This is a genomic window from uncultured Cytophaga sp., from assembly GCF_937863595.1.
Taxonomy (GTDB): Bacteria; Bacteroidota; Bacteroidia; order Cytophagales; family Cytophagaceae; genus Cytophaga.
The window spans coordinates 1-40,430 of the sequence record NZ_CALMGQ010000167.1; the positions used below are offsets into that span (position 1 = coordinate 1).

The window sequence follows — 40,430 nt, forward strand, 5'->3', positions numbered from 1 at the left end:
AGAAAAAAGGGCACAAAATAAACTTGTGTTGGATAGAATATTTTCAGATAAACAAGATTTTTGGAAAAGGAAAAAGAAAGATTTGTTGCTATTCTCTTTAATCTTTATTTTGCTAATTGTATTTAAAATTTTAATAGTAAGGTATTTTTAATTAACGATCCAATAAATTAACTATTTGCAAAGTAGTCAGTCCAATTTCTAATGGTTCTACAAATTATTTAAAAGAACATCATACTAAACCCTACAATAGTTTTAAAATTATTGTAAGGTTTATATTTTGGAATAAGTATACAATATTTATCAGGTAATGAACAGGCTATGGAACAAAGTATGCCTTTATTTACCTTTAAAGTACTTGTAGCACCAATACATTGTATTTAGCATGATGATTTGATTTTGAATTTTCGGATTTCAATATAGCTCATTTATTTAAATGTGAAATGACTCATATTGAAATGTCATTTTAAATATCTATATTATATATAGAATTTTTTCAAAACCTTAAACAAAAAAATATTATGGGAAATTTACTTTATTTAATTGCAGTAATACTTATTGTTGCATGGTTGGTTGGCTTTCTTGGTTTTCACCAAGGTGGCATCATTCATATTTTACTAATTATAGCTGTTATAGCAGTTTTATTACGAGTAATACGAGGTTAAAACCAATAGGAGATAAGTAAAAAGCTCCCGTCTCGATTTATCGGACGGGAGTTTTTTGTTATTGGGGAATGTATTATATTTTCTATAAAATTTTTATTAATCTTTCTCTAATTAGTAATTCATTATTTTTAAATATTTCAATAATATAAGTGCCAGAAACTAAATCAGCAATGGATAAAATATTGGTATTATTTTTATTAAGAATTTGCGTATTTATTAAAACTCCTTGAATCGAATATATATTTACCTTACAGTTTCCAGTTTGAGTTAAATTAGATTGAATATGTAAATTATCTGAACATGGGTTAGGAAACAACTCAATGTTTTTTGTTTGAATGTAATCAATACCTGTAGATGTTCCAGATATTATTAAATCTTGCAAAATAGAAGTTGCTGCGTTATAATTTTCATTGCCAATTTGCATCGCTGTAATGCTTGTTGTTCCAACTCCTACAATGGTTACAATATTATTGTTTGTTGTAGCAACGGCAGTATTAGAACTTGTGTAACTTATGGGTAGTCCTGAAGATGAGATTGCAGTTAAATTAAAATCAGCATCACCAGTATTTTTAGGAGATAAAATTTCAAAAGAAATTATTTGATCTAATTTAGAAACAGTTAATTCATACGAAACATCGGAAGCAGCATTATAATTTTCATTGCCAATTTGTGATGCAGTAATCGTTGTTGTTCCAGCACCTGTAATTGTAACTATATTATTTGTAACTATTGCAACGTCTAAATTTGAACTAACATAACTGACGTTAAGTTCAGAGGAAGCTGTTGCCGTTAAGTTGAAATTAGTATCATTGATTTTCTTACTATCTATTGGTTCAAAACTTATTGTTTGATTTATTTTATCAATAATGATTCCAGTTACAGTATAAGACTTATTATAAGCACCAGCGGATGAAATGTCTATTGTACCATTGTAATTGCCTGCTATTGCAGTAGCAGATAGACGTATATAAATGGGAGTAGAAGTTACAATACCTGCACTTTGAATCACGCTAAGAGAATTTGCAAACCCAGTAGATTGATCGAATGAAATTTCATATCCGATAGGTGCTGTAACAAGTAGATTTTCTGTAAGATCGTTTCCACTTACATAGAATAATTGAACATCAGAAGCTGAACTCGAAGCTGTTTTGAATGGACTTAGACCTACTGGAGAAATTTTACTTATAGTATTTCTAAATTGATTTGTAACATATAAATTATTTAGTTTATCTAGACACATTGCAGTTGGTCCATACAATATTGCATTTGCTCCTAAATAATCAGGATAAGCAGCTCCTCCGTTTCCAGCAATTGTACTTACTAACCCATCCGTTGAAATTAAACGGATACGATCGTTGCTCACATCGGCAACAAATATATTACCAGAGGCATCCGAAAGTACATCGCGTGGACTTGCAAATTTTGCTAAAGCAGATGGACCGTCAATGTAACCAATTGTAGAACCGGCATACGTGCTAACAACAACTGTAGTAGGAGTTATTGTTCTAACACGTGTATTGGCATCTACAACAAATACGTTTCCAGAAGGGTCAACAGTTAATCCTGATATTCCTAGAAATTTAACAGCACTGTTTGTAGAGGTCCCGTTTCCAAATCCTTGATTTCCTGAGCCAGCCCAAGTGGAAACATTACCTAAAGGAGTAATTTTTCGGATTCTGTTAGCCGCTCCAACGTAAAGGTTTCCGAGTGCATCAATTGTGATTTCAGTAGGGTAGCTTACTGTAGCACTTGATAGTGGACCATTAGCAGAGTCATTGGTACCAGTACCCATAAAAGTGGTTACTTCACCATCAGGTGTAATTTTTCTGATACGATGGTTGTTTTGATCTGCTACATAAATATTACCCGCTGTATCAATTGTCATACCTGAAGGCCAGTCAAATTTGGCTGCAGAGCCAGTCCCATTTGCAAAGCCTGATGTGCTTCCTGCTAAAGTAGTTACTTCTCCTGCAGGAGTAATTTTTCTAATCAAGCCACTATATTGGTCACTTACATAAACATTGTTTGATTTATCACATACGATTCCATAGGGGGTACTGAACGTTGCTGCAGTGCCAGTTCCATCGAGGGTTCCTCTGGTTCCGTTCCCCGCAAGCGTTGTTACCTTTGCCCAATCAAATGAAATTTTAGTTGTTTTATCAATAACAAGTGTACGAATTACATCTGTTGCTGGTAAATAATTGGTATTGCCAGCTTGTTGTGCTGAAAGTGTTGCAATGCCTTGCCCAAGAATTGTTGCAGTAGTTCCAGAAACAGAAACAAGAGAAGTATTGTTGCTGATGAAAGTAACAACTAAGCCAGAGGAAGAAATAGCAGTCAATGTAAATGCTGGATCACCAATGGCATGTTCTGATAATGCAGCAAATGAAATTGTTTGTGGTGCTTTTGCAACGGTAAGAATCTTTGTTACAGTTGCTGCATTATATATACTATTACCTGCCTGAGTAGCAGTGATGGATGCGGTTCCTGCAGCAATAATTGTTACTGTGTTGCCTGAAAGTGTTGCTGCCGTATTAGTTGAAATGCTGTACGTAATAGGTAATCCTGAATTTACGGATGCAGTAAGTGTAAAGGCAGCATTACCAAAAACTTTATCAATATTATCAAAGGTAATAAGCTGATCTAATTTTGAAACAATAATAGTTTTTACAACAGATGTTGCGGGGGTATAAATATTGTTACCTATTTGTTGGGCTGTTATTGTAGCTGTACCAGCACCAATAATGGTGATGGTATTATTATCTGTTACAGTAACTACGTTTGTATTACTGCTAACAAATGTAACAGGTAAACCTGAACTAGATGTTGCTGTAACATTAAAATTTGGGTCATTTAAACGAACAGTTGGTGTAAATGGATCAAATGTTATAGTTTGACTTTCTTTCGTAACTGTAAGTATTTGGATGGCGTCTACAGCTGCTTTATATGAAGCGTCTCCTGCTTGTGATGCAATTATGCTTGTTGTCCCCGGTCCAACAATTGTTACAATATTATTTGTAATGGTTGCAACTTCACTATTTGTGCTTTGGTATGAAACAGCCAGATTGGAACTTGCAATTCCAGATAACGTAAATGTACTTTCCAACATTGTTTTGGTAGGTAACGTGTTAAATGTTATTGATTGAGAAGTAAGAGAAGGATTTTCGTATGTGCATGTTATGGATGCTTTAAATCCTGGATAATTTGAAAATGGGTCTGTCACATACTGAACTTCAATTGCTCCATCTAAAGCTTTAGAAGTGTAAGTTGAAGTTATTGTATTTAAGGGTGAATCTTTTTTGAATGTTCTTACAGGTGTTGTTCCATATGCTGCGTCATAAATATATAAAGCATCAAAATCCCATATATCTAAGTTATTCAAAGTAATGGTTACTTTATTATTAGTTCCTGAAGGATATATTTTCAATTTCCCATTTACTCCATAAGATGCTTTTCCATTTGGGCCACCATCATCATATAATAGGGCATTACAGGTTTGTATGGTTTGGTGTCCAGAAGTATTCATTAGAAAAATAGGATTCGGATCAACAGGTGAATTGGTATATACAAAGGGAACAGACTTTATATTGTTGGTTTCATTAGTTTCTGTTAAAATATTATCTGGGTCAATTTGTAAGAAAATAAAATAATTTCCATTGGGTAGATTTAATGGAAATAAATCCACTAATTGAGTTTGAATCATCTCAATCTTTGAAGTAGATATAGTAGGTATGGTATATTTTTTACTATAAACAGATTGTGAAATATCGGAGGCATTTGTTCCTATAATTACAGCATATTCTAAATTTGATAAATCTGTTGATCCTGAATTTATGATTGTTGCATCAAGAGTTATTATTGGTTGTGAACTAGTATATTCACTTTTAGTATTAGTAATACTAATTGCTGCGGCATCTGTTCCTGGCTTTGTATAATAAAACGGCGAAGAACTAATATTATCCGTTTCGTCACTTTCTACGATAACATTTGTTACGTCTAATATTGTAATATAATATAACCTGCCGGTAGGCATTGTCAGGTTGGAAGGGAATGTAACATTATAAACAACGCCTCCATTCTCAATAGTTGTTGGGGGTAAATTAACTATTGTTTTAGTTGCGAGTAAGATATCTACCCCGGGTTGATAAATTTGATCTTCTGAAATATACGTAGAGATTGCAAAGGTGATGTTTGAAGTTGTACCATTGAAATTAGTTCTATAATAATCATAGTACATATCAAAGGTCATTCCAGGAGTTACTTGATTAGGACCGGTAAATGATCCAGTATGTAGGTTATGAATATTAACAGAAAAAGATTGGAAATTGAAAAAGAGTATTAATGAAATAAATACTAGAATGCGTTTTAATAAGCTGTGCATTTGAAGAGGTTTTAAATTTAGAAATAAATATAAAAAATTGAATTTAAATATAAAAATAAGAAAATTTAAGGGATTTTTAATTTTAAAGTATTATATATCAAAACATACTTAATGCATCCCAAAACCAAGAATACTTAATTAAACGTATATGTATAAAAAAAACTCCCGTCTCGATTTATCGGGATGGGAGCTTTTTGTTTTATACAACAGCTGTAATTTCTTTGCGAATGTGCTGAGCAGCTGCAACCATATTTATCAAGGCTGCTTCTGTTTCTGGCCATCTGCGTGTTTTCAATCCACAGTCGGGGTTTACCCAAATATTTCGAACAGGCAGTACGTTCATGGCTTTGTTTAACAAGTCAATCATCTCATCTGTTGAAGGTATGCGCGGACTGTGAATGTCGTACACACCTGGTCCGATTTCATTCGGATAATTAAAGTCCACAAAGGCCTCGAGTAATTCCATTTGTGAACGAGAGGTTTCGATGGTGATTACATCTGCATCCATGTCTGCAATATTTTTAATGATATCATTAAATTCAGAATAGCACATGTGTGTGTGAATTTGCGTTTCATCTTTTACACCAGATGCAGATACACGGAAACATTCAACAGCCCAATTCAAATACGCTTCCCAGTTTTCTCTACGTAAGGGTAGACCTTCACGAATAGCAGGCTCGTCAATCTGAATAATTTTAATACCAGCGGTTTCTAAATCTACTACTTCATCGCGAATAGCTAAAGCCAATTGCATACAGGTATCTTTACGTGGTTGATCATCACGCACAAAAGACCACTGCAATATTGTTACAGGTCCTGTAAGCATTCCCTTCATGTATTTTTTTGTAAGCGATTGCGCAAGTGCTGTCCATGTAACGGTCATTGGATGTGCGCGCTCGATGTCACCATAGATGATGGGTGGTTTTACACAACGAGAACCATAACTCTGTACCCAACCATTTTCTGAAAATACATACCCTTCAAGCTGCTCTCCAAAATATTCAACCATGTCATTGCGTTCAAACTCTCCATGAACCAATACGTCGATGCCAATTTTTTCTTGCCATTCAATCGCCTTCGTCATTTCTGTTTTTACAAAGTCTTCGTATTGCGTTATGCTGATATCACCCTTTTTATATTTCGCACGATTTGCACGTACTTCATCTGTTTGTGGGAAAGAGCCAATCGTTGTCGTTGGCATCAAAGGGAGTTTTAATGCTTTTTCTTGAATCTGTTGGCGAGTAGCGAACGTATTTAAACGTTTTGAATCTTTTGGCTGAACTGCTTTAACACGTTCTTTTACATGTTGCTTGTGAATTAATTTAGACGTAATTCTATTTTCAATTGCTGCAGTATTTACGCGTAGCAATTCCAACTCTTCCGATTGTAAAGCTGCAGTATTTAATTTTTTTAATGCGCCCACTTCATGTAATTTTTGTTTGGCGAACGCCATCCAATTTTTAATTTCAGGAGTAAGTACTTGTGTATTGCTCTCGTTTTCTAAATCACACGGCACGTGCAATAAGGAGCAAGACGGTGCTATCAAAATCCGGTCCTTACCAATTGCAGAAATTGCTTTGGTAATAAATGTATTTGATTTTGCATAATCGTTTCTCCAAACGTTCCGACCATCTACTAGTCCTAATGATAGTAGTGTTTTAGATGCAATAAATGCAGGCGTAAGAATGTCAGTTAACTGAGATGGGCAACGTACTAGATCTAGATGCAATGCATGTACAGGAAGTTTAGAAGCCAAATCAATATTCGTACCTGTGCATTCAAAATAAGTTGCAACAATAAATTTTAACGAAGGGAACAAATTACTTAATGCTGTATATGTTGTTTCGTAGGCCTTACGTTCTTGAGCGCTAAGATCCATCACCAAAAAAGGTTCATCTAATTGAATCCATTCAGCGCCGCTTGATTCGAGTGATTTAACGAGTTCAAAATAAACAGGTAATAATTGATCCAACAATTCAATACGATTGAAGCCTGATTCTTTTTCTTTGCCTGCTAATAAATAACTTACAGGTCCTAACAATACTGGTTTCGCGGCTTTTCCTAAAAGTGCTTTTGCTTCAGTATACTCACGTACCGCTTTATCAGAAATGGCAGAAAACTTTTGATTTTTCTTGAATTCGGGAACGATGTAATGATAATTGGTATCAAACCATTTTGTCATTTCCATTGCAGTGATATCGTATCCATCTTTTTGGTAACCACGTGCCATTGCAAAATAGATATCTAATTCGGTAAGATCTTTCTTTTGTAATAAAGGAGAAAAACGATCGGGTATGAGCCCGAACATAAAAGACATGTCCAATACTTGATCGTAAAATGAAAAATCGTTACAAGGAATCAAATCCAAACCTGCTTCTTTTTGTGTAAGCCAATTATTGGTGCGAATAGCCTTTGCAGTATCTTGTAACTTCTGTTGTGTGATGGTACCCGCCCAATACTGCTCGGATGCTTTTTTAAGTTCTCGGTTGTTCCCAATACGTGGGTAGCCTAAATTGTGTGCAATCATAAGGTGTGCTGTTGTTAGATTATATTTCTTTGCAAATGTATATTAGTAGAATTATATTCCATAATATTTAAAAATATTAAGTAATAATTACTAAATTGGCTCATATTTAAGAAAATTCAGCTAAAAATACTGCTATTAAATCCTTCTTTTAGAAAAAATCCCTATGCAAGCCTTAGACGAAATCGATTTAGCCATTTTGCGTTCTTTACAAGAGAATGCACATATCACCACAAAAGAATTGGCGCATCAATTACATTTAACAACTACGCCAATATATGAGCGTGTAAAGCGCTTGGAGCGCGAAGGCTATATTAAAAAATACATTGCCATACTTGATAATCAAAAATTAAAAAGAGGCTTAACCGTCTTTTGTAACGTATCGTTAAAACAACATACAACAGATATCGGTAAAAAATTCGTGGAAGAAATTTGTGCGATTCCAGAAATAGTAGAGTGTTACAATATTTCGGGTGAGTATGATTTTATGTTAAAAATATTGGTGGAAGACATGCCGCATTATCAAAGCTTTGTAATGAATGGCTTGGGCTCCATAAAAAATATCGGTAGTGCACACAGTATTTTTGTGATCGGGGAGATTAAGCATTCTACGGCCATCCCGATATAATTTAGATTACGTTTTATGAGTATGTAAACCTACGCTGTAGCTAGTTTTAGTGTAACTGGTGTCTTTTATTTTGCAGTCTTTGACTCTGTGTTATTTTATTAAACAAGCAACCAAAGACTGCAAAATGATAGACACCAATAATAGAATTCCGGTATAGGAATTTTATTATTGGATTAGGAACGTTATTCAATAACGATCTTCTGAATTAAAATTGTATTTTGAGTAGTCACTTTTACAAGGTATACTCCTGGTTGTATATTTGATGTAGGCAATTCAGTTACATCAGAAACACTTAGTAATGAATGGCCTTCCATAGAAGTTATTTCTATACGCATGACAACTTCATTGTCGGCTCGCACAAACAACCGATCGCTTGAGGGGTTGGGATAAACAATGATAGAATTATCAATTGCTTTTTTTATTGGCGTACTTATTAAGGGATTTGGGCCTTCCACTTTTATGCGTGAACAACCATTCGCGGAAATACATTTTTTTCTATTTGTAAATTGCATATTAAAAAATGCTCCATACTGTCCAAACTGAGCATGTGAATTTTGTGAAGCAATTGCTTTAGCAAGAGGTATCGTAGAATCATCAAGCTGAGGTATCTCCCATAAATCAGTGCCTGAAATCATATTGAGATTGCAATCTAAATGTACAAATAGTGAGTTATTGTCATAAGGTAAATCAATCCAATACTTGCCAGCAGTTAAAAATAAATAGTTTACTGGTATTTTAATAAATTGTTTGGTATTGGGAATATTATCTTTGGAAACCGCAGGTATGGTTGCGAGTAAAGGGCCTGGTCCGTTTGAATTTGTGGTACAACCTGGACACCAAGAGCCAGTAGGGTCATTCTCTTTAATTAATAACTGATAACTTTGTGTATTACTCAATACGTATGAAATAGAGGGCTGAATAATTTGAAGCGTGTCTAAAGAAACGCTATCGGATAAGGTTTCAATCAGTAAAGAAAATCCTTTCGTTGTATTTTCAACAGTGCAAATAGTGGATAGATCAGATAATTTCTGAAGCGGGCGCATGATGCCTCTTCTGCCTGCAAGATCTACTGCATACATACACACATTACCAGAAGCGCACTCAGCAGTTGGACCTACAATGTATTCGCCTGAATTTGCACTATAAAAACTGGTATCATAAGAATTCAATTTAACAGCACTACTTTCTGAACTGTACCACTCGTAATGGCCTTCAGGTATAATCTTAAATATGGGATTGTTTGCAGGACCTTTAATAACTTCTGTTGTGTAACTTGTCTGTGAAAAAGAATTTAAAAGAGATAAAAAGAAAAGTGAAATAAATAGAGTAGCTGTTTTGAGTTTCATTTGAAAAACGGTTTAAAAGTAAAAAGAATAGTTTTGGCAATTATATCTGTTCTATACAATAAAAAGTTAATAGGTAACCTGTAACCAGAAAAATAGTCGGTGCGTCATATTTGCAGGTGATAATTTAGTTCAAAAGTCAATGTTCGGATTTACAGATTTCTGCAACGTTTCGTTAAAATGGTATACTACCTAAATAAAATCGTTCAAAAAATTTGTACAATCTTAGAGGCAGTAGCATGTTACAATATTTCGAGCTCTATAAAAATATTGGTAGTGCACACAGTATTTTTGTAATTAATGAGATTAAATATTCACCGGCGATCCCGATTTGATGGAAGTTTGATATATTGTGTTTAGAGTGTATTAAAGAAAGTGTAATGGAATGGAAATCATTCTCAATTGAATCTAGAATATTGTCGGTTGTTTATATATTCTTATTACTAAGCCCTCTTTGGTTCTTCCTTTTTATTATATTGTAAAATATAAAGAGATGCATTTAAAATGAAAATCATCAACAAATCCATACCAAGCATTCGTCTCTCCGAATTTATTTCAGAAATAGAAGATTGCTTGAACGAAACATTTTACGGCGATACCTTTTGGGTTACAACCGAAATAAGCGATGTAAATAAGAAGCCCGATAAGCGTTGGTGTTATTTAAAACTTATTGAAAAAGAAGGAAAGAATGTTACCGCAGAAATTGGTGCAGTCTTCTGGACGGCAGGCTATGCCTTCATTGAAAAGTTTGAAAAAGAAACCAAACAACTTTTTAAAGATGGCTTAGAAATTACCTGCAGAGTAAAAGTAACGTTTCATAAACGTTGGGGTTTAAAATTAGAAGTTGTAGAAATTGATTATGCCTACACGCTTGGAAAATTAGAAGCAGAGCGACAAGAAACCTTGGATCGCTTGGTAAAAGAAAATCCGGATCATGTAAAGCTTGTTGGCGAACAATATTATACCTATAACAAATCACTTCCGATACCAACGGTGGTGCAGCGCATTGCATTAATCACCGCTCCAGAATCAGACGGACAGCGCGATTTCAAGCAAGAGCTCATAAACAATCCCTTTGGATATGCCTTTCGCGTAGAAGAGTTTGTAACGCAAATACAAGGTGATAAAGCGCACGAATTTATTTTAGGAAAACTACTATTAATTGAAGCCCAAAAAGACAAATACGATGTGGTTGCCATTGTTCGGGGAGGTGGTTCTCAGCTTGATCTTAAAGCTTTTGATGCCTACGAATTAGCTCGCACTGTAGCTTCCTTTCCAATTCCAATACTAACAGGAATTGGTCACGATCGCAATACCAGTATTGTAGATTTAATGGCGCGACAAGAAAAAACACCCACAAAAGTGGCTAACGTTTTGATTCAACGAAACTATCAATACGAACAGCGCATTGTTGAATTGAAAGATCGCATGCTGTATTCGGTAGACACCTTATTCACGAATGCGAAAAATAATTTAAAAGAAATCAAACGCTTTGTGAAAGCATCCAATCCGCTTACGATCTTAAAAAAAGGTTTTGCAATCGTAAAAATGGAAGGTGTGATTATTACCAATCCGGCCGATATTGCTATTGGTTCAAGCATTGACATTCAATTTGATAAAGAGACAATAGTTACAACCGTTACTAAAAAGAAAAAAAATGGAAAATAAATTATCCTATACCGAAGCACTAACAAAATTGGAAGAAATTGTAGAACAGATCGAAGACGATTCCATCATGCTCGATACTCTTACCGAAAAAGTTGCACAAGCCAATGAACTGATCAAAGTATGCGAAGCTTCACTGCGAACGATTGAAGGAGATGTGCGCGATGTATTAAAATAATAGTTTAAACTACCGTTAAAAAGACGTTTTTTATGAAATAAATTTAAACGCATACCGTCATGCAAGAAGGTTATATTGAAAATATAAAAAAGGAATTTAGTAACTATAAGGTTATAGGTGAAAAAGCAATTGCGCTGATCCCTGATGATAAACTTTTTTGGCAATTTAATTCTGAAAGCAATAGTGTGGGTATAATTGTAACACATTTGTCGGGTAATATGCAATCGCGTTGGACTGATTTTTTAACATCAGATGGAGAAAAGGATTGGCGGAATAGAGATACTGAATTTGAAAATAAGGTGTGCGACAGAATCGCTTTAATGCACATGTGGAAAACCGGTTGGGATTGTTTATTTGTAGCATTGAATGGACTTAATATAGAAGACTTGAATAAATTTATTTCTATACGAAATCAAAGCCATACCGTATACGAAGCAATTAATAGGCAACTTGCCCATTATCCCTATCATATAGGTCAAATTGTGCAACTTGGTAAAATGACAAGTGAAAATTGGCTCAGCCTATCCATTCCAAAGGGAGAATCAGTACAGTATAATTCTAATATATTTTCAAAAGCTAAGCCATAACAGTTTTTGTAATTAATAAATTAGGTGCTGCTAGTTGTATGTCATTTTGATCATGGGCACATTATTTACATCGCACTGCCTTTCATTTAAATCGTTTGCAATCATTCTTTGTGTATTTTTAAATTCTTATCTGTGAAGTATTAATTTTTTTTATAATTGCATTTAAAGAAGAAGTATTTTTAGTTTAAATAGTATTAATATGCTATTAGATCATTTATTTTTATCCATTTTTTCAATTATAGTATTGTTTTTTGACAAAATGAGTTTAATTTTGATGCATAATTAAAGAATAACCACTTTAATCTATCAATAAACCGAATAATCGACTCGTATTTTCATGTTAAAGAGATTTGCGCCACTTATTGTACTTCTAGCAGTTTGCGCGCTAGCATTTGTTTTCCCAGGGTATCCAAAATCCATCGCAACAGAAGGACTTGATTCTGGAGATATTGCTTGGATGCTGACAGCATCTGCCATGGTTTTAATAATGACACCTGGACTAGCATTTTTTTATGGTGGTATGGTAAACCCCAAAAATATTATTTCTACCATGTTGCAAAGTTTTGTAGCCATGGGCGTTATCAGTATTTTATGGGTAGTAGTAGGGTTTAGTCTTGCTTTTGGAGATTCCTTTCATGGTTTTGTTGGCAATCCCTTAACCTTCTTTATGTTTAAGGGTGTGTTGGAACATACACCTTGGGCAAGTGCCGCTACCATTCCTTTTATATTATTTGCATTCTTTCAATTAAAATTTGCTGTGATTGCACCTGCACTTTTTACAGGTTCTTTTTCGGAACGCATCCGATTTACGTCCTATGTATTATTTATGATTTTGTTTTGCTTATTTATCTATGCACCAATTGCTCATTGGACATGGCATCCAGACGGTTTTCTATTTAAGTGGGGGGTATTGGATTTTGCTGGTGGTACGGTAGTCCACATCTCTGCAGGTTGTGCAGCTTTGGCCGGTGCGATATATTTAGGAAAACGGAAAGATAAAAACCATCCGACATCCATCAATATTCCTTACATACTTTTAGGTACAGGCTTGTTGTGGTTTGGTTGGTTTGGATTTAATGCAGGATCTGCAGTATCTGCTGGGCCCTTAGCTGCTTCTGCTTTTGCTGCGACCAATATTGCCGCCGCCGCCGCTGGTATTGCATGGTTGTTTGTTGAAGTAGCACGAGGTAGAAAGCCATCCGCTATGGGATTTTGTATTGGTGCTGTGGTTGGTTTGGTTGCAATAACTCCAGCAGCAGGTTTTGTAACGATTTCTCAAGCCTTATTTATAGGAACTATAGCTAGTATTATTTCTGCATTTGCAGTTAAGTTACTTTCTAAAACGAATAAAATTGATGACACATTAGATGTGTTTCCATGTCATGGAGTAGGGGGTATGACGGGTATGGTTATGACTGGCTTATTTGCAACAACTGCTGTAAATACTAGCGTGTTAGAACAAGGTTTTTTTGTAGATGGCACAACAGATTTACTTTTCAAACATCTTGCAGCTATGGGTATCGTAGTAGTATATTCCTTAGTAGGCTCTTACATTCTATTGATGATTACGGATAAAATATCGCCTTTGCGCGTTACGGAAGAAGAAGAAGCGATGGGTTTGGATATTACGCAGCATAATGAAAAATTTGTAATAGTGGATTTAATTAAATAATTAAGGAAGCTGTAATATTTGGTCTCAAAATCATAGTAATAGTATTTCTGAATTTTAAAAAGGAAGCATGAAGCTTCCTTTTTTCTTTGTACTTCGCGATAGATAGTATCTATAAAGCTTCATATAAAATAGTGATGTTCGGAAGGACATCTCTTTTAATGAAAATTCTGTTGCTTCTTGTGTTCCGAGCCTTGCATTGTGTATCTTTACTGAATGAGAATTGGTATCATCGGTTCGGGGAATGTTGCCTATCATTTGATTCGCGTGTGTGTTCAATCTGGCGCAAGCATTTTTGTTCATGCCAGAAATCAACTGAAATTAGCGGATTTAAAAAGTGAATTTCCAACAATTACGTGTTTGGAAAGTGCTGATTTTACTGCGCTTGACATAGATCTTGTTTTGATTTCAGTCAAAGACGATGCGCTAAATACCGTATTTAATTCTTTTACGTATCACCCAAATACACTTGTAGCCCATACTTCAGGCAATCAAGTTATTCAACCAAATGGACGACATTCAAACGTTGGTGTTTTTTATCCTCTTCAAACATTTAGTAAATCCAATCCCATTGATTGGAATACGACACCCATTTTAATTGAAGCAGGTTCAGAAGTTGGAATTGATTTATTGGAGAAAGCTGCAACCTTAATACACGCACCTTTTTTTGAAACGAATAAAGATCAACGTAAAGCTATACATGTAGCAGCTGTGTTAGCGAGTAATTTTGTAAACCATTTAATTGGCAAAGCAGATTCTTTTTTGAAAAGTCAAGATGTAGATTATCATATCTTGCAACCACTGGTTAAAGAGACCATTCGTAAGGCATTTGCAAACCCTCCATTTGACGTGCAGACTGGTCCTGCGATACGACATGATCGGTTAACACTAGCGCAACACTTAAAACAATTGGATGCGGATCCCTTGCTTCAAAAAATATATACCGATATTACGGAAAGCATACAGAAAACAAGTAATTTAGACACGAATAAATAATAAAAGCGAATGGCTGAATTTTCAGATATTAATACATTCATATTTGATGTGGATGGTGTACTTACAGATGGTTCTATAATTGCTTATGAAACGGGCGAGCAACCTCGAACATTCAATATTAAGGATGGCTATGGTATAGAACGGGCGTTACTTGCGGGTTACCACATAGTGATTATTAGTGGCGGAAAGCAAGAAAGTGTACGCAAAAGGTTGAATTTTTTAGGAATTAAGGATGTGTTTTTGGGTGTAAAGGATAAGGTTAGTGTATTTGCAGAATATACCGCTACACGCAGTTTAGATCCGAAAACAATTTTGTATATGGGTGATGACATACCCGATTATAAAATGTTGCAATTGGTAGGCCTGCCAACGTGTCCGGCAGATGCATCAATCGATATAAAACCTATTTGCAAATATGTTTCTTCATTCAACGGCGGACAAGGCGCGGTGCGTGATGTCATTGAAAAAGTAATGCGTGCACAAGGCAAATGGGATCATAAAAACTGGTAACATTTAATAGAGTTTCCTTACAATCTCTAAACTAAAAATACAGCACATGTCAAATTCTAAAATACACATTAAGACATCCGTATTAGCTTTTTTAAAGCTAATACGAAGTGTTAATTTAATTATTTTAGCATTTACACAATACATGGGTCGGTATTTTATTATTGGTAAAGGAGAGGATTCTATTGCCACAATTATAGGTGATGGAAGATTCTTTATACTTGTATTATGTACCGTGTTTGTTGCTGCAGCGGGTTATATCATCAATGATTATTACGATATTAAAATTGATTTAATCAATAAACCCAAGCGGGTAGTATTGGGGAAAATTTTACACAGACGCATTGCATTGATTTCGCACACCATTCTGAATGTGTTGGCATGCGTGCTTGCAGTTTTTTTAGGCAAAGAAATTTTTATCATTATTTTAAGTACAACAATATTGATGTGGTTTTATGCAAACCAATTAAAACGCATTGCATTGTTGGGTAATATATTAATTGCTGCCCTTACTGGCATCGCGGTATATTTACCCGCCTTGCTGTATACTCCTTACCAACAGATTTTATTGTTATATGCCAGTTTTGCTTTCTTTATTTCTCTTATTCGTGAAATTATTAAAGACATGGAAGATGTAAAAGGCGATGAAGAATTTGGTTGCAAAACCTTACCCATTGTTTGGGGAATACGAAAAACGAAAAACTTCATTTACCTTATAGGGCTGCTGTGTATATGTAGTATTTGTATCATACTGTATTTTGCAGATTCTACCATTCAGTTGTATTTCTTACTACTTCCTGCACCATTATTTGTATGGTTGGGCATTCGCTTGTTTTATGCCGATACAAGTGCTCAGTTTTTATCATTGAGCAATTTTTGTAAATGGATTATGTTGGTAGGCGTAATTAGCATGGTTTTTCTTTAAAAAATACAATTATAGCATAGAAAATATCTTTAAAAAATACCTTTTTTATTTCCACATATACCCGCTAAAAGGGTAAAATTCATTATCTTTGCCTCTTAAATACGTTTCATGCAGGCCGTATCACCTATTAGAATAGCTATATTTGCATCCGGTTCCGGAACAAATGCACAAAGAATTATGGATTATTTTAGCAAAAGCAACACCATTGAAGTTGCGCTCTTGCTATCAAACAATCCAGATGCATACGCACTTACACGTGCAAAAAACTCGAATATCCCTACACGTATTTTTTCAAAAGCAGAATTTAAAGATTCTACTATTATTGTAGATGAGTTAAAAGCGGCCAAAATTGATTGGATAATTTTAGCAGGGTTTTTATGGCTTATTCCCAATTCACTTGTTCAAGCATTTCCAAGTTCTATACTCAACATTCATCCAGCTTTGTTACCTAACTTTGGGGGTAAAGGCATGTATGGGATGAATGTGCACAGAGCCGTTATTGAAACAGGTGCTAAAGAAACTGGTATTACTATTCACTTAGTAAATGAAGAATATGATAAAGGCGAAATTGTATTTCAAGCACGTTTTGAAGTTGTCTCAGACGACACTCCAGAAACTGTAGCAGAAAAGATACATGCCTTGGAACAGGAGCATTTCCCTAGAGTTATTGAAGAACAAATAAATAAATCGGTATAAAAATTTCTATACACATCATGACAAGAAAGAAAATTACATCTGCATTAATATCCGTTTTCTACAAAGATAATTTAGATTCATTGGTTAAGAAATTGCATGCAAATGGTGTTAAAATATATTCTACTGGCGGCACGCAAAGCTTTATTGAAGCCTTAGGCGTACCAGTTATAGCTGTTGAAGATTTGACTGGATACCCATCTATTTTAGGTGGTAGAGTAAAAACATTGCACCCAAATGTGTTTGGTGGAATTTTAAATCGTCGTGAAAACGCCAGCGATCAAGCTGAAATTGCACAATACAAAATTCCTGAAATTGACTTAGTTATTGTGGATTTATATCCATTTGAAGAAACGGTTGCTTCTGGCGCTGAAAAGCAAGCCATTATTGAAAAGATTGATATTGGTGGTGTATCGTTAATTCGTGCGGCTGCTAAGAATCACAAAGATGTTGTAATTGTAGCATCTAAAGATCAATATGGCGTATTGGAAAATATGTTGGAGGAGAAGGCGGGCGCTACCGATATTGAAGATCGTTTCAAATTTGCGGGCGAAGCGTTCGACATTACTTCTCATTACGATACTGCTATCCATCGTTGGTTTGCAGGGGATGACATAACAGGTTTCAAACACAGCATTCGCACTTCTCAAACCTTACGTTATGGAGAAAACCCGCATCAAGCAGGTACGTTCCATGGTGATTTGAATAGTATGTTTGATAAATTAAATGGCAAAGAATTATCGTACAACAATTTATTGGATGTAGATGCAGCCGTTGCATTGATTGATGAATTTACAGATACTACCTACGCGATTTTAAAACATAATAATGCATGTGGTATTGCAACAGCCGCAACGGGTAAAGAAGCATACTTGCAAGCATTTGCATCGGATCCGATATCTGCATTTGGTGGAGTGATCATTACCAATACGAAGGTAGATAAAGGTACTGCTGAAGAACTGAATAAATTATTTTTCGAGGTTTTGATTGCTACAGAATACGATCAGGATGCCTTGGAAGTATTAAAAAGTAAGAAAAATAGAATCTTGTTGTTGCGTAAACCTGTTACGTTTGCTAAAAAACAATTTAAGACCTTATTGAATGGTGTAATCGAACAGGATGCAGATTCTAAAACGGAAACAGTAGAAGATTTTAAAACGGTTACAACACGTATCCCGACAGAAGCAGAGAAAAAGGCCATGTTATTTGCCAACAAGCTTGTGAAACATACAAAGTCAAATGCAATTATTTTTGCAACTGAAAACCGTATGATTTCAAGCGGCGTAGGCCAAACATCACGTGTAGATGCTTTGAACCAAGCGGTTGAGAAGGCGAAAGCTTTTGGGTTTAGTCTTGAAGGAGCTGTCATGGCATCGGATGCATTCTTCCCTTTTCCAGATTGTGTAGAATTAGCGAACCTTGCGGGTATAACTGCCGTTATACAACCTGGCGGATCAATTAAGGATCAGGAATCCATTGACTATTGCAATAACCACAATATGGCAATGGTTTGTACAGGCTTCCGCCACTTTAAACATTAATTACAAAAAGGAGATATCTGAGATAATTAATTGAATATATCGAAGATATAATATAAAATTTGTAATTTAACATACTGAACTTATAGAAATTAAATAGATATATACATGGGAATGTTTGATTTTTTCACGAGCGATATTGCGATAGATTTGGGTACTGCAAACACCTTAATTATTTACAAAGACAAAATAGTTGTTGATGAACCTTCAATTATTGCCTTAGACAAAATTACAGGCAAAGTAAAAGCAATCGGTCGTGAAGCCATGCAAATGCATGAAAAAACACACGAAAATATTAAAACAATTCGTCCACTTAAGGATGGTGTAATTGCTGATTTCCACGCTGCCGAAGAGATGATACGCGGCTTGATTAAATTAATCGATAAAGGGAAAAGTTTTTTAGCACCTACTTCATACCGTATGGCAATTTGTATTCCATCTGGTATTACGGAAGTTGAAAAGAGAGCTGTGCGTGACTCTGCAGAACACGCAGGCGCGAAAGAAGTATATATGATTTATGAGCCAATCGCAGCAGCAATTGGTTTAGGTATTGATATCGAACAACCGATTGGTTCTATGATTGTAGATATCGGAGGTGGTACTACAGAGATTGCTGTCATTGCATTGTCTGGTATTGTTTGTGAACAATCCATTCGTATTGCGGGTGATGTATTCAGTAAAGATATTTTAGATTACATGCGTCGCCAACACAACTTATTGATTGGTGAGCGTTCTGCGGAACGTTTGAAAATCGAAGTTGGATCTGCCTTAACAGAATTAGATAATCCTCCTGAAGATTTTGAAATTCGTGGTAGAGATTTGATGACAGGTATTCCGAAAGTAATTAAGGTTTCATATTCTGAAATTGCATTTGCATTAGACAAGTCTGTTTCAAAAATTGAAGAAGCTGTTTTAAAAGCATTGGAAATTGCGCCACCCGAATTGTCTGCTGATATTTATGATAATGGTATTCATTTAACAGGTGGTGGTGCATTGTTGAGAGGTTTAGATAAGCGTCTTGCAATGAAAACAAAATTACCTATACACGTTGCTGAAGATCCATTGCGCGCAGTAGTTAAAGGTACTGGCATTGCAGTAAAAGATGTCAAAAAATACCGTGCGGTATTGATGGTTTGATAGTATTGAATTAGATGTATAAGTTATTACAATTTATAATTAATTTAAGAGTGTTCCTGGTATTTTTATGCCTGGAACTCTTTTGTTTAGGATGTATCGTAAGATATAATCCCTATCAAGGTGCTGCATATTTTAGCACCTCTAAAAATATTGTGGGCAATGTATTAGAAGTAGATAAATCCATAACGGAGTATTTTAACTTAACAAAAATAAATGCACAACTCGCACATGATAACGCAGTTTTAAAAAATCAGTTATCTCAAGAAATTCAAAAAAATGCACTTAATCAAGATACTTCTGTTTCTATATTAAAGGTAAAACAATTTGAATATTCTGTTGCTCGTGTAATTAATAACAACACCTTATATTCAAATAATTTTTTTACGCTTGACAAAGGTACAAGGGATGGTCTTGCTGTAGGCATGGGTGTTATTTCACCAAATGGAGTGGCTGGACAAATAAAAGCATGCTCTGAAAATTTTTCAACTGTAATATCTGTATTGAATACGAAATGGTCTATCTCAGCTCGTATAAAAAATACAAAAGCAGATGGTATTGTTCAATGGGATGGCAATGATCGTTCTATCGTGCAGTTTACCAATGTTGGTAGACATCATAAATTAAAAGTTGGTGATACGATTGTAACATCTGGCTACAAAGAAACCTTGTTTCCAGAAGGCTTGTTAATTGGTACTGTAAAAAGTATTGAAGAAGAAGGCGGAGCCTATTGGAATATTGATGTAAAACTAGCTACCGATTATACTGCAATGGATTATGTCTTTGTGATAAAGAATAATTTAAAAGTAGAAAAAGATAGCTTGGAAGCTCCATTCATAAAAGACATTAAATAATGAATGTACTAGATATTGTTAAGCAAGGAATACATGCCTTACTCATTTATTTAATTCAAGTGCTGGTTTTTAGAACCACTACCTTGTGGGATGTTGCAGCATGTTTTATATACACCGGTTTTTTAATTCAAATACCCTTTACGATACCCAAAGTATATACACTTTTAATTACATTTATTTTCACCTTTTGTATAGATATCTTCTTTAATACACCTGGTGTACATACGGCTGCAGCCCTTGTTATGATGTACTTCAGACCAAATATCATTAACTTATTAAGTCCTCAAGGTGGTTATGATTCTGTTGAATCCATAAATATTTTCAGCATGGGCATTCAGTGGCATACCTTGTATGCATTTATCATGATATTTATTCAAACGACCTTAGTTTTTGTAATTGAATCTATTGGATCTTTTAGTTTTGGAAATTCTATTGTTAAAATTTTTACAACTACGCTACTTACATTAGTCGTTGTTATATTATATCAATTTTTATTTTTATACAAACGTAATTCGAGATAAGGGAAGCTATGCAAGAAAGGAAATTTATCGTGCAAGCTATTATGATTGCCATCGGCTTGATTTACGTTATTCGTTTATTCTTTCTTCAAGTACTAGATTCTTCCTATAAAATTGAAGCCGAAATCAATGCGATTGAGAAAGTTGTAGATTATCCCTACAGAGGGTTAATGTATGATCGCAATGGAGATCTTTTGGTTTTTAATACGCCCGTTTTTGACATTACAGTTGTTACAAAAGAATTTAAGCTAGTAGATACTGTTTTATTTTGCTCACGTTTTGGTGTGAGTCCAGATGAATTTAGAAAGCTTATGTTGGATATGAAAAATCCTCGTAAGAATAGAGGGTATAGTCGTAACAAGCCGCAAACACTTTTCAAACAATTATCACTCGAAGACTTTGCGCATGTACAAGATTACATGCAAGATTATCCAGGATTGTATACGCAAGGGCGTACGGTGCGCTCTTACACCTACGCATCAGCAGCAAATGCATTGGGTTATATCGGCGAAATTGGTGCGAAGGCACTAGAGGCACAAACAGGAAATTATTATTCGCAAGGGGATTATATTGGGTTAAGTGGACTTGAATTATTTTATGAAAAAGAACTTCGGGGCAAGCGTGGTGTAAAATATATCATGAAAGATGTGCATGGCGTACTTAAAGGGAAATATAGAGGCGGTGCTTTTGATACAATTTCATCTCCAGGAGAAAATTTGATATCAACCTTAGATATTGATTTACAGCAATACGGAGAGCGGTTGCTTCAAAATAAAATTGGTTGTGTAGTTGCTATAGAACCCAAAACAGGAGAGATCTTATCTTTTATATCTTCACCTTCCTATGATCCAAACATCTTAACAGGACGAAAATTTTCTGAAAATTATGTTACCTTATTTAAGGATCCATATAAACCACTTTTCAACAGACCATTAATGGCGATGTACCCGCCTGGTTCTATTTTTAAACTTGCACAAGCTTTAACTGCTTTACAAGAAGGAGTGATTACAGAACGTACACAATTTCCGTGTGATAAAAGATTAGTAAATTGCCACAACCACCCTTCTCCACAAGATTTACGCGGTGCTATTCAATGGTCTTGCAATCCATATTTTTATATGGTTTTCAAAAAATTAATCAACCAAGATAAAGACCCAAATAAGTTTAAGGATACCGAGATCAATTTTGATGAATGGCGTAAAAACATGTTAAGCATGGGCTTCGGGCAAAAAATGCTTGTGGATTTGCCTAGTTCAAAATCGGGAAACATTCCGAGCAATGCATACTATGACAAAATTTATGGCGATTTGCGTTGGAAATTTTCTACCATTTATTCCTTAAGTATTGGTCAAGGCGAAATAAATGTAGTCCCTATACAAATGGCGAACCTAGCGGCTTTAATAGCAAATAAAGGTTGGTATATCACACCGCACTTTATTAAATCTATTGGCAAAGACGGGCATATTCTAGAAGAATACAAAAATAAACACATCACGTCCATCGAGCCAAAATATTTTGAACCTATTATAGATGGTATGGAACGCGTTGTATTAGGTGGAACGGCTTCTTGGTTAAAAGTGAAGGATATTGATATCTGCGGTAAAACGGGTACTGCAGAAAATCCACATGGTGATGACCACTCTGTTTATATAGCATTTGCACCAAAAAATGACCCAAAAATTGCTATCGCTGTATACGTTGAAAATGCTGGTTTTGGAGCAATGACAGCAGCACCCATTGCACATTTAATGATTGAAAAATATTTAAAGGATACGATAACCAAGAAGCCTTTGGAAAAAATGATTTTGGATAAAAACTTATTACATAAAGTTAAAACAAAATAAGTATGCGTTCAGAAGACAAAATTAACTTTACAAATAACATCGACTGGATAACAGTTGGCTTTTACATCTTGTTCGTATTTTTAGGCTGGCTAAATATTTATGCAGTTGTATACGATCCCGAATCAGTAAATACTATTTTCGATTTTTCAATCAATTCTGGCAAGCAATTGATGTGGATCGGAGGCTCATTTATATTGATCATTATGATTTTGGTGATTGATTATAAATTCTATTTTACATTTTCTTATATCTTTTATATCCTATCCATGCTAATATTACTTCTAACCATTTTTGCTGGTAAAGAAGTAAATGGATCTCATTCCTGGCTAAATTTAGGTTTTGTAAGTGTACAACCAGCAGAGTTTGCGAAGTTTACTACTGCACTTGCTTTAGCGCGCTATTTGGGAGGTATTAATGTTCATATAGAACGACTCGATGTAATGTTTAAAGCAGGTATTATTTTGCTCATTCCTTGCGCTTTGATTCTACTTCAAAATGAAACGGGGGGTATGCTCGTGTTTTCTGCATTTATCTTAATGATGTATCGCGAAGGTTTGCCCGGTACATTATTACTTATTGGAGTTTTTGTTACCCTATTGTTTGTATTAACATTAGCTGTTGGAGTAGATCCAATATTGATTGGATTAACAGCATTGTTTTCATTGTTCATGTTATACTTTATCATTAACAGATTGCGTATGACGCGTAAGCAGCTTACAAATCGGTTATTCATTATACTAGCCATTTATGGCATGAGCATTGGATTTGTTTTTGGGGTAAATAAAATATTCTTTGAAGTATTACAAGAGCACCAACGAAATCGTATCATGGTTTTATTTGATACAGAATTGGATATACGAGATGTGGGCTACCACGTACATCAATCAAAAATTGCAATTGGTTCAGGAGACTTCTTTGGGAAAGGGTTTTTAGAAGGCACCCAAACGAAGTATGATTTTGTGCCAGAACAAAGCACCGATTTTATTTTCTGTACAATTGGCGAAGAGCATGGCTGGTTTGGCAGTACCGTTCTTATAGCCTTATATGTTTTATTTATGCTACGACTTATCTTTTTGGCTGAACGACAAAAAGATGGTTTTGCACGCATTTATGGTTATAGTGTTGCAAGTATCATATTATTTCACTTTATGGTAAATATTGGAATGACTATTGGCTTGTTTCCAGTTATTGGTATACCCTTACCATTCTTTAGTTATGGAGGATCCTCACTTTGGTCCTTTACCATTTTATTATTTGTATTCTTAAAATTGGATTCCCACAGAGGGCAAGTATTAGCTGGTCATTAAAATAGTTTTAGGTATAAAAAAAACCAATGATATCATTGGTTTTTTTTATACCTAAAAGCGGCAAAAGGTGACGATTAAGAAATTAATTCACACACGTTACAGAATTGTAAGGCTTTTAACTTATGAGGAATATTCGAACCCAAATCAATAAAATTTGCGTTCAATAATTTTGAAAAATTCAGCTTGTTCTTCTAAATGGGTATCCCATTTATTTTTTTTGCTGTAAGTACTCATCAATAATGTTTGAGTAGATTCAAAATCGGAGCATCCTTCGATTTGCGATAATGCTTCATTATACTCCGTTACTTTTCCATCAAAAAGAATGTTAATGAATAGAAATTTTAAATTTAATGGAATGGATGATTTGATATCTTCAATTTTACTTTTGCTTAATCGCTCGGCAATTGAATTGCCAGATTGTTGATTTGCCGATTTTAACGTGTCATTTAACGTACGTGTTGGCTTTGAAAATTGCTCATTCAAATTTGCTTCAATTGGTTTAATCGCATTTTCAACAAGGGGGGTATTCTGTGATTCTTGAATGGGATTTTCTTTTTTAGAATCAGGTGCTGATATTTTTATTAACTTCTCTACCGCTGGCTGCTGAGAAGGGGCACCCAGAAGTGTCAATTTTAATAATTGATTGAATTTATCAACGATTGGGTCAGAGTATTGAACAACATGTTGTGTCGGTACAATTGATTTAAATAATTCAACTAAATCTTTAGTTCGAAGTATTTCTCCTGGCAATTGATCAGCCTTTTCAATCCATGTTTGAATACTGTCTTTATGAAGCTTAAAAAACTTTTCCTTATCTATCAAATCTGATTTGGATAGATATTCATTCTTGTTAAATTCTTGTTCAATAAATTCAGACGGACTTAACAAATATGTTAAGGTATCTGTTATGCTTTTTTGAACCAATGGTTTGAAAAATTCTTTTCGAACGCTTATGTGTCTAGATACTTTATTGACAAATGTTTTTAATGCTATTGATACTTCTTCAACATCATAATTAAAGTATGGACTTTTTAACTTATTAATTTCTTCTTTCCAACGATCAAATAAGTTCATTAAAATAAAAAAATTCAATTGTTCAATTTCAGTAAAGTGAACAATCTCTTCTCCTTTGATAAATTCTTTTTTAGAAAAAAAATCGTTGCTTAATTTTTCAGAAAGTGCTACTCCGTAAGATTGTATGGTAGATTTATCTAATTGAAGTTGACTCATAGCTTTCTAATTTTTAATATTTTATCAAAGTTACACTACTACCATCAATAATGAAAAAACTTGACACATTTTGTTCAACAACAGAATTAAATTAAGTATGTATTTTAAAAAAATGGGTATAAATACCATAAACTAATTGTAAATTCGTTGTATATGAAGGCTTAAATTAATTCTTATGCGCTTTTTAGCTTGCTTGTTTCTAGTATTACAATCTTTTTGGGTAGTTGCTCAGACAAATTCAAATGTACAATTGGGTGTGTGGAGAACACATTTGCCTACAAATTCGGCGGCTACGGTATCTATTTTGAATAATAAAATCTATGCAGCAACTACTAAAAGTTGTATAACGGTAGACATTTCTGATAATTATATTGCGCCATTATCTAAAGTAGACGGTTTAACACAAAGTGATATTGAAGTCATTCGTTTTGATGAAGCAACCCAAACTGGTTTAATCGGTTATTCTAACGGAAATATTGATATTCTCAAAAACGGTGCATTATACAATTTTGATGTTATTTTCAGATCGAACGTGGCGGGTTCGAAAAAAATAAATAACATTATTATTTATAAAAATACCGCATTTATATCTACTGATTATGGGGTATCTGTTTTGAATTTAAAAAAGAACGAAGTTATTGAATCGTGGCAAAGTTTGAGACCAGGAGGCTTGCCGAACATCGTGTATGCGGCAACGTTAAATGCACATCAAGACTCGGTATTTCTTGCAACAGAATACGGCCTGATGAGTGCTCCGTATGGTAAGCCAGGAATAAATTTAATGGATTTTACAAATTGGAAAGTTTACACAGATATTTCTACTACAGACGTACAATCTGTAGGCGAAGTGAATGGTCGTGTGTATGCTGGACTTAATAAAACAGGCGTGTTCGTATTAGCAGGAAATACGTGGCAAAACATTGGCTTATCTATTGATACAACATGTTGGAATTTTGTAAAACATCAAAATCAATTATTGGTGTGCGCGCAAACCAAACTCTATTCCATAAAAACACCCTCACAGTACGATGCAATTCCTTTACCTACGGGTATTAAAAATATTCATGATGCAACAATTGATCAATCAGGTAAAATATGGGTAGCAGATACTAAAAATGGATTAACTCAATTAAATGGCGCTGATTATAAAGAAATTTATTTGAATGGCCCACTCACCACGAACACATTCAACTTATATTACTATAAGAATAATATACTTGCCAATTCTGGTGGCTACACGAATAGTTTTTCTAGAAGTTATATTGCAGACGGGATTTATGAATTTCAAAACCAAGATAGTTGGACAAATTATAATCGATACAATAGTAATTTTCCGGAAGGGTTTTCAGATAATATTATTGCAAGTTATAATTCATTTGATGATACGCTCTACATTGGTTCTTATGGGAATGGCATGTTGGGGTTCAAAAAACCAAATACATTTGTAAAAACTGATGCCAATAACAGTCCTCTCAAATCTAATTATGTAACAGGTTTGGATACGGATGCAAATGGAACTCTTTGGATTGCAACTCGATTAACACCTCAATATCAACCAGGTTTATTTGCTAAAACCAAATCCGGAATATGGTCTGCGTATACGATGAATGCGTCTCGTTCGGAGAATAGAAATATTTTACAATTAAAAATTGATTCATTAGGAAATAAATGGATGCGCTACGGAAACAATGGTATGGATTTAGGGCTAATGGTTTATAATGAAAAGACGTATCAAGAACGTTATTTTTCAACAGGCTCTAATGGAGGTAACTTGCCTAGCAACAACATTAACTGTTTAGATATTGATAATAAAGGTGTGGTATGGATTGGTAGTGACCAAGGAATTTCAGCATTTTATGACCCTTCACTCGCGTTTAGTTCATCCTTTGTAGCGCCTATATACAATGGATTTGGTGTATTATTCGATAAAAGTATCACGTGTATTAAAACAGATGGCGGCAATCGTAAATGGGTAGGTACAACAGATGGGCTTTGGCTGTTTAACGATAACTTTACAGAACCAATACTTTTTTTCACGACAGAAAATAGTCCGCTATCCTCAAACAATATTATTTCAATTGAAATTCATGATCTTACAGGGGAAGTTTTCATTGCAACAGAAAACGGAATTATTTCTTACCGTTCAAATGCTACAGCAAGTAATGAGGATTTCAAATCTGCAAAAATATTTCCCAATCCAGTTCGCCCTGGCTACTCAGGACTTCTTACTATTGAAGGATTGAAAGACAATGTCATGGTTAAGGTAACAGATATGCAGGGGAAACTCTTTTATGAAGTACGATCAAATGGAGGTACAGCAACATGGAATTTAAAAAACTATGCAGGGGTGAAAGCTGAAACAGGGATGTATTTGGTGTTTGCTACAACAGAAAAAGGCGAAGAAAAATTTGTTGGAAAAATCGCAATTGTTGAATAATGCTTCATAAATCTAAGGGCATTGTTTTAAATTATATAAAGTATAGCGATACTTCAATAATTGTAAAAATATATACCGAAGCATTTGGCCTGCAATCCTACATTGTAAATAGTGTGCGAAGTAGTAAAGCAAAAAATAAAATTGCTTTGTTTCAGCCACTCACCTTAGTTGATATGGTTGTATATCATAAAAGTAATCATGGGCTACAACGAATTTCTGAAATTAGAACAGCAGAACCCTATTTTTCTATTCCGTTTGATATGCACAAAACCAGTATATCTATGTTTTTATCGGAAGTATTGATTAAAACATTAAAAGAAGAAACCGGTAATCAGGAATTGTTTGATTTTTTATTCCATTCATTTCATGCCTTGGATAAAATTGAAAAAAATGCATTAAACTTTCACGTGTCGTTTATGCTGCGCTATTCTTTTTATTTAGGATTTTACCCTGCAGACTTAAAAAGCCTATGGGAGAATAGTTTATACGTTCCTTCTCAAGAAATTATAACCTATGTAGAGAACTGTATGAAAAATACATATTTTGAATCGTTTAAATCCTCCAATATACATAGAAGAGAGGCCTTGGATATAATCGTTGCTTTTTATAAAAACCAAATTGAATCCTTTGGAGACCTCCATTCTATGGATATCTTAAGAGAAGTATTGGAGTAATACTTATTTTGATAAGGTAATGTTACGTTCTACAACGTTGTATTTACCAGGAATTGCTTGCTCTGTAGAATCAATCAATTCTAATTTAATAGAAGTCTCTCCCAATGGCAAACCTTTTAATACATAACCTCTCCAGTCTGTAATCAGAAAACTTTTTCCGTTTACAGTTGCACGAACTTTATTACCAGTTTCAGATAACGTTGTATTTACTAAGAAGAAATCCAACAATACATTTGCAGTATCTTTTCCTTTGTACTCGCCTTTTGGTCTGCTGTAAAACATCATTGGCTTTGTTAAATCAATTTTTTCAGCAGGAGCTTTTCCTACCGTAAATTGTCTTAGATCTGATGCACCAAAGTGCTTGATACTTTCATGATACGAACGAGAAAGAAAGGATAAGGCAACATAGTTTCCGTCTTCTAGTTTTTCTTTAAAATTCGTTTCATATTTTGCTAAATAAGGTGCATTATTTAATATTAAATGAATGTGTTGTCCTTTGTCTGAATTGGAACAGTTTATCGCGCAAGAGCCTTCTGTTGTAGGTTTTGCTAATTGATAGTTTTTGATTTCATATGCAAATGATACTTCATTTGATTTTGAAACGCTTCCTTCTGCCGGACTATTTAATTCTAAAATAGCATCTGCAAATTCGGGCGAGTCATTTAATGGAACAAGCTCTAATGTTCTTCCTAAAGCAGTAGAGTCATTTATAATTACATCAGAAGAATCAATGTCGTTTTGCGGTGCTTCTTTTGGTTTTGTATCACAGCTTGCAAGCAGTGCAACAATGCTTAGGGATAGGATGATTTTTTTCATATATATGTTAGATTTTATTTATACTAATTTGAATGGGTAGTTGAATCATTTTATCGTAGGATTTTAATTTCCTATTTAAAGGCCACCGGTCATATAGCAGCAATTCAATGGGCTTCCACATACTTACCCAACCAAATATGTACATGGATTCCTTCACAATAAATTCGAAATAATTTATGTGATCTTTTACTTTTTCGATGATGAAATTGAGACTCAATGCAGCAATCATGATGGGTATGCCTTTACTCAATGCATCCAACGATTGTGTCTTCATGATTCTTAAATCGTTGTTGAGTTCTATAGTATGAATTTTATAAAACTCGTTTAGTTTTTCTTGAATAGCGCTTTTTTGTAGGTTTGTTAACGAGGGTGGAATATGGATGAGGATGCGAAATTCTTTTTTGTTACCATGCGCACTTATGGTGGATATGATTGTATCAATCCAATCTTCTACTTTATCATCGTCCAAATCATAATGAGGCCCGATAGAATCGCGAATACATTTTTCCGTGATAAATAAATCGATATCAATCATAAGTGAAACGGTGCTAGTTTAAAAAGTGCGTTTCACTAAGGTATAAAAAAAATAGAACTACTCGGCAATCTTTCGTACTAAATACGCATCTATCACTAAACGATGTTTGCGACGGCCATTATAGTATTCCGTGCGCAGCACCATAACTTCTTTATTTAATTTCTTTACATATACACCATGTCTAGACATAATATCGGGGCATGGACCGTCACAAACGAGTTCGCGTTCGTTATAGGTTAATTTAAGGACATTTTTAGCAGTAAAAACCCAAGTACCTTCGGTATTATTTGGACAACTATAATTATTGCCTTCCATAAAACACATGGAAACATGTTGTGTTTGATACGTGTGATTTACTTTAAATTCAATATGACCTGCTGTATAATACGTCGTATCCATACCCTTACCGTGCGTATAAATATGGTATGATTGCAATTTCCAAGTTCCATAAATAAAAGTAGAATCTGCAGCTTGAGTAAAGACTGAAAATAATGCAATAAAAATGCTTGTTAAAATAAATTTCATAGCTCAATACTTTTTAATAGTAAACTGAAATAAAGTTACGAAGGTTATGAATACGAATAGAATTATAACAGAAAAACATATCAACGATTTTGGTTCAATTCCTTGAATTTATGCATAATAGCAAAAAAATAAGCCCTAGAGGATGCTAGGACTTATTTTTTATTTTTTAATATTCTGTATAAATTGATTGATATCATCCTCTAAATTAGAACTTGCTGAGAGCATTCGGACAAAAGCCGAACCTATAATAGCCCCGTTAGCATATGCACACGCATCTGTAAAGGTTTTTTTATCCTTAATATTAAAACCAATCATACGTGGACTTTTCAAACCAAAACTTTTAATTCGGTTGAAATAGGCTTCGTGGTTATCTTCTGTTTTCTTCGCATCATTACCTGTTGTGCTATTTGTAGATACCATATAGATAAAGCCTTGAGTAATATTATCGATTACATGAAGCCGTTCATCAGAAGTATTTGGTGTAATCAAGGATACGTTTGATATATTATTCGATTCACAAATCACTTGGTAATGTTCGATGTATTCGTCAAGTGGTAAATCTGGAATTATAACGCCATCAATACCAATTTCGCTTATTTCTTTCATAAACGTTTCAACACCATATTGCATCACGGTATTGAAATATCCCATCAATAATATTGGGATGGTCACTTCTTTACGAACATCCTTTAATTGCTCTAACAATTTTTTAATTGTCATGCCAGCGTTAATAGAGTCTAAGCTGCTTTGTTGAATGATCGGTCCATCGGCAACTGGGTCTGAATAGGGCATTCCAATTTCTACCATGTCTACACCAGCCTTTTCTAAGGCTTTAAGAACGGTTACTGTGTCTTCAATTTTTGGGTAACCAGCAGTAAAATATATATTTAAGATGTTGTTGCTTTTCTTTTGAAACAACTCTGTTATTCTATTTTTAATTTTTGTAGTTGTTTCCATATTATTTTGTACTTAAGTATTCTTCTTTTCTTGTTATGTACGTCATTAAATCTTTATCACCGCGACCAGATAAATTCACTACAACAACATCTGATTTTTTAAATTTTCTATGTTCCAATACAGCTAGTGCATGGGCAGATTCTAATGCAGGAATGATCCCTTCTGTACGTGCTAACATAAATGCTGCCTCAAAGGCATCTTTATCTGTAATGCTCATGAAGGTTGCACGCCCTGTTTCAAATAAATTTGCATGCATGGGCCCAATGCCTGGATAATCCAAACCTGCAGAAATGGAATGCGGTTCTACTACTTGGCCATCTTCTGTTTGCATCAATAAGGTTTTACTACCATGTAATACCCCTGGTTTTCCTAAAGCTGTAGTTGCTGCCGAATAACCAGAGTATACGCCTTCGCCAGCCGCTTCAGCAGCAATCAATTCAACATCTGGTTGATCTAAGAAATGATAGAATGCTCCTGCAGCATTGCTGCCTCCACCTACGCAAGCAATTACATGTGTAGGATTTGGGTTGCCTAATTTCTCGGTTAACTGATCTATAATTTCTTCGCTGATTACTGCTTGCAAACGCGCAACCATATCTGGATAGGGATGTGGTCCAACTACAGAACCAATAATATAAAACGTATCCACAGGATTGTTAATCCAATCGCGCAATGCTTCGTTGGTTGCATCTTTCAAGGTTTTACTACCTGTCATAGAAGGGATTACTTCGGCACCCAACATGCGCATGCGCTCCACGTTTGGTTTTTGTCTTTCCATATCTATTGCGCCCATGTGCACTACGCAAGGCATGCCCATAAGTGCACATGCTGTAGCAGTAGCAACACCGTGTTGACCTGCACCTGTTTCTGCAATAATACGGGTTTTGCCCATACGCTTTGCAATCAATATCTGACCAATGGTATTGTTGATTTTATGTGCTCCGGTGTGACACAAATCTTCACGTTTTAAATAAACGTTTGTGTTGTATTTTTCAGACAAGCGTTTTGCGAAATACAAAGGGGTAGGGCGACCTACATAATTTTTAAGTAGATCTTTGTATTCTGCTTGAAAAGATTCATCGTAGATTATTTTTAAATAATTTTCACGAAGTTCTTCTACGTTTGGGTAAAGCATTTCAGGAATGAATGCACCTCCGTAATTTCCGTAGTATCCTTTTTTATCGACGTTGTAATTCATTTTTTTTATGCTTAAAGCTGAAGGCTTAAGGCCTAAAGCGAGTGATTTATATTTTTATAATATTATTGCTAGTATATGCTGCGCCATCGCTTATTTATGAATTCAGATCGGGTAGCTATACGATGAAATATGAAATAATGCATAACGTTTTATTTTTTAATTGAAAGAAATTGATTTCCGTTCTTCTGAAATTCGTAATCCACTTCTTTAATTTCTACCGTATATATTTTGTTGAAGTGATCGATAATGGCATCTAATACTTCCGATTTCTCCGCATTTAAATTTAACAGTGGAAATATTCGAACCTCATTGCAAAGACGCAACATTTCAGTAATCGATTGAATATGGAAATCTAAACCCAATTTAGAATAGAGTATTAGAAAATGTGAACTCAATCCCAACTCAAAAGAATTGTCAGCATATTCAATAGGTATAGGCATTTCATGATATAAATATCTATTTTCAGCTTTTCCAGTATCAAAGTCTTTGATAAATTCTTGCATTGCTTTAATTCGAATACGCTCTAATTCATCTGGATTTTTAATTGTGTGCCAAATAAATTTTTCTGCATTCTGACGCACCTGAGTCATTACTTCTTTGCGTGTTTCCTCAATCCGATGTTGAAGCTGTGCTTTCGAGAATCCATAAATGGGGTCTACAGATAATACTCGATTCCCATTTTGATGCATTTCGCTATTGAAACTTGCAGGACCGTCACCAATACTAAGAATATTTTTTTTAAGATCGTCTTCTGTTAACTGAAAGAATGCACAATATTCATTCAATGTCCTTCCCCAAGGCACAACGCTTTTTAATTCAAATGTAGATTTAAGAATGGTATCCATGAGGAACTGTTGCTATTGCTTCTTTAAACTTTTTAATTCTATCTACATCCTTCAATCCTGGCTCCAATTCAAACCGACTGTTCACATCGAGTGCGTATATAGAAACAGTTTTCAAGTCATTAAGTTCAGTCAGAATAGATTCATCTACACCTCCACTTAAAAACAAGGGAATCTCATTATCGTATTCTTGTAGGATCTCCCAATTGAAACGCATCCCACTACCACCGTACTCAGGAGTTTTTGTATCGAATAGAAAATAATCGGCTACTTTTTTATAGGGTTCTAAGATCGACCAATCCATTGTTTCCCCTACATGAAATACTTTGATAACTTCTAATCCTGCATTTTTACAAGCCAAGCAAAATTCGGGTGTTTCATGTCCATGTAATTGAACGGCTTTAAATCCGTATGCAGCACAGATGCGCAATACTTCTTCCAAGGATTCATTTACAAATACACCTGTTTTAAGTATAGAAGGAGATAGCGCTTTTACAAATTCTGGAGTAAGCGTTTCGCCACAATATCTTTTTGAAGGTTTGTAGAAAATAAAGCCCATATAATCTGGCAACAGTGCTGCCACTGCGCGTACATTATCTGGATACTTCATGCCACAAACTTTCAGTTTCATAATTTTAATTGGTTGATTCAGTTTTCAAACCTATAAGGTTTTGTACAATCAATATTTGCTTTTAACGATACTACAGTAGTTAATCTAAGAAGCAACTCTTTCCACTATAAAAACCTTATAGGTTTCGTAGAATGGTTCCTCAAACCATGGTCGGTGACTGACAGACCATTTTCTTACTTCGCTTCCGCCACTAATTTTTTTAAAGCCGCACCTGGGTCATTTGTTTTCATAAAGGATTCACCAATTAAGAAACCAGTATACCCATGCTTTCTTAATTCAACAATTGTTTTTGGGTCGTCAATGCCACTTTCTGACACTTTAATATACCGATCGGGAATATGTTTTGCAACATCAATCGAAGTTTGTATGCTTACTTCAAAAGTTTTTAAGTTTCGGTTGTTTACCCCTATAACATCAACCGTATCAATTAAATTTCCTTCTAATTCTTCGGCATTGTGCACCTCAAGTAACACTTCTAAATCTAGTTTGTGTGCATATTCCGACAATTCTTTTATACGTTTCGGAGTCAAACACGCAGAAATTAATAAGATAACATCTGCTCCCATAGCACGCGCTTCTTCAATTTGGTATTCGTCTACCATAAAGTCTTTGCGTAAAATCGGAATTTGAATCAAGGCACGTGCTTGCAATAAATCTTCCGTTGTTCCGCCAAAAAATTTGGTATCCGTCAAAACCGAACATGCGCTAGCGCCTGCTGCTTGATATCCCGTTACAACTTGTTTCAAATCAACATTTGCGTTAATTACACCTTTAGAAGGAGATTGACGCTTATGTTCTGCAATTACACCGCTTAAAGCAGGATTACTTAAATACTTTTTAAATGAAAGCGTTGGTCGAGTATATAATGGAGATGCACGAAGATCTTCAACCGAAACAGTTGCTTTTCGATCGGCAATTTCAATCCACTTATGTTCAATTATTTTATCGAGAATATTCATGTTCAATTTTATTAATCAATGAATCAAGTGCTTTTCTAAACAACTGAAAATTGCCGTGCTTGTGTCTTTTTGACCAAACACTCACTACTTTCCAACGTTAGAACTGTCATTTTAAATCTTAACTCAACGACACTCTTTTTATAAACTTACTTAACAACTTTTTTAAAACAGTCGTATGCCTTGCCGCTTTCTAAGGATTCACGAGCTGTAGCAATGGCATCTAATAAAGAAATATCTGGTTTTGCTAACGCAATTGCCACACCTGCATTTGCCAACACAACTTCTTTTTGAGCGCGCGTGCCTTTATTTTCCAAAACTTCGATGAAAATTTTGGCAGCGTCTTCTACTGTTTTACCACCAGATAACTCTTCTGCTTTCCATATATTCAAACCCATATCATCTGGTTGAATAACTCGATCCATGTGATTGGATATTATTTTTACGCCACCTGTTAACGATATTTCATCGTATCCATCAAGTGCATGTATGATTGTAAACTTGCTATGTAAACTTTGATGAATGTAACCATACAAACGGGCCAAATCTAAATTGAACGTGCCGAGCATATGATAGGTTGGCATGGCTGGGTTTACAAGCGGTCCAAGCATGTTGTAAATGGTACGTATTCCTATTTCTTTACGAACAGGCGCAACATTTTTCAACGCAGGGTGAAACAGTGGTGCGTGTAACATACAGAAGTTTGTTTCTTCTATTTGTTTGCGTAACGCCCCTTTGTCATTGGTAAATGTATATCCCAAATATTCAACGACATTGGAAGAACCACAACTGGATGAAACAGCATAATTACCATGCTTGGCAACTTTGATACCCGCACCCGCTACTACAAAACACGATAAGGTGGAAATATTGAACGTATCTTTTCCATCGCCACCGGTTCCAACAATATCTATAGGGTTGTATTCCGATAAATTCGCATCCAAACACATATCCAATAATGCTTCTCTAAATCCTTGAAGTTCAGCAACGGTGATACTGCGCATCATATATACAGAAATGAATACTGCAACTTGAGCTGGGTTGATGGTCCCGTTTCCGATTGCCAACATTGCATTTTTAGCCTCGTCTTTTGTTAAACGATAATGACTGGTAAGCTTCTGTAATAATTCTTTCATAAAATATATCAATCAAATTGATCTTGTATGTACTCTGTTCATTCTGGCGCCTACAGTGTGGTCTGTAACACACAGATCACCATTATTGCGTTTATTATTTCACAGTCTTTGACTACATTTTTATTAAACGATATGCAGTCAAAGACTGCTGAATGCAAGACACCAGTGACGCTTCGCTTAACACTGGCGCCAGGAAAGTTTTATCTATTTCAGTCTGTGTGTCACTAACTGAGGTGCAAATCCCTTCCGTTTGGAATTTGTTTTTTGTTATTTGGAATTTGTCCCCTTGGACTCGAGCCAGTTCTGCATCATTTTTTCTCCAAATTCTGTTAAGATAGATTCTGGGTGAAACTGAACACCTACGATGTCCAATGTTTTATGTCTCAATGCCATAATTTGTCCTTGTTCATCTACAGCAGTTACCAGTAAACTTTCAGGGAAATTTTTCTGATCCACAACCCAAGAATGATATCTACCTGTTGTTATTTCATCGGGTATGCCTTCAAATAGAATACCTTTATCCAAGATTTTTGTTTTTGTTGCTACGCCGTGGTACACTTTCTCAAGATTTGTTAGCGTGCCGCCAAAAGATTCGCCAATGGCTTGCAATCCTAAGCATACACCAAAAATACTTTTCTTGCCCGCAAATGTTTTTATAACATTTAATAAGATACCTGCTTCGGAAGGAATACCCGGTCCTGGAGATAATAGTATTTTATCAAAACGTTCTATTTCTTTAAGGGTAATTTTATCGTTGCGATGTACTTCCACATTTTTATAACCTAATGCTTTAATTATATGCACTAAATTATACGTGAAGGAATCGTAATTATCTAAAACCAATATGGATATATCTTTCATAGTTGTATCTGCAAAATTAAATTTCTTCTGCCATTTGAATGGCTTTTTTAAGTGCGGCTAATTTATTGTTTACTTCTTCCAACTCGCTATTGATGTCAGATAAATCAACAACACCTGCACCTGCTTGATAGAATAAAATATTGTCTTTACTCATAATGGTTCGAATCATGATAGCATGATTGAATTCTCCGTTAAAACCAATGAAGCCAATTGCACCCCCATAATACCCACGATTGCCGTGTTCGTTGCGGTCAATGATTTGCATTGCATTGTGCTTCGGTGCTCCAGACAATGTACCTGCAGGGAATGTATCACCGACAATGTTCATAAAGGCATCTTTATTATCCATTTTGCCCGTTACTTTGGAAACCAAATGGATAACGTGTGAATAGTATTGAACTTCTTTTAATGTTTCTACTTGTACATCGTGGCAATGGCGACTTAAATCATTACGAGCCAAATCAACCAACATAATGTGTTCTGAATTTTCTTTTGGATCATTCAATAACTGCATGGCTAAGTCGTAATCTTTTACATCATCGCCTGTTCTGCGAAATGTTCCTGCAATTGGATAAATTGTTGCTTTATCGTCTTTTACAACAATTTGCGCTTCAGGCGAAGATCCGAACAAACGGAAACTGCCGTAATCAAAATAAAATAAATACGGAGATGGATTTATAGAACGTAAACTTCTATACACGTTAAAATCATCACCTATATATTGTCTGGAGAATCTTCTGGATAGTACAATTTGAAAAACATCTCCACGTCTGCAATGTTCTTTCCCTTTTTGCAGAACTTTTAAAAATTCTTCATCTGTAAAATTAGACTCTTCGCGATCTGCTAATCTAAATTCATACGAAGCAAAATTGCGACTATTTAAATACGCTTCAATTTGAGCAATGGAGCTGCCATCTGTATATTCCGTTCCTTCAGGATAGTTTTCAATAATGGTTAATTCATTATTAAAGTGATTAAAAACAAGGATGAAGCGGTAAATGTGATATTGTAAATCTGGAATTTTTCGATATTCTGTTTCGAACGTTTTAATTTTAATATCTTCAAAATAGCGTACTGCATCGTAAGAAGTATATCCAAAAATTCCACTACTAGTAAAGGGGAACTTCTTATCATCAACCTTAAAGCGTTTAACAAATTTGGTTATTTGCTCGGCAACATTTACTTCTTCAATATCTGTATCCTTAGTTGTGCCGTCTGGATAGTATTCAGAAAAATAGCCTTTATCAATTTTAATTCCGGCGATTGGATTGCAACAGATATAGGAATAGATATCTTGATTGCCATGATAATCCGAACTTTCAAGTAACATGGTCTGCGGAAACTTATCGCGAAGTTTCAGGTACATACTTACAGGTGTAGTGGTATCGGCAAGTATTTTTTTATAAGTAAGCTTTAATGTATAAGTTTTCATAAATGTATTTCTAAAGGGCGTATAAAAGAAAAAGAGGCTTGCCGTGAACAGCAAGCCTCTTTTTTGATATATTTTCAAACAGGACACAGCAGCATGTTCACGAACCGATTAGTTCACGCACCACCACCATTGTTTTGTTCCTGTCATTGTCTTCATGGTTACAAAGATATGGGGGAATTTTCAATTTCCAAACGCAGATACCAATAATTTTTAATAAGGCTGCCAAAGAGCTTATGTTTGCCGTGTTTATATCTTTTCGACCAACCACTTGCTAAAAGACACAAAGGCAAACCGCATAGGTATATTTTGCTGGACCCAAATTCAACCCCGAACCACTTATAACTCCATTTTTTAAATATGTATGAAAACATTCTTCTCAATTTTAACAATACGCATTATGCTTAGTATATTTGCAATTCAATTTTATAATATCATTTATGCAAACAACCAATAGTATGTATGCTTTTCAAGGAGTTTCCTTGATAGAATTGGCAACCGAATATGGAACGCCTTTATATGTTTATGATAGTGAAAAAATTCTTTCCCAGTATAAACGTTTGCATAATGCTTTTTCTGGCGTAGATGTTCGTATTAAATATGCTGCAAAGGCATTAACCAATCAAACGATTTTAAAATTATTGAAAGGTGCTGGTGCAGGAGTTGATGTTGTTTCAATTCAAGAATTGGAATTGGCATTGAAAGCGGGGTTCGTTGCATCGGATATTATGTTTACACCTAACTGCGTTGATTTTTCAGAAATCGAACAAGCAGTTACATTAGGCGTTCAGATAAATATTGATAACCTGCCATTCTTAATGGAGTTTGGAAAAAAATATGGAAGTAGCGTTCCGTGTTGCGTTCGCATCAATCCGCATATAGATGCAGGTGGAAATATTAAAATCATGACAGGGCACAAAGGTTCTAAATTTGGAATCTCCATTGAACAAGTGAATCAGATTTATGAAATTGTAGACGAATATGCAATTGTTGTAAATGGCGTGCATGTGCACAGTGGTTCTGATTTTAAAAATGCAGAAGCCTTTGTACGCGCCGCAGAAGTAGTTTATTCTGTAGCAATGCAATTTGACACATTAACATTTTTAGACTTCGGTAGTGGCTTTAAAGTTTCATACAAAGAAGGAGATCATGTGACCGATATCGAAGAGCTGGGAAAAAAAATGAGCGAATCATTTAATGCCTTTTGTTTGAACTATGGCAAGAAATTAGATATATGGTTTGAGCCAGGTAAGTTTTTAGTAAGTGAATCTGGAATGTTGTTGGTAAGTTGTACCGTTATAAAAGAAACACCAGCGTGTAATTTCATTGGTGTAAACTCTGGTTTAAATCATTTGATCCGGCCGATGATGTATGGCTCACATCACGATATTGTAAACGTGAGTAATCCAGATGGCGATAAACATATGTATACCGTAGTTGGCTATATATGCGAGACTGATACGTTTGGTTCGGATTTATTTATTGAAGAAACGAAAGTAGGAGATATCATAGGTTTGAAAAATGCGGGTGCCTATGGTTTCAGTATGAGTTCAAATTATAATTCTAGATTTAGACCTGCAGAAGTTATTGTTCATAAAGGCAAACATCATTTGATTCGCAAACGCGAAACGATGGAAGATTTACTAAAAAATCAGATCGAAATCGATTTATAAAAAAAAAGTTTAAAATATTTTAAAATTTTTAAAAATATTTTTTAGCTTGTTTTGACATCAAAAATTTAAGGTCCTGTAAAAGCTTTTTTTATAGGACCTTTTTTTATAATTCATACAATGCTTATGAGTAAAGGGGTATAGAAGTTTTTTGTTTTTTCTTATGAATGTTTTTTAGAAAAAAAAAACTTCTAACAACTATAACCTTTTAAGTTATCCACCGTTAAAGAAGTGGGAAACGTAGTTGGTTGGTTGTTTGGTATTTGGAAGTTTAAAAAAATTTATATAGTATTGAATTAACTTTTAGTCGAGTATTTTTTATATAGGATTTATTTTATTACAAAAAAGGAGGATTACATCATGGCAAAAGCAAAAGCTCCCGCTAAGAAATCAGTTGCGAAAAAAGTAGCAGCTAAAAAACCAGTAGCTAAAAAAGCAGCGGTAAAAAAAGTAGCAGCTAAAAAAGTAGCAGCTAAAAAACCAGCAGCTAAAAAAGTAGCTAAAAAAGCAGCAGCTAAAAAGCCTGCAGCTAAAAAAGTAGCTAAAAAAGCAGCAGCTAAAAAGCCTGCAGCTAAAAAAG

Annotated in this window: 35 protein-coding genes; 20 read left to right on the forward strand and 15 right to left on the reverse strand. The window is 34.8% G+C overall.

The genetic code is table 11. The annotated features are described in order from the left end of the window. The first annotated feature begins 518 nt into the window (after nt 1-518). Nucleotides 519-662, forward strand: coding sequence for a lmo0937 family membrane protein (locus Q0543_RS14720; RefSeq protein WP_299254744.1), 144 nt, complete (start codon nt 519-521; stop codon nt 660-662). An 82-nt stretch (nt 663-744) separates the two neighbouring features. Here Q0543_RS14720 and Q0543_RS14725 read toward each other — a convergent pair whose 3' ends face one another. Together Q0543_RS14725 and metE are read right to left on the reverse strand one after the other, a co-directional pair. Beyond that, nucleotides 745-5,043: a T9SS type A sorting domain-containing protein gene (locus tag Q0543_RS14725; protein WP_299254747.1), complete on the reverse strand. Its 4,299-nt coding sequence runs from the start codon at nt 5,041-5,043 to the stop codon at nt 745-747. Nucleotides 5,044-5,242: 199 nt separating this feature from the next. After that, the gene (gene metE / locus Q0543_RS14730) at nt 5,243-7,570 is read right to left on the reverse strand and encodes a 5-methyltetrahydropteroyltriglutamate--homocysteine S-methyltransferase (RefSeq protein WP_299254750.1); all 2,328 of its coding nucleotides are present in this window, start codon (nt 7,568-7,570) and stop codon (nt 5,243-5,245) included. A 163-nt stretch (nt 7,571-7,733) separates the two neighbouring features. Here metE and Q0543_RS14735 point away from each other — a divergent pair, with 163 nt between their 5' ends. Then, complete coding sequence (locus tag Q0543_RS14735; protein WP_299254753.1) at nt 7,734-8,195, forward strand: Lrp/AsnC family transcriptional regulator; 462 nt, start codon at nt 7,734-7,736, stop codon at nt 8,193-8,195. Nucleotides 8,196-8,377: 182 nt separating this feature from the next. Here the strand turns inward: Q0543_RS14735 and Q0543_RS14740 are convergent, their stop codons facing one another. Continuing rightward, nucleotides 8,378-9,541: a T9SS type A sorting domain-containing protein gene (locus tag Q0543_RS14740; RefSeq protein ID WP_299254755.1), complete on the reverse strand. Its 1,164-nt coding sequence runs from the start codon at nt 9,539-9,541 to the stop codon at nt 8,378-8,380. A gap of 501 nt (nt 9,542-10,042) precedes the next feature. Between Q0543_RS14740 and xseA the strand changes: the two genes are divergently transcribed. The 14 genes from xseA (at nt 10,043) to rodA (ending at nt 23,953) form a co-directional block, all read left to right on the forward strand. After that, complete coding sequence (gene xseA, locus Q0543_RS14745; RefSeq protein ID WP_299254756.1) at nt 10,043-11,206, forward strand: exodeoxyribonuclease VII large subunit; 1,164 nt, start codon at nt 10,043-10,045, stop codon at nt 11,204-11,206. After that, nucleotides 11,196-11,381: an exodeoxyribonuclease VII small subunit gene (gene xseB / locus Q0543_RS14750; RefSeq protein ID WP_299254757.1), complete on the forward strand. Its 186-nt coding sequence runs from the start codon at nt 11,196-11,198 to the stop codon at nt 11,379-11,381. Before xseA ends, xseB begins: the two co-directional genes overlap by 11 nt. A gap of 59 nt (nt 11,382-11,440) precedes the next feature. Further along, nucleotides 11,441-11,968, forward strand: coding sequence for a DUF1572 family protein (locus Q0543_RS14755; RefSeq protein ID WP_299254759.1), 528 nt, complete (start codon nt 11,441-11,443; stop codon nt 11,966-11,968). A gap of 337 nt (nt 11,969-12,305) precedes the next feature. Further along, nucleotides 12,306-13,640, forward strand: coding sequence for an ammonium transporter (locus Q0543_RS14760; protein ID WP_299254760.1), 1,335 nt, complete (start codon nt 12,306-12,308; stop codon nt 13,638-13,640). 213 nt (nt 13,641-13,853) lie between these two features. Continuing rightward, the gene (locus Q0543_RS14765; RefSeq protein WP_299254763.1) at nt 13,854-14,633 is read left to right on the forward strand and encodes a Rossmann-like and DUF2520 domain-containing protein; all 780 of its coding nucleotides are present in this window, start codon (nt 13,854-13,856) and stop codon (nt 14,631-14,633) included. A 9-nt stretch (nt 14,634-14,642) separates the two neighbouring features. Continuing rightward, a complete protein-coding gene (locus tag Q0543_RS14770; RefSeq protein WP_299254766.1) occupies nt 14,643-15,143 on the forward strand; it encodes an HAD family hydrolase in 501 nt (166 codons plus the stop codon). Between the two features lie 46 nt (nt 15,144-15,189). Beyond that, nucleotides 15,190-16,065 (forward strand): geranylgeranylglycerol-phosphate geranylgeranyltransferase, encoded by an 876-nt coding sequence (locus tag Q0543_RS14775; RefSeq protein ID WP_299254769.1) that lies wholly within the window; start codon nt 15,190-15,192, stop codon nt 16,063-16,065. A 108-nt stretch (nt 16,066-16,173) separates the two neighbouring features. Then, the gene (gene purN, locus Q0543_RS14780; protein WP_299254772.1) at nt 16,174-16,761 is read left to right on the forward strand and encodes a phosphoribosylglycinamide formyltransferase; all 588 of its coding nucleotides are present in this window, start codon (nt 16,174-16,176) and stop codon (nt 16,759-16,761) included. A gap of 17 nt (nt 16,762-16,778) precedes the next feature. After that, nucleotides 16,779-18,299 (forward strand): bifunctional phosphoribosylaminoimidazolecarboxamide formyltransferase/IMP cyclohydrolase, encoded by a 1,521-nt coding sequence (purH, locus tag Q0543_RS14785; protein WP_299254775.1) that lies wholly within the window; start codon nt 16,779-16,781, stop codon nt 18,297-18,299. A 105-nt stretch (nt 18,300-18,404) separates the two neighbouring features. Beyond that, the gene (locus tag Q0543_RS14790; RefSeq protein WP_299254778.1) at nt 18,405-19,433 is read left to right on the forward strand and encodes a rod shape-determining protein; all 1,029 of its coding nucleotides are present in this window, start codon (nt 18,405-18,407) and stop codon (nt 19,431-19,433) included. Nucleotides 19,434-19,447: 14 nt separating this feature from the next. After that, nucleotides 19,448-20,284, forward strand: coding sequence for a rod shape-determining protein MreC (mreC, locus tag Q0543_RS14795; RefSeq protein WP_299254781.1), 837 nt, complete (start codon nt 19,448-19,450; stop codon nt 20,282-20,284). After that, nucleotides 20,284-20,805 (forward strand): hypothetical protein, encoded by a 522-nt coding sequence (locus Q0543_RS14800; protein WP_299254784.1) that lies wholly within the window; start codon nt 20,284-20,286, stop codon nt 20,803-20,805. The genes mreC and Q0543_RS14800 overlap by 1 nt, the downstream gene beginning before the upstream one ends. A gap of 8 nt (nt 20,806-20,813) precedes the next feature. Further along, nucleotides 20,814-22,646 (forward strand): penicillin-binding transpeptidase domain-containing protein, encoded by a 1,833-nt coding sequence (locus Q0543_RS14805; protein ID WP_299254785.1) that lies wholly within the window; start codon nt 20,814-20,816, stop codon nt 22,644-22,646. A 2-nt stretch (nt 22,647-22,648) separates the two neighbouring features. Continuing rightward, nucleotides 22,649-23,953 carry a rod shape-determining protein RodA gene (rodA, locus tag Q0543_RS14810; protein WP_299254787.1) on the forward strand — a complete coding sequence of 435 codons (1,305 nt, stop codon included), beginning with the start codon at nt 22,649-22,651 and terminating at the stop codon, nt 23,951-23,953. Between the two features lie 144 nt (nt 23,954-24,097). Here rodA and Q0543_RS14815 read toward each other — a convergent pair whose 3' ends face one another. Next, entirely contained in the window at nt 24,098-25,183 is a 1,086-nt protein-coding gene (locus Q0543_RS14815) for a hypothetical protein (protein ID WP_299254788.1), read from the reverse strand. A gap of 175 nt (nt 25,184-25,358) precedes the next feature. Between Q0543_RS14815 and Q0543_RS14820 the strand changes: the two genes are divergently transcribed. Both Q0543_RS14820 and recO read left to right on the forward strand, forming a co-directional pair. Continuing rightward, entirely contained in the window at nt 25,359-27,620 is a 2,262-nt protein-coding gene (locus tag Q0543_RS14820) for a two-component regulator propeller domain-containing protein (protein WP_299254789.1), read from the forward strand. Further along, nucleotides 27,620-28,294: a DNA repair protein RecO gene (gene recO, locus Q0543_RS14825; protein WP_299254790.1), complete on the forward strand. Its 675-nt coding sequence runs from the start codon at nt 27,620-27,622 to the stop codon at nt 28,292-28,294. The genes Q0543_RS14820 and recO overlap by 1 nt, the downstream gene beginning before the upstream one ends. Before the next feature lie 3 nt (nt 28,295-28,297). Here the strand turns inward: recO and Q0543_RS14830 are convergent, their stop codons facing one another. The 11 genes from Q0543_RS14830 to Q0543_RS14880 form a co-directional block, all read right to left on the reverse strand. Next, nucleotides 28,298-29,110, reverse strand: a complete 813-nt coding sequence (locus Q0543_RS14830; protein WP_299254791.1) for a hypothetical protein — start codon at nt 29,108-29,110, stop codon at nt 28,298-28,300. Between the two features lie 7 nt (nt 29,111-29,117). Next, on the reverse strand, nt 29,118-29,645 hold the full coding sequence (locus Q0543_RS14835; RefSeq protein ID WP_299254793.1) for a hypothetical protein: 528 nt from the start codon (nt 29,643-29,645) through the stop codon (nt 29,118-29,120). Between the two features lie 57 nt (nt 29,646-29,702). Next, nucleotides 29,703-30,170: a hypothetical protein gene (locus Q0543_RS14840; protein WP_299254795.1), complete on the reverse strand. Its 468-nt coding sequence runs from the start codon at nt 30,168-30,170 to the stop codon at nt 29,703-29,705. Between the two features lie 159 nt (nt 30,171-30,329). After that, nucleotides 30,330-31,127 carry a tryptophan synthase subunit alpha gene (trpA, locus tag Q0543_RS14845; protein WP_299254797.1) on the reverse strand — a complete coding sequence of 266 codons (798 nt, stop codon included), beginning with the start codon at nt 31,125-31,127 and terminating at the stop codon, nt 30,330-30,332. A 1-nt stretch (nt 31,128) separates the two neighbouring features. After that, nucleotides 31,129-32,325 carry a tryptophan synthase subunit beta gene (gene trpB / locus Q0543_RS14850; RefSeq protein WP_299254799.1) on the reverse strand — a complete coding sequence of 399 codons (1,197 nt, stop codon included), beginning with the start codon at nt 32,323-32,325 and terminating at the stop codon, nt 31,129-31,131. 149 nt (nt 32,326-32,474) lie between these two features. Next, on the reverse strand, nt 32,475-33,170 hold the full coding sequence (locus tag Q0543_RS14855; RefSeq protein WP_299254801.1) for an SAM-dependent methyltransferase: 696 nt from the start codon (nt 33,168-33,170) through the stop codon (nt 32,475-32,477). After that, complete coding sequence (locus tag Q0543_RS14860) at nt 33,154-33,798, reverse strand: phosphoribosylanthranilate isomerase (protein ID WP_299254803.1); 645 nt, start codon at nt 33,796-33,798, stop codon at nt 33,154-33,156. Before Q0543_RS14860 ends, Q0543_RS14855 begins: the two co-directional genes overlap by 17 nt. A 173-nt stretch (nt 33,799-33,971) precedes the next feature. After that, nucleotides 33,972-34,757 (reverse strand): indole-3-glycerol phosphate synthase TrpC, encoded by a 786-nt coding sequence (gene trpC, locus Q0543_RS14865; protein WP_299254805.1) that lies wholly within the window; start codon nt 34,755-34,757, stop codon nt 33,972-33,974. Nucleotides 34,758-34,903: 146 nt separating this feature from the next. Then, nucleotides 34,904-35,890, reverse strand: a complete 987-nt coding sequence (trpD, locus tag Q0543_RS14870; protein ID WP_299254807.1) for an anthranilate phosphoribosyltransferase — start codon at nt 35,888-35,890, stop codon at nt 34,904-34,906. Nucleotides 35,891-36,157: 267 nt separating this feature from the next. Further along, on the reverse strand, nt 36,158-36,751 hold the full coding sequence (locus tag Q0543_RS14875) for an aminodeoxychorismate/anthranilate synthase component II (RefSeq protein WP_299254810.1): 594 nt from the start codon (nt 36,749-36,751) through the stop codon (nt 36,158-36,160). A gap of 16 nt (nt 36,752-36,767) precedes the next feature. After that, nucleotides 36,768-38,183, reverse strand: a complete 1,416-nt coding sequence (locus Q0543_RS14880; RefSeq protein ID WP_299254813.1) for an anthranilate synthase component I family protein — start codon at nt 38,181-38,183, stop codon at nt 36,768-36,770. A gap of 437 nt (nt 38,184-38,620) precedes the next feature. Here Q0543_RS14880 and lysA point away from each other — a divergent pair, with 437 nt between their 5' ends. Next, the gene (gene lysA / locus Q0543_RS14885) at nt 38,621-39,853 is read left to right on the forward strand and encodes a diaminopimelate decarboxylase (protein ID WP_299254816.1); all 1,233 of its coding nucleotides are present in this window, start codon (nt 38,621-38,623) and stop codon (nt 39,851-39,853) included. A 357-nt stretch (nt 39,854-40,210) separates the two neighbouring features. Further along, the coding region (locus Q0543_RS14890; protein ID WP_299254821.1) for a hypothetical protein at nt 40,211-40,430 on the forward strand (220 nt) is incomplete at its 3' end.

Excerpts from the sequence above, each read along its gene's own strand:
- Q0543_RS14805 (WP_299254785.1), top strand. The coding sequence starts at position 20,814 with ATGCAAGAAAGGAAATTTATCGTGCAAGCTATTATGATTGCCATCGGC.
- xseA (WP_299254756.1), top strand. The coding sequence starts at position 10,043 with ATGAAAATCATCAACAAATCCATACCAAGCATTCGTCTCTCCGAATTT.
- Q0543_RS14820 (WP_299254789.1), top strand. The coding sequence starts at position 25,359 with ATGCGCTTTTTAGCTTGCTTGTTTCTAGTATTACAATCTTTTTGGGTA.
- trpA (WP_299254797.1), bottom strand. The coding sequence starts at position 31,127 with ATGGAAACAACTACAAAAATTAAAAATAGAATAACAGAGTTGTTTCAA.
- Q0543_RS14725 (WP_299254747.1), bottom strand. The coding sequence starts at position 5,043 with ATGCACAGCTTATTAAAACGCATTCTAGTATTTATTTCATTAATACTC.
- Q0543_RS14770 (WP_299254766.1), top strand. The coding sequence starts at position 14,643 with ATGGCTGAATTTTCAGATATTAATACATTCATATTTGATGTGGATGGT.
- trpD (WP_299254807.1), bottom strand. The coding sequence starts at position 35,890 with ATGAAAGAATTATTACAGAAGCTTACCAGTCATTATCGTTTAACAAAA.
- lysA (WP_299254816.1), top strand. The coding sequence starts at position 38,621 with ATGCAAACAACCAATAGTATGTATGCTTTTCAAGGAGTTTCCTTGATA.
- Q0543_RS14790 (WP_299254778.1), top strand. The coding sequence starts at position 18,405 with ATGGGAATGTTTGATTTTTTCACGAGCGATATTGCGATAGATTTGGGT.
- Q0543_RS14855 (WP_299254801.1), bottom strand. The coding sequence starts at position 33,170 with ATGGATACCATTCTTAAATCTACATTTGAATTAAAAAGCGTTGTGCCT.
- Q0543_RS14815 (WP_299254788.1), bottom strand. The coding sequence starts at position 25,183 with ATGAGTCAACTTCAATTAGATAAATCTACCATACAATCTTACGGAGTA.
- Q0543_RS14720 (WP_299254744.1), top strand. The coding sequence starts at position 519 with ATGGGAAATTTACTTTATTTAATTGCAGTAATACTTATTGTTGCATGG.
- purH (WP_299254775.1), top strand. The coding sequence starts at position 16,779 with ATGACAAGAAAGAAAATTACATCTGCATTAATATCCGTTTTCTACAAA.
- Q0543_RS14765 (WP_299254763.1), top strand. The coding sequence starts at position 13,854 with ATGAGAATTGGTATCATCGGTTCGGGGAATGTTGCCTATCATTTGATT.
- rodA (WP_299254787.1), top strand. The coding sequence starts at position 22,649 with ATGCGTTCAGAAGACAAAATTAACTTTACAAATAACATCGACTGGATA.
- metE (WP_299254750.1), bottom strand. The coding sequence starts at position 7,570 with ATGATTGCACACAATTTAGGCTACCCACGTATTGGGAACAACCGAGAA.
- Q0543_RS14880 (WP_299254813.1), bottom strand. The coding sequence starts at position 38,183 with ATGAAAACTTATACATTAAAGCTTACTTATAAAAAAATACTTGCCGAT.
- recO (WP_299254790.1), top strand. The coding sequence starts at position 27,620 with ATGCTTCATAAATCTAAGGGCATTGTTTTAAATTATATAAAGTATAGC.
- Q0543_RS14835 (WP_299254793.1), bottom strand. The coding sequence starts at position 29,645 with ATGATTGATATCGATTTATTTATCACGGAAAAATGTATTCGCGATTCT.
- Q0543_RS14860 (WP_299254803.1), bottom strand. The coding sequence starts at position 33,798 with ATGAAACTGAAAGTTTGTGGCATGAAGTATCCAGATAATGTACGCGCA.
- Q0543_RS14830 (WP_299254791.1), bottom strand. The coding sequence starts at position 29,110 with ATGAAAAAAATCATCCTATCCCTAAGCATTGTTGCACTGCTTGCAAGC.
- Q0543_RS14840 (WP_299254795.1), bottom strand. The coding sequence starts at position 30,170 with ATGAAATTTATTTTAACAAGCATTTTTATTGCATTATTTTCAGTCTTT.
- Q0543_RS14775 (WP_299254769.1), top strand. The coding sequence starts at position 15,190 with ATGTCAAATTCTAAAATACACATTAAGACATCCGTATTAGCTTTTTTA.
- trpC (WP_299254805.1), bottom strand. The coding sequence starts at position 34,757 with ATGAATATTCTCGATAAAATAATTGAACATAAGTGGATTGAAATTGCC.
- Q0543_RS14740 (WP_299254755.1), bottom strand. The coding sequence starts at position 9,541 with ATGAAACTCAAAACAGCTACTCTATTTATTTCACTTTTCTTTTTATCT.
- Q0543_RS14875 (WP_299254810.1), bottom strand. The coding sequence starts at position 36,751 with ATGAAAGATATATCCATATTGGTTTTAGATAATTACGATTCCTTCACG.
- xseB (WP_299254757.1), top strand. The coding sequence starts at position 11,196 with ATGGAAAATAAATTATCCTATACCGAAGCACTAACAAAATTGGAAGAA.
- mreC (WP_299254781.1), top strand. The coding sequence starts at position 19,448 with ATGTATAAGTTATTACAATTTATAATTAATTTAAGAGTGTTCCTGGTA.
- Q0543_RS14755 (WP_299254759.1), top strand. The coding sequence starts at position 11,441 with ATGCAAGAAGGTTATATTGAAAATATAAAAAAGGAATTTAGTAACTAT.
- Q0543_RS14800 (WP_299254784.1), top strand. The coding sequence starts at position 20,284 with ATGAATGTACTAGATATTGTTAAGCAAGGAATACATGCCTTACTCATT.
- trpB (WP_299254799.1), bottom strand. The coding sequence starts at position 32,325 with ATGAATTACAACGTCGATAAAAAAGGATACTACGGAAATTACGGAGGT.
- Q0543_RS14760 (WP_299254760.1), top strand. The coding sequence starts at position 12,306 with ATGTTAAAGAGATTTGCGCCACTTATTGTACTTCTAGCAGTTTGCGCG.
- Q0543_RS14735 (WP_299254753.1), top strand. The coding sequence starts at position 7,734 with ATGCAAGCCTTAGACGAAATCGATTTAGCCATTTTGCGTTCTTTACAA.
- purN (WP_299254772.1), top strand. The coding sequence starts at position 16,174 with ATGCAGGCCGTATCACCTATTAGAATAGCTATATTTGCATCCGGTTCC.